This is a genomic window from Pseudomonas sp. NPDC088414, from assembly GCF_044753325.1.
Classification (GTDB): Bacteria; Pseudomonadota; Gammaproteobacteria; order Pseudomonadales; family Pseudomonadaceae; genus Aquipseudomonas.
In genome coordinates this window covers 1494-59164 of the sequence record NZ_JBIVMY010000028.1, presented here as the reverse complement: position 1 = coordinate 59164, position 57671 = coordinate 1494, and the positions used below count along the sequence as shown (strand labels likewise).

General features: G+C 61.4%; 50 protein-coding genes, 1 pseudogene and 1 riboswitch (1 of these 52 only partly in view). Of the genes and pseudogenes, 33 read left to right on the top strand and 18 right to left on the bottom strand.

The annotated features are described in order from the left end of the window. Both ACIP8I_RS20935 and ACIP8I_RS20930 read left to right on the top strand, forming a co-directional pair. Nucleotides 1-972: the 3' portion of a glycosyltransferase family 4 protein gene (locus ACIP8I_RS20935; RefSeq protein ID WP_400763554.1), read on the top strand. The gene continues 183 nt to the left of window position 1, outside the view; the window shows 972 of its 1155 coding nt (coding positions 184-1155); the start codon falls outside the window, past its left edge; it ends in the stop codon at nt 970-972. After that, complete coding sequence (locus ACIP8I_RS20930) at nt 969-1871, top strand: glycosyltransferase (RefSeq protein WP_400763552.1); 903 nt, start codon at nt 969-971, stop codon at nt 1869-1871. The genes ACIP8I_RS20935 and ACIP8I_RS20930 overlap by 4 nt, the downstream gene beginning before the upstream one ends. 18 nt (nt 1872-1889) lie before the next feature. Here the strand turns inward: ACIP8I_RS20930 and ACIP8I_RS20925 are convergent, their stop codons facing one another. Continuing rightward, nucleotides 1890-3107, bottom strand: coding sequence for an acyltransferase family protein (locus ACIP8I_RS20925; RefSeq protein ID WP_400763550.1), 1218 nt, complete (start codon nt 3105-3107; stop codon nt 1890-1892). Then, nucleotides 3107-4969, bottom strand: a complete 1863-nt coding sequence (locus ACIP8I_RS20920; protein WP_400763548.1) for an O-antigen ligase family protein — start codon at nt 4967-4969, stop codon at nt 3107-3109. The genes ACIP8I_RS20925 and ACIP8I_RS20920 overlap by 1 nt, the downstream gene beginning before the upstream one ends. Nucleotides 4970-5122: 153 nt before the next feature. On the opposite strand from ACIP8I_RS20920, the gene msbA reads away from it, so the two are divergent. The 4 genes from msbA (at nt 5123) to hldE (ending at nt 9929) form a co-directional block, all read left to right on the top strand. Beyond that, nucleotides 5123-6925: a lipid A export permease/ATP-binding protein MsbA gene (msbA, locus tag ACIP8I_RS20915; protein WP_007967369.1), complete on the top strand. Its 1803-nt coding sequence runs from the start codon at nt 5123-5125 to the stop codon at nt 6923-6925. A gap of 171 nt (nt 6926-7096) precedes the next feature. Next, a complete protein-coding gene (locus tag ACIP8I_RS20910) occupies nt 7097-7801 on the top strand; it encodes a sulfotransferase family 2 domain-containing protein (protein WP_367082766.1) in 705 nt (234 codons plus the stop codon). Next, complete coding sequence (cysC, locus tag ACIP8I_RS20905; RefSeq protein WP_400763545.1) at nt 7794-8405, top strand: adenylyl-sulfate kinase; 612 nt, start codon at nt 7794-7796, stop codon at nt 8403-8405. Before ACIP8I_RS20910 ends, cysC begins: the two co-directional genes overlap by 8 nt. A 102-nt stretch (nt 8406-8507) precedes the next feature. Continuing rightward, complete coding sequence (hldE, locus tag ACIP8I_RS20900) at nt 8508-9929, top strand: bifunctional D-glycero-beta-D-manno-heptose-7-phosphate kinase/D-glycero-beta-D-manno-heptose 1-phosphate adenylyltransferase HldE (protein WP_007967376.1); 1422 nt, start codon at nt 8508-8510, stop codon at nt 9927-9929. Nucleotides 9930-10014: 85 nt separating this feature from the next. Here the strand turns inward: hldE and ACIP8I_RS20895 are convergent, their stop codons facing one another. The 4 genes from ACIP8I_RS20895 to ACIP8I_RS20880 form a co-directional block, all read right to left on the bottom strand. Further along, nucleotides 10015-10983: a metal ABC transporter ATPase gene (locus ACIP8I_RS20895; RefSeq protein ID WP_400763541.1), complete on the bottom strand. Its 969-nt coding sequence runs from the start codon at nt 10981-10983 to the stop codon at nt 10015-10017. 31 nt (nt 10984-11014) lie between these two features. Next, nucleotides 11015-11827: an aldo/keto reductase gene (locus tag ACIP8I_RS20890; RefSeq protein WP_367082770.1), complete on the bottom strand. Its 813-nt coding sequence runs from the start codon at nt 11825-11827 to the stop codon at nt 11015-11017. Next, nucleotides 11824-12999, bottom strand: a complete 1176-nt coding sequence (locus tag ACIP8I_RS20885; RefSeq protein ID WP_400763539.1) for an NAD(P)/FAD-dependent oxidoreductase — start codon at nt 12997-12999, stop codon at nt 11824-11826. The genes ACIP8I_RS20890 and ACIP8I_RS20885 overlap by 4 nt, the downstream gene beginning before the upstream one ends. 178 nt (nt 13000-13177) lie before the next feature. Beyond that, nucleotides 13178-13510, bottom strand: a complete 333-nt coding sequence (locus ACIP8I_RS20880; RefSeq protein WP_003221050.1) for a multidrug efflux SMR transporter — start codon at nt 13508-13510, stop codon at nt 13178-13180. Nucleotides 13511-13612: 102 nt separating this feature from the next. Here ACIP8I_RS20880 and ACIP8I_RS20875 point away from each other — a divergent pair, with 102 nt between their 5' ends. After that, entirely contained in the window at nt 13613-14515 is a 903-nt protein-coding gene (locus ACIP8I_RS20875) for a LysR family transcriptional regulator (RefSeq protein ID WP_400763536.1), read from the top strand. Between the two features lie 11 nt (nt 14516-14526). Next, nucleotides 14527-15801 carry a lipid IV(A) 3-deoxy-D-manno-octulosonic acid transferase gene (waaA, locus tag ACIP8I_RS20870; RefSeq protein WP_400763533.1) on the top strand — a complete coding sequence of 425 codons (1275 nt, stop codon included), beginning with the start codon at nt 14527-14529 and terminating at the stop codon, nt 15799-15801. Between the two features lie 147 nt (nt 15802-15948). Here waaA and ACIP8I_RS20865 read toward each other — a convergent pair whose 3' ends face one another. Next, on the bottom strand, nt 15949-17382 hold the full coding sequence (locus ACIP8I_RS20865; protein ID WP_007967388.1) for a TolC family outer membrane protein: 1434 nt from the start codon (nt 17380-17382) through the stop codon (nt 15949-15951). Nucleotides 17383-17588: 206 nt separating this feature from the next. Next, nucleotides 17589-17694, top strand: a riboswitch (TPP riboswitch). 146 nt (nt 17695-17840) lie between these two features. Between ACIP8I_RS20865 and thiC the strand changes: the two genes are divergently transcribed. Together thiC and cytX are read left to right on the top strand one after the other, a co-directional pair. Further along, the gene (gene thiC, locus ACIP8I_RS20860) at nt 17841-19730 is read left to right on the top strand and encodes a phosphomethylpyrimidine synthase ThiC (RefSeq protein WP_007967390.1); all 1890 of its coding nucleotides are present in this window, start codon (nt 17841-17843) and stop codon (nt 19728-19730) included. Between the two features lie 220 nt (nt 19731-19950). Continuing rightward, a complete protein-coding gene (cytX, locus tag ACIP8I_RS20855; protein ID WP_400763529.1) occupies nt 19951-21243 on the top strand; it encodes a putative hydroxymethylpyrimidine transporter CytX in 1293 nt (430 codons plus the stop codon). On the opposite strand, the gene ACIP8I_RS20850 is transcribed toward cytX, so the two are convergent. Further along, a complete protein-coding gene (locus ACIP8I_RS20850) occupies nt 21212-21958 on the bottom strand; it encodes an RsiV family protein (RefSeq protein WP_329698879.1) in 747 nt (248 codons plus the stop codon). The two genes, cytX and ACIP8I_RS20850, sit on opposite strands and share 32 nt — an antisense overlap. Nucleotides 21959-22187: 229 nt before the next feature. Here ACIP8I_RS20850 and ACIP8I_RS20845 point away from each other — a divergent pair, with 229 nt between their 5' ends. The 9 genes from ACIP8I_RS20845 to ACIP8I_RS20805 all read left to right on the top strand — a co-directional run bounded on the left by ACIP8I_RS20845 (nt 22188) and on the right by ACIP8I_RS20805 (nt 31612). Next, nucleotides 22188-22805 (top strand): NUDIX domain-containing protein, encoded by a 618-nt coding sequence (locus ACIP8I_RS20845; protein ID WP_367082778.1) that lies wholly within the window; start codon nt 22188-22190, stop codon nt 22803-22805. Continuing rightward, on the top strand, nt 22796-23248 hold the full coding sequence (locus ACIP8I_RS20840) for a DUF1249 domain-containing protein (protein WP_007967395.1): 453 nt from the start codon (nt 22796-22798) through the stop codon (nt 23246-23248). The genes ACIP8I_RS20845 and ACIP8I_RS20840 overlap by 10 nt, the downstream gene beginning before the upstream one ends. A 99-nt stretch (nt 23249-23347) precedes the next feature. Further along, nucleotides 23348-24163 carry a 3',5'-cyclic-AMP phosphodiesterase gene (cpdA, locus tag ACIP8I_RS20835; RefSeq protein WP_400763525.1) on the top strand — a complete coding sequence of 272 codons (816 nt, stop codon included), beginning with the start codon at nt 23348-23350 and terminating at the stop codon, nt 24161-24163. A gap of 211 nt (nt 24164-24374) precedes the next feature. Next, complete coding sequence (locus ACIP8I_RS20830; RefSeq protein WP_400763523.1) at nt 24375-24983, top strand: YqiA/YcfP family alpha/beta fold hydrolase; 609 nt, start codon at nt 24375-24377, stop codon at nt 24981-24983. A 42-nt stretch (nt 24984-25025) separates the two neighbouring features. Next, complete coding sequence (gene parE, locus ACIP8I_RS20825; protein ID WP_007967400.1) at nt 25026-26933, top strand: DNA topoisomerase IV subunit B; 1908 nt, start codon at nt 25026-25028, stop codon at nt 26931-26933. Beyond that, nucleotides 26933-27922 (top strand): esterase-like activity of phytase family protein, encoded by a 990-nt coding sequence (locus tag ACIP8I_RS20820; protein ID WP_400763521.1) that lies wholly within the window; start codon nt 26933-26935, stop codon nt 27920-27922. Before parE ends, ACIP8I_RS20820 begins: the two co-directional genes overlap by 1 nt. After that, the gene (locus ACIP8I_RS20815; protein WP_108592129.1) at nt 27919-28443 is read left to right on the top strand and encodes a TIGR02281 family clan AA aspartic protease; all 525 of its coding nucleotides are present in this window, start codon (nt 27919-27921) and stop codon (nt 28441-28443) included. Before ACIP8I_RS20820 ends, ACIP8I_RS20815 begins: the two co-directional genes overlap by 4 nt. Nucleotides 28444-28450: 7 nt before the next feature. After that, a complete protein-coding gene (parC, locus tag ACIP8I_RS20810; protein WP_096794754.1) occupies nt 28451-30715 on the top strand; it encodes a DNA topoisomerase IV subunit A in 2265 nt (754 codons plus the stop codon). 186 nt (nt 30716-30901) lie between these two features. Further along, a complete protein-coding gene (locus tag ACIP8I_RS20805) occupies nt 30902-31612 on the top strand; it encodes a membrane integrity-associated transporter subunit PqiC (RefSeq protein ID WP_123585498.1) in 711 nt (236 codons plus the stop codon). 393 nt (nt 31613-32005) lie between these two features. On the opposite strand, the gene ACIP8I_RS20800 is transcribed toward ACIP8I_RS20805, so the two are convergent. Beyond that, nucleotides 32006-33520, bottom strand: a complete 1515-nt coding sequence (locus ACIP8I_RS20800; protein WP_007967406.1) for an AhpA/YtjB family protein — start codon at nt 33518-33520, stop codon at nt 32006-32008. Nucleotides 33521-33654: 134 nt separating this feature from the next. Between ACIP8I_RS20800 and serB the strand changes: the two genes are divergently transcribed. After that, nucleotides 33655-34869 (top strand): phosphoserine phosphatase SerB, encoded by a 1215-nt coding sequence (gene serB, locus ACIP8I_RS20795; RefSeq protein WP_367082786.1) that lies wholly within the window; start codon nt 33655-33657, stop codon nt 34867-34869. Nucleotides 34870-35004: 135 nt separating this feature from the next. Here serB and ACIP8I_RS20790 read toward each other — a convergent pair whose 3' ends face one another. From ACIP8I_RS20790 to ACIP8I_RS20775, 4 genes are all read right to left on the bottom strand, one after another. Next, complete coding sequence (locus ACIP8I_RS20790) at nt 35005-36759, bottom strand: molecular chaperone (RefSeq protein ID WP_400763516.1); 1755 nt, start codon at nt 36757-36759, stop codon at nt 35005-35007. Between the two features lie 140 nt (nt 36760-36899). Next, a complete protein-coding gene (gene asd, locus ACIP8I_RS20785; RefSeq protein WP_007967409.1) occupies nt 36900-37760 on the bottom strand; it encodes an archaetidylserine decarboxylase in 861 nt (286 codons plus the stop codon). Further along, the gene (locus ACIP8I_RS20780; RefSeq protein WP_400763514.1) at nt 37760-38593 is read right to left on the bottom strand and encodes a rhodanese-like domain-containing protein; all 834 of its coding nucleotides are present in this window, start codon (nt 38591-38593) and stop codon (nt 37760-37762) included. Before ACIP8I_RS20780 ends, asd begins: the two co-directional genes overlap by 1 nt. Nucleotides 38594-38635: 42 nt before the next feature. Next, complete coding sequence (locus tag ACIP8I_RS20775) at nt 38636-40174, bottom strand: HDOD domain-containing protein (protein WP_400763512.1); 1539 nt, start codon at nt 40172-40174, stop codon at nt 38636-38638. Between the two features lie 166 nt (nt 40175-40340). Between ACIP8I_RS20775 and motA the strand changes: the two genes are divergently transcribed. Then, nucleotides 40341-41192, top strand: coding sequence for a flagellar motor stator protein MotA (gene motA / locus ACIP8I_RS20770; RefSeq protein WP_007952169.1), 852 nt, complete (start codon nt 40341-40343; stop codon nt 41190-41192). A 3-nt stretch (nt 41193-41195) separates the two neighbouring features. Continuing rightward, a complete protein-coding gene (gene motB, locus ACIP8I_RS20765; protein ID WP_367082792.1) occupies nt 41196-42272 on the top strand; it encodes a flagellar motor protein MotB in 1077 nt (358 codons plus the stop codon). Nucleotides 42273-42324: 52 nt separating this feature from the next. Here motB and ACIP8I_RS20760 read toward each other — a convergent pair whose 3' ends face one another. From ACIP8I_RS20760 to rsgA, 4 genes are all read right to left on the bottom strand, one after another. After that, on the bottom strand, nt 42325-42810 hold the full coding sequence (locus ACIP8I_RS20760; protein WP_007967414.1) for a toll/interleukin-1 receptor domain-containing protein: 486 nt from the start codon (nt 42808-42810) through the stop codon (nt 42325-42327). Beyond that, on the bottom strand, nt 42810-43769 hold the full coding sequence (locus ACIP8I_RS20755) for a caspase domain-containing protein (protein WP_400763509.1): 960 nt from the start codon (nt 43767-43769) through the stop codon (nt 42810-42812). The genes ACIP8I_RS20760 and ACIP8I_RS20755 overlap by 1 nt, the downstream gene beginning before the upstream one ends. Nucleotides 43770-43771: 2 nt before the next feature. Next, a complete protein-coding gene (locus ACIP8I_RS20750; protein ID WP_400763507.1) occupies nt 43772-44179 on the bottom strand; it encodes a TIR domain-containing protein in 408 nt (135 codons plus the stop codon). A gap of 212 nt (nt 44180-44391) precedes the next feature. Continuing rightward, nucleotides 44392-45423 carry a small ribosomal subunit biogenesis GTPase RsgA gene (rsgA, locus tag ACIP8I_RS20745; RefSeq protein WP_400763505.1) on the bottom strand — a complete coding sequence of 344 codons (1032 nt, stop codon included), beginning with the start codon at nt 45421-45423 and terminating at the stop codon, nt 44392-44394. Between the two features lie 107 nt (nt 45424-45530). On the opposite strand from rsgA, the gene orn reads away from it, so the two are divergent. The 3 genes from orn (at nt 45531) to ACIP8I_RS20730 (ending at nt 48090) form a co-directional block, all read left to right on the top strand. Then, nucleotides 45531-46073, top strand: coding sequence for an oligoribonuclease (gene orn / locus ACIP8I_RS20740; protein WP_025110157.1), 543 nt, complete (start codon nt 45531-45533; stop codon nt 46071-46073). A 204-nt stretch (nt 46074-46277) separates the two neighbouring features. Next, on the top strand, nt 46278-46889 hold the full coding sequence (locus ACIP8I_RS20735; protein ID WP_003221099.1) for a trimeric intracellular cation channel family protein: 612 nt from the start codon (nt 46278-46280) through the stop codon (nt 46887-46889). A 154-nt stretch (nt 46890-47043) separates the two neighbouring features. Then, the gene (locus ACIP8I_RS20730; protein WP_027611410.1) at nt 47044-48090 is read left to right on the top strand and encodes a Fic family protein; all 1047 of its coding nucleotides are present in this window, start codon (nt 47044-47046) and stop codon (nt 48088-48090) included. Nucleotides 48091-48092: 2 nt separating this feature from the next. On the opposite strand, the gene queG is transcribed toward ACIP8I_RS20730, so the two are convergent. Further along, the gene (gene queG, locus ACIP8I_RS20725; protein ID WP_400763502.1) at nt 48093-49163 is read right to left on the bottom strand and encodes a tRNA epoxyqueuosine(34) reductase QueG; all 1071 of its coding nucleotides are present in this window, start codon (nt 49161-49163) and stop codon (nt 48093-48095) included. 63 nt (nt 49164-49226) lie between these two features. On the opposite strand from queG, the gene ACIP8I_RS20720 reads away from it, so the two are divergent. The 8 genes and pseudogenes from ACIP8I_RS20720 to ACIP8I_RS20685 all read left to right on the top strand — a co-directional run. Continuing rightward, on the top strand, nt 49227-50726 hold the full coding sequence (locus ACIP8I_RS20720) for an NAD(P)H-hydrate dehydratase (RefSeq protein ID WP_400763499.1): 1500 nt from the start codon (nt 49227-49229) through the stop codon (nt 50724-50726). Next, nucleotides 50714-51184 (top strand): tRNA (adenosine(37)-N6)-threonylcarbamoyltransferase complex ATPase subunit type 1 TsaE, encoded by a 471-nt coding sequence (gene tsaE / locus ACIP8I_RS20715; protein ID WP_027611413.1) that lies wholly within the window; start codon nt 50714-50716, stop codon nt 51182-51184. The genes ACIP8I_RS20720 and tsaE overlap by 13 nt, the downstream gene beginning before the upstream one ends. Nucleotides 51185-51235: 51 nt before the next feature. Beyond that, nucleotides 51236-52615: an N-acetylmuramoyl-L-alanine amidase gene (locus tag ACIP8I_RS20710; RefSeq protein WP_400763589.1), complete on the top strand. Its 1380-nt coding sequence runs from the start codon at nt 51236-51238 to the stop codon at nt 52613-52615. Nucleotides 52616-52620: 5 nt separating this feature from the next. Next, nucleotides 52621-54522 carry a DNA mismatch repair endonuclease MutL gene (gene mutL / locus ACIP8I_RS20705; protein WP_177325694.1) on the top strand — a complete coding sequence of 634 codons (1902 nt, stop codon included), beginning with the start codon at nt 52621-52623 and terminating at the stop codon, nt 54520-54522. Continuing rightward, a complete protein-coding gene (gene miaA, locus ACIP8I_RS20700; RefSeq protein WP_367082803.1) occupies nt 54522-55493 on the top strand; it encodes a tRNA (adenosine(37)-N6)-dimethylallyltransferase MiaA in 972 nt (323 codons plus the stop codon). Before mutL ends, miaA begins: the two co-directional genes overlap by 1 nt. Nucleotides 55494-55587: 94 nt before the next feature. Further along, complete coding sequence (hfq, locus tag ACIP8I_RS20695; RefSeq protein ID WP_003221112.1) at nt 55588-55848, top strand: RNA chaperone Hfq; 261 nt, start codon at nt 55588-55590, stop codon at nt 55846-55848. A 12-nt stretch (nt 55849-55860) separates the two neighbouring features. Continuing rightward, on the top strand, nt 55861-57162 hold the full coding sequence (gene hflX / locus ACIP8I_RS20690; RefSeq protein WP_003221114.1) for a ribosome rescue GTPase HflX: 1302 nt from the start codon (nt 55861-55863) through the stop codon (nt 57160-57162). Nucleotides 57163-57258: 96 nt separating this feature from the next. After that, nucleotides 57259-57671, top strand: a pseudogene (locus ACIP8I_RS20685) (protease modulator HflK N-terminal domain-containing protein); the annotation flags it as partial.

Here is a 57671-nt window from a genome sequence, read left to right as displayed (position 1 = left end):
TACTTCGAGTTTTCCGACAAGTCGCTCAAGGGCATGCGCCTGCGGGCGATGTGGCAGCTGTACAAGTTCTGCCGCCGGGAAAAGTTCGACGTGGTGATCTGCAACCGCTTCAAACCAGTGAACATGATGCTGGCGCTCAACCGCTGGTTGAAGGTGCCGCTGTGCATTGGCATCTCCCACGGTTTCGGTGAGTACGATCGCTTCTACCGCCGTCGTCAGGCCCAGCGTCTGATCGATCGGCACTGGCGGTTCGTCGGTGTGTCGCCAGCGGTCAAACAATACCTGCTCGATTGCGATTGCGGCTTCACCGACCAGAACACCTATGCCATTACCAATGCCATCGATATCGAGCAGGCGGAAGGCTTGCAGCACAGTCGTGAGAAAGCGCGCGAGCTGTTGGGCATTGACTCGAATGTGCGCTTGATTGGCGCGCTGGGGCGATTGGTGTCGGTCAAGGGCCACACCTACCTGTTGCAGGCGTTCGCCCAACTCAAGGACAAGTACCCGAATACGCAGTTGGCGATCATTGGCGCCGGGCGTTTGCAGGCGCCGCTGGCAGCCGAGATCGAGCAACTGGGTTTGAGCGGCCGTGCGCACCTGCTGGGTTTCAAGGAAAACGCGCTGCAGTACGTGCGTGCGTTCGACATCTGGACCATGCCGTCGCTGGCCGAGGGCCTGGGCCTGGCGTTGCTCGAAGGCATGAGCGGCCATTTGCCGGTGATCGCTTCGAACGTGCCGGCGATGTTGCCGCTGATCGAAGGTGCCGGTGGTCTGGCGATCACGCCCAAGGACGTGCCGAGTCTGGTCGCCGCGCTGGATAACTATCTCGCGCTGTCGGACGACGAACTCAAGGCCAAGGGCGAGCAGGCGTATCGCTATCTGCAGGAACAGCACGACATCGAGGTGTTCCGTCAGGAATACCTGGACCTGATCGACTCTGGCCTGGAGCAGGCCCGCAAGGAGCAGCCGTGAGCGAAGAGAAAGCCGTGAGCGAAGCCAACGCCCTCGTCACCGTCATCATCGCCTCGTACAACCACGGCCTGTACATTGAGGAAAGCATCCTCAGCGTCCTCAACCAGAGCTACAAGAACATCGAGTTGCTGGTGGTCGATGACGGTTCGAAGGACGACAGCGTCGAGCGCATCAACGCGCTGCAGGCGCAGTACGGCTTCGATTTCCGTGTGCAGCAGAATCAGGGCCTGACCAATACCCTCAACGGCGCTATCGCCCGTTCGAAGGGCAGCCTGATTGTGCCGTTCGGCTCCGACGACATCATGTATCCCGAACGTATTGCCACCCAGGTGGCGTATATGGACGGCAAGCCTGAAGTCGGGATCTGTGCCGGCAATATCGAGCTGATGCACGCCGACGGCAGTCTTTACCCGGAGAAACGTCAGCGCCGCGACGTGCCGTTCCGTCGTCTGGATTTCGACGACATGTTCCTCGAGCGCAAGCCGTATCCGCCGGCGCCGACGCTGATGATTCGTCGCGAGGCGCTGGAGAAGGTGGGAGGGTTCGATCCGACGATTCGTCTTGAAGACCTGTACATCGAGCTCAAGGTGACCCGTGCTGGCTACTTCATCGACGGTTTGAACATGGTGATGGCGCGCTACCGCAAGCACGCCACCAACTCGTACAAGAATCACCGCTTCATGATCGAGAACATCCTGCGCACCTATGCGCTGTTCAGCGATCATCCGCTGTACGACGAAGTGCGCTTCAAGGCGCTGAACTCGATGTTCCTCAAGACCGCCAATCGCAATCGCAAGCTGGCAAGGGAGCTGCTGGCGCAGATCCCGTTCAAGGCCTGGAACAAGAAGACCTGGCGCGGACTGGGGCGTTTGCTCTTTTCCCCACTGGAAAAGGACTGAGCCGACAGTCGCTCGCGCTCAGCGAGCGACCTTCTCCGGCAGGCGCTTTTCGCCCTTCTGACGCTGGCGCAGCCAATGCACAACCTTCTTGCCGGCAGCCATGCCCGGCTGCTCGATATAGAGGAACGTCGCGCTGCTGATCAGAATCAGCAAGCACGTGCAGACGGCCACCAGGGGCAGGTACACCGCCGTTTCCCGCGCATCGATATCCAGCAGCAGCGGCAGCCGTTGCACCATCAGCCACAGCACGAAACCGTGCAGTAGGTAGGTGCTGTAGCTGATCTCGCCGAGCCAGCGAATACTGCGTGGTTTCAGCGCGCCGAACAGATTATTGCCGGACGCCACGATCACGAAAAACAGTCCCAGCAGAAACAGCGGTGCTGTCTTGAATGCCCGACTGAACGCGGTGAATGCAATCACCAGCGCGAGCACGGCGATGATGCTCGCCAGACGCGACTGGCTCCACGCCACGAGCGCCGGTCGGCGAATCCAGTAGGCGGCAGCGATGCCACCGAGGAAACTCGCCAGAAAGTGTTTTTTCAGTGAATGCTCCCAGCCGATGACCTGGTACAGCGCGTAGATGCCGATCAGGCACAGCACCACCTGCAACCAGTTGCCGCGGTAGATGAACACCAGCCCGGCGAGTGGCAGCGCCAGGTAGAAAAACACCTCATAGGCCAGCGTCCACGTGACGTTGGATATCAGCATGCCGGAGTGACGGTACTGGTTGATGTCCGGCCGGTCGAACGTCAGCCAGGCGAGAACCTGCTTGAACAGTTCCAGACCGGGTTCTTTCAGTTGCCAGTCCTGCAAGTGGAAGACCGACACGAACACCAGCACCATCAACGGCAGGTACAGCGGATACAGGCGGAAAACCCGTGATACGCCGAACGCCAGCCAGTCGTGGTTGCGGCCTTGCGCGAGCAAGCGGCTCCAGAACAGAAATCCGGTGATCATGAAGAACAGCGCCACGCTGCCCTGACCGAGCATCGAATAGAAATTGCTCGGGGGGAAATCGATCACACCGGTGCGCAGGAAAATCCAGGTGATGATCGAGTGGTGCACGAATACGCCAAACGCCAGATAGCCGCGCAGGCCGTCGATGCTGGCATAGCGGCTTTCACCGGAATGCTGCAGATACCGGGCTATTTTCGGTACCGCGCGCAACAGCAGGGCCGAAGTCACGATGGCCAGCAGATAGGCGGCCAGTGCAAATAGAGGATTGGTTTCGTTCATCATTGAACCCGGGCCGGGGCGTTGCCGGCCAGCACTTGCCTGTGCAGATTTTCAACCGCGGATTTGGACGCCGTCACGGCGTATCCCTGGAGCAACGCTTCGAGGTGATCCTCGAATAACCAGCGTTTGTCGACAGTGTAACGTTGCATATGACGCAAATTGCGTTGGCGCAGGGAAAGACTGAGCGGGGTAGGGTAGATACGCAGGTCGGCCAGATCGATCAAACCGAACTCGCCGTCTTCCAGTACCAGTACGTTACCCAGGTGCAGCGAGCGGAAATAAACGCCTTTCTCGTGCAGTTGCGCCATGAATTTGCCGAAACGCTCCACCAGCGCCTGGCGCACTGCCGGGGCAGTAATGCTTTGCAGCACCTGACGCAGCGTGTGCCCCGGTAGCGGGGCGTAATGCACGGCGCTGCTGCCATCGTCGAGACGGTAAAGATTCAATATTTGCGGGGTCGGAATGCCCATCTGGCGCAGCTGTTCGCTGTTGACCGCGAAACGTTCGGAGTAGGGATTGAAGCTGCCGGAGGTGTACCAGCGGCGACGGCGGAACAGCTTGAGGAAGCTGCCGTCGGTCAGGCGCAAGACTTTCGGGCCGAGGCCGTCTTCTTCAATGATCTGGGCCGCGCTGCTCATGTGCTCCAGGTCAGCGGTCGCCAGCTTTTGCACCGGCTGGGTCAACAGGCGCCGCGCGCGTTGATTGATGCTCAACGCTGCGATCAGTGCCAGCGGGATCCACAACAGGAACCAGTGCTCCTTGGGCCGCGAGATGATTCCGCCGCCCTCGGTCAGCCCGGCCCCGATACCGAATACCAGCCAGGTCGAGGCAATGATCAGCAGTGGCTGCACACGCTGACGCCAACTGCTCAGCAGGCCCCACAGCAGGAAGAACAACCAGGGCAGCAAGCCGATGATGCCGACGTAATACAGCACGCCCAGGATAAAGCTGTGCGGTTCCTGAAAGCTGACGCCATTACCGGGGTCCACGGCAAGGGTGGCGCTGTAGCCATGACCGATCCATGGATGATCGGCAATCATGTGCAGTACCTTCTGCCAGATTTCCAGGCGATAGGAGTCGCCACGTTCGGTGATCATCTGCGAAAACAGGGCAATGACTGTTACGCCGCTCAGGGACAGCGCGATCAGTAACCCCACCGAGCGCCGGTTCCAGCAAATGAAGCACAGCCATATCGCAGCCATGGTCAGTGCCACCAGCGGTGTCCGGGAACCGGTGCCGATCACGGCCATGAACATGATTGCCATCGCCGGCACGCTGAGCCACATCATCTGGCGACGCTTGCAGGTCATGGTCACGCTCAGCCAGTAGGCACTGAAGAACCCGAACAGGTGCGAGCTGAGCAGCGGATTGTCGAAGGCGCCGCCGCCGATCAGGCGCATCCCCGGCTCATAAACCCGGGCGAACATGAACAGGAAAACGCCGGTAGCAATCAGCGCGACCAATGCGGCGCCGAACAGCAAAGGTTGCAGGATGTCGCTGCGGTAGCGCACCAGCAGGTAGCAGCCGGCAAACAGCAGCAAGGTATGCAGTGGCGGCTTGAACATTCCACCGAGCGGCTCACCGCCCGGCCCCCAGGCGAGGCTGAGCAACGCCCAGGCGGCGAACAGCAGGGCCGCGATGAAAATCGGCTCGCGCAGCAGCTCCTTGAGTTCGCGCGGGCGCAGGCACAGCGCGATCAGTGTCGGAATGCTGAACAGGCCATAGAACAACTTGTGATGCAGACTTCGACCCGGCAAGAAGAACAGCGCGCACAGGAGCAGGAAATAACCGGTGGGAAGAATCCACAGGCTAATGAAATCGAAAATCCGATTGGACGTACTGCTGAAGCCGCGAAGTTGCATGCTGTGAGATTCATTCCTGAGGTTGATCGACCATTCGAGTGATGGCTATTTGATGCAGAAGAGGTGCATAACAATAACAGCCTTTCGCCGATTGCCAGAACCCTGAAGAAGCTGTGCTAAAGTCAGCGTCCTTTTTATCGACTTTCGCGTGATATGACCGATTCCAGTCCCGCCGCAAGCCCATCGAGCTTGAAAATCTACTTCCGCCTGCTCGGCTATGTCCGGCCGTACATCAGTCTGTTCCTGATCAGCATCGTCGGCTTTCTGATTTTTGCCTCGACTCAGCCAATGCTCGGCTACATCCTCAAGTACTTTGTCGATGGCCTGTCCAACCCTGAGGCGGTGCTGTTTCCCTCCGTGCCGTACCTGCGCGACCTGCAACTGCTGCAGGCCGTACCGTTGCTGATCATTCTGATCGCCGCGTGGCAGGGGCTGGGCTCCTATCTGGGCAACTACTTCCTGGCCAAGGTTTCCCTCGGGCTGGTGCATGACTTGCGCGTGCAGCTGTTCAACAACCTGCTGGTACTGCCTAACCGCTATTTCGACAAGCATAACTCCGGTCATCTGATTTCGCGTATCACCTTCAACGTGACCATGGTCACGGGGGCGGCAACAGATGCGATCAAGGTCGTAATCCGTGAAGGCATGACGGTGATCTTCCTGTTTGCCTCGTTGCTGTTCATGAACTGGAAGCTGACCCTGGTGATGGTGGCGATCCTGCCGCTGATCGCCGTAATGGTGCGCACCGCCAGCAAGAAATTCCGCAAGCAGAGCAAGAAGATCCAGCTGGCGATGGGCGATGTCACGCATGTCGCCTCGGAAACCATCCAGGGTTATCGCGTGGTGCGCAGCTTCGGTGGCGAGGCCTATGAAGAGAAGCGCTTCCTCGATGCCAGCCAGGGAAACACCGACAAGCAACTGCGCATGACCCGTACCGGTGCGATCTACACGCCGATGCTGCAACTGGTGATTTACACCGCCATGGCCGTGCTGATGTTCCTGGTGCTGTACCTGCGCGGTGACGCCTCGGCCGGTGACATGGTCGCCTACATCACCCTGGCGGGCCTGCTGCCCAAGCCGATCCGTCAATTGTCCGAAGTCAGCTCGACCATTCAGAAAGGCGTGGCCGGTGCCGAGAGCATTTTCGAGCAACTGGATGTCGAGCCGGAAGTCGATACCGGCACCGTCGAGCGCGATGCGGTGAGCGGTCGTCTGGATGTGCGCAACCTCAGCTTCACCTACCCTGGCACCGAACGTCAGGTACTCGACGACATCAGCTTCTCGGTCCAGCCGGGGCAGATGGTCGCACTGGTCGGGCGTTCGGGCAGCGGCAAGTCGACGCTGGCCAACCTGATTCCGCGTTTCTATCACCACGACAAGGGCGAAATTCTCATCGACGACGTGGAAGTCGAGCAGTACAAGCTGCTCAACCTGCGTCGTCACATCGCCCAGGTGACCCAACACGTCACCCTGTTCAGCGATACCGTGGCCAACAACATCGCTTATGGCGATCTGGCCGGTGCGCCGCGTGAAGACATTGAAAAAGCCGCGCGTGATGCCTACGCGATGGACTTCATTTCGCAACTGCCGCAAGGCCTGGACACTCAGGTCGGCGAGAACGGCGTATTGCTTTCCGGTGGCCAGCGCCAGCGTCTGGCGATTGCCCGTGCGCTGCTGAAGAATGCGCCGCTGCTGATTCTCGACGAGGCCACCTCGGCACTCGACACCGAATCCGAACGGCACATTCAGGCGGCACTGGATCAGGTGATGAAGGGGCGTACCACGCTGGTGATCGCTCACCGTCTGTCGACCATCGAGAAGGCCGATCTGATTCTGGTCATGGATCAGGGGCGTATCGTCGAGCGCGGCACCCACGACCAGTTGCTGGCGCAAAATGGTTACTACGCGCGCCTCAACGCCATGGGCCTGGATGCCCCGGCCGAAAATATCGCCTGATTCCAGGCCCTGCCCTATGGGAGCGAGCCTGCTCGCTCCCACAGTCGTTTGTATCCAGACCTTTACCCTTCTTGACCAAACCGGAATAAATCCGGGCATCGCGCTTGTTAAGGTTCCTCAACGAACTCTGACTTTCATCGAGGGGGCCATCCCCGTCGCGCGGGTGCTTTCATGCTGCAACGCTATCTCTGGAAACTGCTGCCCAAGCCACAGCGGGCCTTTCTGCTCGGGCGCCTGTCAGTAGTCGATCGGCAGGTGGTGAACAAGTCGATGTCAGCCAACCTGACGTTTCCCCAGCCCTTCCAGCAGCGCTCCTGCCTGTTTATCCATGTCCCGAAATGCGCCGGCAGCAGCGTTTGCACGGCACTGTTCGACGGCTGGCGTCCCGGGCACTTGCCGTTGTACTGGTATGAAGAGCAGTTCCCCGAGCAGTTCGCCAACGCTTTCAAGTTCGCTTTTGTCCGCAACCCGCTGGAACGCGCCTATTCGGCCTACGCCTTTTTGCGTGGCAACGAGTTGAGCGCCCGTGACCATCCGGCGCAACGGCTGGTGCGGCAGTACCGGGATTTCGACGATTTTGTCGCGCGCTGGCTGCATCCGGAAACGATTGCCCGGCAATTGCACTTTGCCGCGCAGACCGACTTTCTGACGGACTCGCTGGGGCATCTGGCGCTGGACTTCATCGGTTATCAGGAACACCTGACGCGGGATTTTCGTCTGGTTTGCGAACAGTTGGGGCTGACTGGCGAGTTGCCTCACGTCAACGGCTCGCGGGAACGGCAATCGATGCCGGCGCGCGAGTTCTGTTCGGTGCGCACCCGGCGTCTGGTGCGTCGGGTTTATCAGCGTGATTACGAGTTGCTCGGTTATGAATGAGTCCCTGTCACTGCCGCTACAGACGCTCGCCATTCGGCCTTACGGTCTGGCGCTTTCGCACCAGGCCCGGGCCGCGCTCAAGGCGCAACGCCCGCGTTGCCTGTGGTTGACCGGGTTTTCCGGCGCCGGCAAGTCAACCCTGGCCAATGCCCTCGAACTGCACCTGCATGCGTCGGGTCTGCACACCTTTCTGCTCGATGGCGACAATGTGCGCAATGGCCTGTGTCGCGACCTGGGCATGAGCGACATCTGCCGCCGGGAAAACATCCGGCGCATGGCCGAGGTGGCGCGGTTGATGGTCGACGCCGGGCTGATTGTGATCGTTGCGGCGATTTCGCCGTTCCGCGCCGAACGCGACGCTGCGCGCAGGCTGTTTACCCAGGGTGATTTCATTGAAGTGCACGTCAGTACTTCGCTGGAAGTCTGCGCCCGGCGTGATCCGAAAGGCTTGTATCAGGCTGTAAGGGAAGGTCGGATCAAGCACTTTACCGGCGTGGACAGCCCCTACGAAGCACCATTGGCAGCCGAGTGGCAAATAGACACCGAGGCGCTGGAATTGTCCGAAGCCTGTGGACAGCTGGCGGCACTGGTGCTCAAAAAATGATCAAAGATACGGACTGTTTCATCCTGTTGCAGGCTGCACTCAAGCCTGCGCCAACCCTGTGTTAATATCGCGCCCCTGTTCATTTTGTATGTGGGTTGCTCCATGAAGTTGTCCATGCCGCGATTCGATCAAGCCCCAGTCTTGGTGGTCGGCGATGTCATGCTCGACCGTTACTGGCATGGTGGAACCTCACGGATTTCCCCTGAGGCACCGGTTCCGGTCGTAAAAGTCGAGCAAATCGAAGACCGCCCGGGCGGTGCTGCCAACGTTGCCTTGAACATTGCCGCGCTGGGTGCGCCGGCGTCGCTGGTCGGTGTGACCGGTGATGACGAAGCCGCCGACAGCCTGAGCAACAGTCTCAAGGGCGCGGGCGTGCGTGCCCTGTTCCAGCGCATTGCGCATCAGCCGACCATCGTCAAGCTGCGGGTCATGAGCCGGCACCAGCAATTGCTGCGTATCGACTTCGAAGAGCCGTTTGCCACCGATGCGCTGGCCCTGGCCTCGCAGGTCGATGATCTGCTCGAAGGGATCAAGGTGCTGGTGCTGTCCGACTACGGCAAAGGCGCGCTGAAAAACCATCAGGCGCTGATTCAGGCGGCCCGGGCCAAAGGCATTCCGGTGCTGGCCGATCCCAAGGGCAAGGATTTTTCGATCTACCGTGGCGCCAGTCTGATCACGCCAAACCTCAGCGAATTCGAAGCCATCGTCGGCGGTTGCGCCGATGAGCACGAGCTGGTGAGCAAGGGCGCGACCTTGATGCACGATCTCGAACTCGGCGCGTTGCTGGTCACCCGTGGTGAACACGGCATGACCCTGCTGCGTCCGGAGCATCCGGCGCTGCATTTGCCGGCCCGTGCCCGTGAAGTGTTCGACGTGACCGGTGCCGGCGACACGGTGATTTCCACCCTGGCGGCGGCGATCGCTGCCGGTGAAGAACTGCCGCACGCGGTGGCGCTGGCCAATCTGGCGGCGGGCATCGTGGTCGGCAAGCTCGGTACTGCAGCGATCAGCGCTCCGGAACTGCGCCGTGCGATCCAGCGCGAAGAGGGTTCAGAGCGTGGTGTCCTGGGTCTGGAGCAACTGGTACTGGCGGTCGCCGATGCCCGTGCGCACAACGAGCGCATCGTCTTCACCAATGGCTGCTTCGACATTCTGCATGCCGGTCATGTGACCTACCTCGAGCAGGCGCGCGCCCAGGGCGACCGTCTGATCGTGGCGATCAACGATGACGCCTCGGTCAGCCGCCTGAAGGGGCCGGGACGTCCGATCAACAGTGTCGACCGACGCATGGCGGTTCTCGCCGGCCTCGGTGCGGTGGACTGGGTGATCAGTTTCCCGGAAGGCACCCCGGAAAACCTGCTGCGCGAGGTCAAGCCGGATGTGTTGGTCAAGGGCGGTGATTACGGTATCGACCAGGTTGTTGGTGCCGATATCGTCAAGGCTTACGGCGGTACGGTGAAGGTGCTGGGTCTGGTGGAAAACAGCTCGACCACTGCGATCGTGGAAAAAATCCGCGGTCAATAAAGCCAAAAGATCGCCGCCTGCGGCAGCTGCTACATTGGAATGCATTCCAGTGCAGGAGCTGCCGCAGGCGGCGATCTTTTGCGTTTCAGGAACTGACTTTCTTGCGCGGTACGATCTTCTTCAGCAGTTGCTTCGCCTTGCCGCGCAACCGCGCCAGTCCAGTAGGTTTCTCCGGCGGGTTCAGACCCTGCTGGCGTAACCAGTCCTTCCAGCGAATCCGCTCCTCGCGCACCAGCCAGCCGTCCTGTCTGGCAAAACTTTCGGCCAGATACAGGCCGCGCGTGCCTGCCGGAGACAGCTGACCTTTCTTCAAGGTATACAGCTCGGCCAGCGGTTCGCCGTCCTGCAACGGCATCAGGTACAGATCGGGGCGTTTGCGGTCCAGTCGCGCCACCAGTTGATCACCTTCCAGACGTTCATCGACGTGAAACAGACTCAGGGATTTGGCTTCCTTTGGCACTTCCAGGCGCAAGTCGTAGATCAGTTGCAGCGATGCGGTGGGCAGGTGCACATAGGCCCGTGGCCGTTCGAGCAATTGCAGATTGGCGCAGCGCACCGGCCGCGCGGAACCGGACTGCGGCGTCAGGCGAAACGGCAGGGCCTCGCGATAATGCAGGGCGGCGTAGTAGGGCGCGGGTAGCCAGGTGTCGTTGAAGCGTCCGCCGAGCCAGCCTTCCGGGGTTTCCAGCAGACACTCTTCGGCAATTTCCTGAATCGCCGTGTGCAGCGGGATGTTCAGTTCTTGAGCAGGCACGTAGCCGGAAATCAGCTTGAGCACGACGTCGCCACGGTCCTGCCGACGCTGGCGCACCAGCACCCAGTAATCGCGATTCTGCCAGTGCAGGGTCAGGCGCACAGAGACCCCGAGGTTGGCCAGTTCCACCGCAAAGCGCTCGGCATCCGCCACGCTCACCGGTTTGCGCCGCTGCAGTGTCTGGGCGAAATTCAGCGGCATGCCGACGCTCTGATACGTCAGGCCTTCGGGCGTGGCCTCGACGAACAGCGGCAGCGTCTTGAAGTTGCTCGGGTTCTTTCTGATGAGCGTGCGCGGCATGTCGGCTCCTGCTTAAGGCCGCGAGGCGGCGTCAGTGACCACGGAGGACCTGGGCAACGGTCGCAACGTTATGGGCGAGGTGCAGCGGATTGATCGTCCCGACAATAGCACTGGCCACGCCGGGCTGCTGGAACAACAACTCGAAGCTGGCGCGCACCGGATCCACGCCCGGACTCAGGCATACGTGGCCGCTGGCCAGGGCTTTTTTCACCAGAATGGCTTTGCCGTGGGCAGCAGCATAGTCAATGACTGCCTTCTCGTTCTGTTCGTTCAGATTGTAGGTGACCATCGCGCAGTCGCCTTGCTCCAGCGCCTTGAGTCCGCCCTCGACCGTTTTGCCGGAGAAACCGAAACCGCGAATCTTGCCCTCGGTCTTCAGCGCCGCGAGGGTTGCATAGACTTCGCTGTCATTGAGAATCGCCAGGTCGTTACCGTCGGAGTGCACCAGCACCAGATCGATAAAATCGGTTTCAAGACGTTGCAGGCTGCGCTCGACCGACATCCGCGTATGCGCCGCACTGAAGTCATGGCGCGACAGGCCGTCGGTAAACTCTTCACCGACCTTGCTGACGATCACCCAGTCCTGTCGCTGGCCACGCAACAACGGGCCGAGGCGTTCTTCGCTGCGACCGTAGGCCGGGGCGGTGTCGATCAGGTTGATGCCCAGCCCTTTGGCCTGATTAAGCAGCAGGCGTGCCGCGTCATCGTCGGGGATCTGGAAACCGTTGGGGTATTTCACGCCTTGGTCGCGGCCAAGTTTGACCGTGCCCAAGCCCAGCGGTGAAACCATCAGACCGGTGCTGCCCAGTGGGCGATGCAGTTCGTGCAGGGTCGCTACGCTCATGGCAACAGTTGCTCCCAGGCCGGTACGCCCATCGGTGGTTTTGGCAGTGCTGGCAATGGCTCGGCAGCTTGCGGCTGGATGCCGTCGCGCTCCAGCGCAGCGATGACCCGGTCGGCGAAGTCCGGCGCCAGTGCCAGTTTGGTCGGCCAGCCGACCAGCAGGCGACCCTCCTCGGCGAGAAAGGCGTTGTCCGGCCGGCTCAGGCCGGTTTGCAGCGGCTCGGCGCGATCCACGCGCAAGGTCGCCCATTGCACCTGGCTCAGGTCAATCCATGGCAGCAACTGGCCGAGTTCTTTCTGCGCGGTGGCGATCTGCTCGGCTGGCTCGCGGGCCACGCCGTCGCTTTCGGCAATGTCACCGCCCAGATACCAGACCCAGTTGCCGTCGGCGGCCGGGTGAGTGGTGACGGTGATGCGCGGCTTGGTGCCGCCGCCCAGGCAGTGAGCGTACAGCGGCTTCAGGCTCGGGCCTTTGGCGATGATCATGTGCAGCGGCCGACGTTGCATCTGCGGATGAGTCAGGCCCAGGTCTTCCAGCAATCGGGCAGTGCCGGCACCGGCACTGAGGACGATGCGCTGGGCACGAATCTCGCGACCGTCGACCTTCAGGCCGACCAGCACCCCCGCTTCCAGCAGCGGCGCGATGGTTTGCCCGGCGAGCAGACCGTCACCGGCCAGATCGGCCAGGCGCTGGATCAGGCTCGGTACGTCGACCACCAGTTCGGCGAGGCGATAGACCTTACCCTTGAAGCGCTTGTCTTGCAGGGCCGGCGGCAGTTGATCGCCCTTGACCTGATCGACCCGGCCACGCACGGCCTTGCTGGCGAAGAAACTGGTGAGGTTGCCGGCGAGGGTGCCAGGCGACCACAGGTAATGCGCTTCCGACAACAGGCGCACGCCGGACAAGTCCAGTTCGCCGTTGCCCGCCAATGCTTCACGCCAGCGGCGCGGCATGTCGGCAATGGCTTCCGAGGCGCCGGTCAGCGCGCCGTGCAAGGCATACTTGGCGCCGCCGTGGATGATGCCCTGGGACTTCACACTCTGCCCGCCGCCGAGGCTGGCGTTTTCCACCAGCACGGTCGAAAAACCCTGGCGGCGCAGACGCGCGTTCAGCCAGAGGCCGGCGACACCAGCGCCGACAATCAGAACGTCGGTGGAAATAACGGATGGCATGCAACGACCTCAGTGTTCAAGACGAGGGCGCAGTATACAGACTCGGGGAAAAAGGGATTTGAGGGTGATCAATGTAGGAGTGAGCCTGCTCGCGATGGCGATTGTGGATTCGACGTTGTGTCGTCTGATCCACCGTTATCGCGAGCAGGCTCACTCCTACAGGAAACCGCGATGTCAGTTAATGCCCTGCGGTCTTGGAGAACAGCTGGATGACCACCACGCCGAGCACGATCAGCGCCATCCCGAGCATCGCCGGCACGTCCAGCTTCTGCCCGTAAATGAACAGCGCCGCGACACTGACCATGACGATGCCCATGCCCGCCCACACGGCGTACGCCACGCCGACCGGCACCGTGCGCACCACCAGGGTCAGCATCCAGAACGCGATGCCGTAGCCGACGATCACCAGAATCAGCGGCAGCGGCGTACTCAGGCCTTTGACCGCTTTCATCGAAACCGTGGCGATCACTTCGGCGCAGATGGCGATAGCCAGAAAGGCGTAGGCGTTCATGTGTAGATCCTCATGTAAAACGTTGCTTGCTGAGGCGGCATTCTAGTCGCTCGTCAGATGCGGTAAAGTCATTACCTATCTGTTTTGAAGATGGGTTACAGCATGAACACCCGGTGGAATCTGGAACAACTGCGCGCTTTCGTCAGCGTCGCCGAACAGCGTTCGTTTTCTGCTGTGGCGCGCCAGCAACGCAAGGCGCAGTCGGCGATCAGTAGCGCCATTGCCATGCTGGAGGATGATCTGGGCGTCAGCCTGTTCGAGCGTAGCAGTGGTCGCCAGCCCCGGCTCACCGAAGCCGGTGAAGCGCTGCTCGAAGAGGCGCGGGAGGTGTTGCGCCAATGCGAGCGCCTCAATGGTCGGGCAATGGCGATGATGCGTGGTCAGGAAGCGCAGCTGCGCGTGGCTCAGGACGAGGCGATGCCCTATCAGGCATTGGTAGAAAGCTTCGATGCGCTGGCCGGGCAGTTTCCCAGCCTCGAGGTGCAGCTGACCAGCGCCGCTCAGGGTGAAGTCGCCCGCAAACTGGTGGAGCGTCGCGCCGATCTCGGCCTGCTGTTCTATCACGATGAAATTCCCGAGGCACTGGAGCGTCGGGTATTGGGCCGGGTGGAAATGGTCACCGTCTGCGGGATCAATCATCCGCTGGCGACGCAGTCCTACGTCACCTGCCAGCAACTGGCGCAACACCGACAACTGTTGATGTCGACGCAAACCAGCGTCTATCCCGGCAATGAAGCGGCCAGTCCGCAGGTGTGGCGCGCTGACAGCTTCTACGTGATGGCCGAATGGCTGGTGCGGGACCTCGGCTGGGCCTGGCTGCCCCGGCATGTGGTGCAGTACTCGGCCTATCAGGGGTTGATGGTCGAACTGGACAGCGAATGGACCCCGCCGGCGCTGGTGGTGGAACTGGTCTGGCGTCGGGATGAGCCTTTGGGGCCGGCGGCGCGCTGGCTGGCGGAACGTTTTGCCGTGCACTTGCGGGCGATTGGCGACAAAAGTCGATAAACTCCGCCGCCATGAATAGAACTCTCTACACCGCGCTGTTTTACCTGGGGCTGCCATTGGTGGCGATTCGGCTGTGGCTGCGCTCGCGCAAGGCCCCGGCATATGCCAAACGGATTGGCGAGCGCTTTTCCTGCGGGATGCCGTCACTGCAGCCCGGCGGGATCTGGGTGCACGCGGTGTCGGTTGGCGAAAGCATTGCTGCGGCGCCGATGATCCGTGCCTTGCTGCAACGTTATCCACAGCTGCCGATCACCGTGACTTGCATGACCCCGACCGGTTCGGAACGGATTCAGGCACTGTTCGCCAATGAGCCGCGCATCCAGCATTGTTATCTGCCCTATGACTTGCCGTGCGCAGCGGCGCGTTTTCTGGATCGCGCCCAGCCGAAACTGGCGGTGATCATGGAAACCGAACTGTGGCCCAACCACATTCATCAGTGCGCCATGCGCGGTATTCCTGTTGCGCTGGCAAACGGCCGACTGTCCGAGCGTTCCGCCAGAGGTTATGGCCGCTTCAGCAAACTGACTGCGCCGATGCTCGCCGAGATGAGTTTTTTTGCGGTGCAGACCGAGGCTGAAGCTCAGCGCTTCCGTGATCTCGGCGCGCGTCCGCAGACGGTCGAGGTCACTGGCTCGATCAAGTTCGACCTGACCATCGACCCGCAGCTGCTGCAGCGCGCCCATGAACTGCGCGGCCAGTGGCAGGCGCTGGAGCGCCCGGTGTGGATCGCCGCCAGCACCCACGAAGGCGAAGACGAAGTGGTGCTCGACGCCCATCGTCGCCTGCTGGCGAACTACCCGAATGCGCTGCTGATTCTGGTGCCGCGCCATCCCGAGCGCTTCAACTCGGTGTTCGAGTTGTGTCAGCGCGAAGGCTTTGCCACGGTGCGCCGATCCACCGGTGCCAATGTCGAGGCAAACACCTCGGTGCTGCTCGGCGACACCATGGGCGAGTTGCTGTTTCTCTATGCACTGGCCGACAGCGCCTTTGTCGGTGGCAGCCTGGTGCCCAACGGCGGGCACAATCTGCTGGAACCGGCGGCACTGGCCAAACCGGTGATCAGCGGCCCGCACCTGTTCAACTTCCTCGACATCGCCGCGCAATTGCGTGAAGCCGGGGCATTGGCCGAAGTGGATGATGCCGAAGGGCTGGCGGTGGAAGTGCAGCGCCTGTTCGAATTGCCGCGCGATGCGCAGCGCATGGCCGAGGCCGGGCTGGCGGTGATGCGGCGTAATCAGGGGGCGTTGCAGCGGTTGCTGGATGGGCTGGGCAAGTTGATTCGCTGATTTGCACTCAACCTCTGTGGCGAGGGAGCTTGCTCCCGTTGGGCAGCGCAGCTGCCCCAGGCCCCGATACATCGAGTTGCCAAGTTTACGACTGCTGCGCAGCCGAGCGGGAGCAAGCTCCCTCGCCACAGGTATCTTGTTTGCTGTTTACGGGCGTGCCTTGAGCTGTGCTTCGGCTGCCTTGGCCAGATCCGGCGGCAGGAAATCCTTGTCCGGGTTGTAGTCGGCTTTCAGATAACGCCGCAGATCTTCCAGGTCACCCGGATTCAATGTCCCCGCCGCCTGCTTCAGGCGCAGGTTGTCGAGGATGTAGTCGTAGCGGGTGTTGTTGTAGTTGCGCACCGAGGTGTACAGCTGACGCTGGGCATCGAGCACGTCGACGATGTTGCGCGTCCCCACCTGATAACCGATTTCCGTGGCTTCCACCGCGCTCTGGTTGGAGATGATCGACTGACGTCGTGCCTGCACCTGCTCGACATCGGTGTTCACCGCGCGGTGCAGGTTGCGGGTGTTTTCCACCACTTGCCGGCGCAGGGACTCGCGCTGTTGCTCGCTCTGATCCAGTTGCGCATAGGACTGGCGCACTTGCGAACTGGTCAGCCCGCCGCTGTAGATCGGAATATTCAGTTGCAGCGCCAGGGTACGTTGATCGACGTTGCCACTGTACGGCGTACCGAAGGCGTTCGGGTTGGCAAAGCCGAGGGCGTCGTTGTCACCCTTTTCGTATTTGGCCACGGCATCGAGGGTCGGCAAGTGGCCGGCCTTGCGCTGCTTGAGGGTCTGTTCGGCGGAACTGACCGCAAAGTTGCTCGCCAGCAGATTGAGGTTCTGTTTGCCCGCGGTGTCGACCCAGGCCTTGGCGTCGTTCGGTACCGGCGGCAGGATCGGCAGCGTGTGGACGATGCCCTGAATCGAGTTGTACTGACGGTTGGTCAGGGTGATCAGCGCTTCGAACGCATCGTCGACCTGACGCTGCGCAACGATACGGTTGGCGCGCGCGGTGTCGTAACTGGCTTGTGATTGCAGCACGTCGGTCTTGTCCGACAGGCCGACGTCGAAGCGCTCGTTGGACTGGTCGAGCTGACGCTTGAACGCGGCTTCTTCAGCCTTGGTCGAGGCCAGGTTGTCCTGACTGCGCAGCACGTTGAAGTAGCTTTCGGCCGATTGCAGAATCAGATTCTGCTCGGTGGCCGAGAGTTGCAGCGCGGCTTGTTCGTTGACGTCCTTGGCAGCCTGGTACTGGAACCAGCGGTCAGCGCGGAACAAGGGCTGGGCGAGGGTCGCCTGATAGGAATGCGCGCTGCGATTGGCAATGGCCGAAGGCTGGTCGATCGAGGTGCGCACATCCGCCACTTCGGCGCCGCCAGACAAGTTCGGCAGCAAGCCGGCACGGGCCTGCGGCACCACTTCTTTCTGGGCGCCGTACTGGGCGCGGGCGGCGGCCAGATCGGCGTTGTTGTCGACGGCTTCCTGATAGACGCTGACCAGATCGGTCTTGGTCGACAAGGGCGCTTCTGCTGCCCAGGCCATTGCGTTGGACGCACAAGACACGGCAAGAGCCAGTGAAAGTTTGCGCAGCATGAGGCGATCCCTAGCAAAAAATATTACGGAAATAATGTGCGCGCCAAGGCTACGGCGCGGCCCCGGCAGCGTCAAGGCGCGCAGGGCACAGCGAGTGTAGTTGCGCAATCGTGCGGCAACAATCCTGCAAGTCCCGGTAATTGCGCCATTCATCATGGTGTTTGCCGCGGTGTTGGCGTTCTTTGCCGGTTGTGTCTAGACTGACCGGGTTCTTGTCGGGGTGCCTTGCTATGAGGCTGAGATCGAATAATTTCGGATCCCGTTGAACCTGATCAGGTTAGCGCCTGCGTAGGGAACAAGATTTCTCGTCACCCGGCGAGTCCTCTTGTGCTTCGTCCGGGATATTGTTCGACAATCGAACGCTCGACGACGATGCACAGCACCAGTCCTGGTGCGTCCGTGCCTTTCAGGTTCTGCTCCGACAATCCACTGCCTGGATGCTGTCTGGAGAGCCCGTGATGACGACAAAAGCAAAAAACGCGATCAACCTGAGTGACTCGGCCAAGGTCGACGAGCAATCGGTCAAGCCGTTCACCCGTTCGCAAAAAGTCTACGTTCAGGGCTCGCGCCCGGACATCCGCGTGCCGATGCGCGAAATCACCCTTGATGTGACGCCGACCGACTTCGGCGGCGAAATCAACGCGCCGGTCACCGTCTACGACACCTCCGGCCCGTACACCGATCCGAACGTGGTGATCGACGTGCGCAAAGGTCTGGGCGACGTGCGTTCGGCGTGGATCGATGACCGTGGCGACACCGAGCGTCTGCCGGGCCTGAGTTCGAATTTCGGCCAGGAGCGCCTCGCTGATCCTGAGCTGACCAAGCTGCGTTTTGCCCACGTCAACAACCCGCGACGGGCCAAGGCCGGGGCCAACGTCAGCCAGATGCACTACGCGCGCAAAGGCATCATCACCGCCGAGATGGAATACGTCGCCATCCGCGAAAACATGAAGCTGCAAGAGGCCCGTGCTGCCGGCCTGTTGACCCAGCAACACGCCGGCCACAGCTTCGGCGCGAGCATTCCAAAAGAAATCACCGCCGAGTTCGTCCGCGAAGAGATTGCCCGCGGCCGCGCGATCATTCCGGCCAACATCAACCACGTCGAACTGGAACCGATGATCATCGGCCGTAACTTCCTGGTGAAGATCAACGGCAACATCGGCAACAGCGCGCTGGGTTCGTCCATCGAAGAAGAAGTGGCGAAACTGACCTGGGGCATTCGCTGGGGTTCGGACACAGTGATGGACTTGTCCACCGGCAAGCACATCCACGAAACCCGCGAGTGGATCATCCGCAACTCGCCGGTGCCGATCGGCACCGTGCCGATCTATCAAGCGCTGGAGAAGGTCAACGGCGTCGCTGAAGACCTGACCTGGGAGCTGTTCCGCGACACGCTGATCGAACAGGCCGAGCAGGGCGTCGACTACTTCACCATCCACGCCGGCGTGCTGCTGCGCTACGTGCCGCTGACCGCCAAGCGCGTGACCGGCATCGTTTCCCGTGGCGGTTCGATCATGGCCAAGTGGTGCCTGGCGCACCACAAAGAGAACTTCCTCTACACCCACTTCGACGAAATCTGCGAAATCATGAAGGCCTACGACGTCAGCTTCTCGCTGGGCGACGGCCTGCGTCCGGGCTCGATTGCCGACGCCAACGACGAAGCGCAATTCGGCGAACTGGAAACCCTCGGCGAGCTGACCAAGATCGCCTGGAAGCACGACGTGCAATGCATGATCGAAGGCCCGGGCCACGTGCCGATGCAGTTGATCAAGGAGAACATGGACAAGCAGCTGGAGTGCTGCGACGAGGCGCCGTTCTACACCCTCGGCCCGCTGACCACCGACATCGCACCGGGTTATGACCACATCACCTCGGGTATCGGTGCGGCGATGATCGGCTGGTTCGGTTGCGCGATGCTCTGCTACGTGACGCCGAAGGAACACCTCGGCTTGCCGAACAAGGATGATGTGAAGACCGGGATCATCACCTACAAGATCGCCGCGCATGCGGCGGACTTGGCCAAAGGGCACCCGGGCGCGCAGATTCGCGACAACGCCTTGAGCAAGGCGCGTTTCGAATTCCGTTGGGAAGACCAGTTCAACCTCGGTCTCGACCCGGACACCGCGCGTTCGTATCACGACGAAACCCTGCCGAAGGACTCGGCCAAGGTCGCGCATTTCTGTTCGATGTGCGGGCCGAAATTCTGCTCGATGAAGATCACCCAGGAAGTCCGCGAATACGCGGCCAACCAGCGGATCGACGCGGTCGACGTGGACGTCGCCCAGGGCCTTGCGGAGCAGGCCGAGCGGTTCAAGAAGGAAGGCAGTCAGCTGTACAAGAAGGTTTGATCTGACCTGAAAGGCTCTGGGATGACCGGAGCCTCTGTGGCGAGGGAGCTTGCTCCCGCCCGGCTGCGAAGCAGTCGTAAATCCGGCCAACGCGTTCTGATTGAAAGAACGCGTTGGCCGGTTTTGGGTCTGCTGCGCAGACCAGCGGGAGCAAGCTCCCTCGCCACAGGCATGGTGTGCGATCACACACAACAACAAATGTCCCTCTGAGATAACACCCTTGAGCATTCAACCCGGCACTTATTCCCCCGACCTCGCCGTACCCGCCGACAAGCGAGTATTCGGCGGTCGCGATCTGTTTTCCCTGTGGTTCTCCCTCGGCATCGGCCTGATGGTCTTGCAGACCGGTGCCTTGCTCGCGCCCGGTCTGGGCCTCTCCGATTCGCTGCTGGCGATTTTCCTCGGCACGCTGGTTGGCGTGCTGCTGTTGGCAGCGGTCGGCGTGATCGGCAGCGATACCGGTCTGTCGTCGATGGCCGCACTCAAACTGAGCCTCGGCCACAAAGGCGCAAGCCTGCCGGCGCTGCTCAACCTGTTGCAACTGATCGGTTGGGGCTCGTTCGAGATCATCGTCATGCGCGACGCCGCCAGCCTGCTCGGTACCCGCGCGTTCAGCGAAGGCTCGCTGTGGGCCAACCCTATGCTGTGGACCTTGTGCTTTGGTGCGCTGGCGACCCTGCTCGCGGTCAGCGGGCCGTTGACGTTCGTGCGCAAGGTTCTGCGCAAATGGGGCATCTGGCTGATTCTGGCCGCGTGCATCTGGCTGACCTGGAATCTGTTCGCCAAGGCTGATCTGGCGGCACTCTGGGCCCGTGCCGGGGACGGTTCGATGCCGTTTGCCGTGGGCTTCGACATTGCCATCGCGATGCCGCTGTCGTGGCTGCCGCTGATCGCCGATTACTCGCGTTTCGGCAAGCGGGCGAAGAACGTCTTCGGCGGCACCGCCATCGGTTTCTTCATCGGCAATTTCTGGTTGATGAGTCTCGGCGTGGCCTACACCCTGGCGTTTGCGCCGAGCGGTGAAGTCAATGCGTTGCTGCTGGCACTGGCCGGGGCCGGTCTGGGCATTCCGCTGTTGCTGATTCTGCTGGATGAGTCGGAAAACGCTTTCGCCGACATTCATTCGGCAGCGGTGTCGAGCGGGATTCTGTTGCGCCTGAAAGTCGAGCATCTGGCCTTGGCCATCGGCGTGATCTGCACCCTGATTGCACTGCTGGCGCCATTGGCGCAGTACCAGAACTTCCTGTTGCTGATCGGCTCGGTGTTTGCGCCGCTGTTCGGCGTGGTGCTGGTGGATCACTTCATCCTGCGCAAGCGCAGCGCTCAGGTGGCGTCAGGCGCATTGCGCTGGCCGGCGCTGCTGGCGTGGCTGGGCGGGATCAGCACCTACCACTTGCTGGCGAATCTGTATCCGGATGTCGGCGCGACCCTGCCGGCACTGGTGCTGGCAGGGCTGTTGCAGCTGGTGCTTGGCCGGGCCTTCAGTTACGGCCGGGAAACAGCTCAGGCTTGAGAATGCCGTTCAGACGCGGGTAAGGAATCTTCAGTTCGACGTGGCCCAGCGCGTAAGGCGCGATGGTGCTCACGTCGTACTTGAGGATCACGCCACCGTAGGTCAGCGCCACGTTCGGGGTTTTGACGAACGGCCAGCTCTTCACGAAATCCGCTTCCTGATCGAGCTTGGTGCTGATCAGCCAGCTGTTATGCGCCACTTGCGCCGCTTTCCAGAACGCGTCTTCCTGACCCGGCAGCAACATGTCCGACAGGTTCAGCACTTTATGCTGCTGACGCGAATAATTGATGAAACCGCGCCCCGGGGTGCCATGGGCGCCACCGGTGTCGAGGTAGCTCGACAGCTCGATGATCACCAAGCCGTCATGCTGCTCGCGTACCTTGGCCTGCAGATAGCTGCTGTTGCGCGGGCCGGCGGTACGCAGGAACTGCTCACGATAGGCGGCCAGGGTCGGCGCAACCGGGGCGTTGGTCTCGGTGCGGGTCATTTGCAGCAGGCGTTTTTCGATGATGCCGTCCAGCGCAGGTTCGGCGGCGAAGTGCACGGTATCGATATTCACCAGCGGGCAATCCGGGTTGGAGCAACCGGGTTTCAAAGTTTCCGAGGCGTCGCGGGTGGTGTCCAGCGGCGTGCGGTAGTTGGGCTGGAACAGGTTGGCGCAGGCGCCCAGGGTCAAGGCGATGGCGGCCACGGAGGCAATTTTGAAAAGCGACATGGGCGTCCTTTCTGAAACAGGGGAAGGCGAAAAGTTATCCGCTTCGACTCTCGCCGAAGCAGTCAGTTCGCCACTAAGCTAATTAGAGTGGGTTTCGCCGCCACCGTCCATCCCGCTGACGGTAAAGGGGCTGCATCAACCATGGCGGGCGCGTTAGGATGGCGCGAAGTAGAGGTCGCCAGTCACAACAAGCAACCTCGTATTGGATTTGCAGCAAGAGAGGATGCTCATGACAGATTTTGCCAACGCCACTCCGGCCACCGTCGACGTCGTAAAGCGCGAGCGCTGCTACGAGGGCTTCTACAAGCTCGACCGTTTGCACCTGCGCCATGAACTGTTCGCCGGCGGCATGAGCCGCGAGATCAACCGCGAAGTCTTCGTGCGTCACGATGCCGTGTGCCTGCTGCCTTACGATCCAAAGCGCGATGAAGTGGTGCTGCTCGAGCAGTTTCGCGTCGGTGCCATGGGCAAGACCGACAACCCGTGGCTGGTTGAACTGGTCGCCGGTCTGATCGACAAGGCCGAAGTGCCGGAAGAAGTTGCTCACCGCGAGGCGCAGGAGGAAGCTGGGCTGGACATCAAGGCCCTGTGGCCGATGACCCAATATTTCCCGTCGCCGGGCGGCAGCAACGAATTCGTGCATTTATTCCTGGGGCACTGCAGCACCGAAGGCGTAGGCGGCCTGCATGGGCTGGAGGAAGAAGCAGAAGACATCCGCGTCACGGTCTGGGCCTTTGAAGATGCCTTGCAGGCCGTCCGTGACGGACGCATTGCCAACGCGGCGAGCATCATCGCCTTGCAATGGCTGGCGCTCAACCGCGCCGAAGTGAGGGGGTTATGGTCGTAAACAAGCTGCGCGATCGCTATCGAGTCGACCTCGCCGGGCTGCAAGCTGCCTGCGAGGCCAACTACGCGCGCCTGATGCGACTGGTGCCGGACATGCGCAACGACCCCGAGGCGCGGCGGATTGCCGTGACCCAGGGCGAGCAGATGCTCGGCGTGCTGGCCCTCGAAGTGCTGCAGACCTGCCCGTACACCACCACGTTGCAGGTGCGTCAGGAACACAGTCTGCCGTGGCTGCCGGTACCGCAACTGGAAGTGCAGGTTTATCACGACGCGCGCATGGCCGAGGTCATCAGTGCCGAGCATGCACGACGCTTTCGCGGCATCTATCCTTACCCGAACGCCGCGATGCATCAGCCGGATGAAAAGGCCCAGCTCAATCTGTTCCTGGGGGAATGGCTGAGCCATTGTCTGGCCCTGGGGCACGAGTACGAAGTCGTACGCTAGTTGTGAACTGCGTCCGGTTCGCCGGTTTCCCCTTTGCGTCATCCCCCAGCATAATTGCGGCACTCAACCGATTCCGTGCTTTTGCCCTGGGAGAACGCCTTGCCGAGCGTATCCGCATTGACCACCGCCGATCCGGCGTTGCTGGTGCAGCTATCCGACAGTCACCTGTTCGCCGAGGCGGACGGCACGCTGCTGGGCATGAACACCCGCGAGAGCCTGCAAAAGGTCATTGAGTTGGTGCTGGGGCAGCAGCCGCAGATCGATCTGATCCTCGCCACCGGTGATATATCCCAGGACGGCACACTGGAGTCGTATCAGCAGTTTCGCCAGATGAGTGCGCAGATCGATGCGCCGGCGCGCTGGATTCCCGGCAATCACGATGAGCCGCTGATCATGGCTGAGGCCGCGGTGCAAAGCGCACTGCTGGAGTCGGTGGTTGATATCGGCAACTGGCGCGTGACCCTGCTCGACTCGGCGGTGCCGGGTTCTGTGCCGGGTTATCTGCAGGACGATCAGTTGCAATTGCTGGCGCGTTCATTGAGTGAAGCCCCGGAGCGTCATCATCTGGTGTGTTTCCACCATCATCCGGTGTCGATTAATTGCCCGTGGATGGAGCCGATCGGTTTGCGTAACCCCGAAGCGTTCTTCGAGGTGCTCGATCGTTTTCCCCAGGCCCGCGCAGTGCTGTGGGGCCATGTGCATCAGGAAATCGACCGCGAACGCAACGGCGTACGGCTGATGGCCTCGCCTTCGACCTGCATTCAGTTCGAGCCGGGCAGTGACGACTTCAAGGTCGGCGAGCAGGCACCGGGCTATCGCTGGTTGCGGCTGCTGCCGGACGGGCGACTGGAAACCGGTGTCGAGCGCGTGACCGACTTCGAGTTCACCGTCGATTACGGCTCCAACGGTTACTGACACCATTGTGGCGAGGGAGCTTGCTCCCGCTGGGCTGCGCAGCAGACCCGAACCCAGTCACCGCATATCCGCAGATGATTTGAATTGTCAGGGTTACGACTGCTGCGCAGCCGAGCGGGAGCAAGCTCCCTCGCCACAGGGTTTTTGTTTATGCCGTTCCCCTGACTCCCTGTAAACTCCGCTATCTTTCGCCGACACCCAGGGAGCTCAAATGTCCGGTTCGATCCTCTATATCCACGGTTTCAACAGCGCGCCGGCGTCGAAAAAGGCCTGTCAGCTGGTCGAGGTGATGGAGCGGCTGGGTTTGAGCGAGCAATTGCGTGTCCCGGCGCTGCACCACCATCCGCGTGAAGCCATCGGTCAGTTGCAGCAGGCGATTGCCGAGCTGGGCCGGCCGTTGCTGGTGGGAAGCTCCCTCGGCGGCTACTATGCGACTCACCTGGCTGAGCGCCACGGCTTGAAAGCCCTGCTGGTCAACCCGGCGGTCAGCCCGCACCGGATGTTCGACGGCTACCTGGGCACACAGAAAAACCTGTATACCGATGAGACCTGGGAATTGACCCACGACCATGTGACGGCCCTGGCCGAGCTGGAAGTGCCGGCACCCGTGGATGCACAGCGTTATCAGGTGTGGTTGCAGACCGGCGATGAAACACTGGATTATCGCCTCGCCCAGCAGTATTACCGGGCCTGCGCCTTGCGCATTCAGGCCGGCGGCGACCATGGTTACCAGGGTTTTGCCGAACAATTACCGGCGTTGTTGAGTTTTGCCGGCATTGGCGCCGATTTGTATCAGGCAATCGATTTCACCGCACTGTGAAGTCTTGCCCCTTTTTCATTGAATCACTGACGACGAGACCCTATGGCCACTCCCAGCGCTAGCTCTTATAACGCCGACGCCATCGAAGTCCTCTCGGGCCTCGACCCGGTGCGCAAACGCCCCGGCATGTACACCGACACCAGTCGGCCGAACCACCTCGCCCAGGAAGTCATCGACAACAGTGTCGACGAAGCCCTGGCCGGCCACGCCAAATCGGTGCAGGTCATTCTGCACGCCGATCACTCGCTGGAAGTCAGCGACGACGGTCGCGGCATGCCGGTCGACATTCACCCGGAAGAGGGGGTGTCGGGTGTCGAGCTGATCCTCACCAAACTGCATGCGGGCGGCAAGTTTTCCAACAAGAACTACCAGTTCTCCGGCGGTCTGCACGGGGTGGGTATTTCCGTGGTCAACGCCTTGTCGACCGAAGTCCGGGTACGCGTGAAGCGTGACGGCAACGAATACCAGATGACCTTCAAGGATGGCTTCAAGGCCACCGAGCTGGAAATCGTCGGCACCGTCGGCAAGCGCAACACCGGCACCAGCGTGTACTTCGCGCCGGATCCGAAATATTTCGATTCACCGAAATTCTCCATCAGCCGCCTCAAGCACGTGCTCAAGGCCAAGGCTGTGTTGTGCCCGGGGCTGCTGGTCAGTTTCGAAGACAAAGGCACTGGCGAGAAAGTCGAGTGGCATTACGAAGACGGCCTGCGCTCGTATCTGGTGGACGCAGTCAGCGAATTCGAACGCCTGCCGGACGAGCCGTTCTGCGGCAGCCTGGCCGGTAATAAAGAAGCGGTGGACTGGGCGCTGCTGTGGTTGCCGGAAGGTGGCGACGCGGTGCAGGAAAGCTACGTCAACCTGATCCCGACGGCGCAGGGTGGTACCCACGTCAACGGTTTGCGTCAGGGCCTGCTCGACGCGATGCGCGAATTCTGCGAATTCCGCAGCCTGCTGCCACGCGGCGTGAAGCTGGCGCCGGAAGACGTCTGGGAGCGCATCGCTTTCGTGCTGTCGATGAAGATGCAGGAACCGCAATTCTCCGGCCAGACCAAAGAGCGTCTGTCGTCCCGTGAAGCGGCGGCGTTCGTCTCCGGTGTGGTCAAGGATGCCTTCAGCCTGTGGCTCAACGCCAACCCGGAAACCGGTCTGGCGCTGGCGGAGCTGGCGATCAACAACGCCGGGCGTCGCCTCAAGGCGAGTAAAAAGGTCGAACGCAAGCGCGTCACCCAGGGGCCGGCGCTGCCGGGCAAACTGGCGGACTGTGCCGGGCAGGACCCGATGCGTTCCGAGCTGTTCCTGGTTGAAGGTGATTCCGCCGGCGGTTCCGCCAAGCAAGCGCGGGACAAGGAATTTCAGGCGATCCTGCCGTTGCGCGGCAAGATCCTCAACACCTGGGAAGTCGACGGCAGCGAAGTGCTCGCCAGCCAGGAAGTGCATAACATCGCCGTGGCCATCGGGGTGGATCCGGGTGCGGCAGACATGAGCCAGCTGCGTTACGGCAAAATCTGCATCCTCGCCGACGCCGACTCCGACGGTCTGCACATCGCGACCTTGCTTTGCGCGTTGTTCGTCCAGCATTTCCGCCCGTTGGTGGATGCCGGTCACGTCTACGTGGCGATGCCGCCGCTGTACCGCATCGACCTCGGCAAGGAGATCTACTACGCCCTCGACGAAGCCGAGCGCGACGGGATTCTCGACCGTCTGGTGGCCGAGAAGAAACGCGGCAAACCGCAGGTCACCCGATTTAAAGGTCTGGGTGAAATGAACCCGCCGCAATTGCGTGAAACCACCATGGACCCGAACACCCGGCGCCTGGTGCAACTGACGCTGGGCGATGATTTTGCCGAGACCTCGGAAATGATGGACATGCTGCTGGCGAAGAAACGCGCCGGTGACCGCAAGACCTGGCTCGAATCCAAGGGCAACCTCGCCGAGGTGCTGGCCTGATGCGGTTTGGCTGGGCCTTGGCGGGTGCGTTGCTGCTGAGTGCGATGAGTGTGTCGGCCGAGCCGCTGCAGGAGCTGCGTGTGCTCTCCGAACACCCGGTCGAAGGCATGCGTGGCGGCAACCTGTCGGGACTGGCCATGTGTGGCAGCGAGTTGTGGACGGTGTCGGACCGCGATGACGATCAGATCTATCGGCTCAATACCGCCGATCGGGTCTGGCAGGCCGAAGCCTTGCACATCGACGTGCCCCCGGTGCCGGAGACCGGTCTGCCGTGGGGATTGCGCTCGCGCAATTGGGCCGCGTCGTTCGTGCGCGGTGGCGACCTGGATTTCGAAGGTATCAGCTGCGACAGCGCCGGCAATCGCTACATTGTCAGCGAGGGCCACGCGGCGGTCTTGCAGGTGCCCGTCAGCGGCCCGGTCAACTGGCTGAAGATTTCGCCGATGATGGTTCGCGAAGCACGTGCCAGTGGCATGCTCCTGCATTTCAACGCGATCTTCGAAGGTCTGGCGATCAACCCGGCGGGCGATCAGATGTGGCTGGCCGGCGAACGGCAAAACCGGGGCTTGCTGCTGATCAAGCGTCAGCAGACAGTGTGGGATTGCGACGGTCGTTGCGTGCTGCTCAGCGAGGGCGGCAAGGAGATGCAGCCGCCGCAGTTCCCGCATGCCAAAGCGGTCGACCGCGACTTTTCCGACCTTTCGTTGTTCAACGGCAAATTGTTTACCCTTGAACGCAACGCCTTCCAGATTTGTCGGCGCGATGCGCAGACCGCCAAGGTCGAGCGTTGCTGGTCGTACGCCGCTGAACTGTTGCAGGCCAACCGCCGTTACGCGCAGAACTTCGGGCTGGAAGAGGCACTGATCGTTGACGCTGATGGTGCGTGGGTCGGCGTCGACAATAATTTCGGCCCCCGCGCCGACGGTGAGGTTCGCCCGATCGTCTGGCGCTTCGCCGCGCCTGAAGGTGGCTGGAGCGCCAAGCCGTGAGTCAGCAACCGCCGGGCAAGCGCGCCGGCCGGGTGTTGATGATTCTGGCCTGGTGCGCGGGGCTGTTTCTGGCCACGCGGTTTTTCGGCCAGTGGGAAGAGCGTCAGCAGAATCCGAATGTCGTGGTCAGCTCCGAGCAGCATGACGGCGTGATCGAAGTAAAACTGGCCGGCAATGCTCAAGGGCATTTTGTCGCCAGCGGTCAGATCAACGGTGAGCCGGTGGAGTTCATGCTCGACACGGGCGCCACCGACGTGGCGATCCCGGCGGATCTGGCCAAACGCTTGAAACTGGAAGAAGGTTTCGGCGTGACCCTGAGCACGGCCAACGGCCTGAGCCAGGGCTACCGGACCAAAATCGACCGCCTGCAACTGGGCGACATCGTGCTGCGGGACGTCCGCGCACTGGTGGCGCCGGGGCTGCATGGCGATCAGGTGCTGCTCGGCATGAGCGCCCTGAACAAACTTGAATTTACCCAGCGCGGTGGCACCATGCTGCTGCGCCAGACAACGAACCGATGAGGCCCGCATGAGCGACTCCCTTGATCTCAGCCTGGACGGTGTAGAACGCCGCTCGCTGGCTGACTTCACCGAAAATGCCTACCTCAACTACTCCATGTACGTGATCATGGACCGTGCCTTGCCGCATATCGGCGACGGCCTGAAACCGGTACAGCGGCGTATCGTCTACGCCATGAGCGAGCTGGGGCTGGACGCTGATTCCAAGCACAAGAAATCGGCACGTACCGTCGGTGACGTGCTCGGCAAGTTCCACCCGCACGGCGACTCAGCGTGCTACGAAGCGATGGTGCTGATGGCCCAGCCGTTCAGCTATCGCTACACACTGGTCGATGGCCAGGGCAACTGGGGTGCGCCGGACGATCCGAAATCCTTCGCCGCCATGCGTTACACCGAAGCCCGTCTGTCGCGTTATTCCGAAGTGCTGCTCAGCGAACTGGGCCAGGGCACCGCCGACTGGGGGCCGAACTTCGACGGTACCTTGCAGGAACCTTTGGTTCTGCCGGCGCGTTTGCCGAACATCCTGCTCAACGGCACCACCGGCATCGCTGTCGGTATGGCCACCGACGTGCCGCCGCACAACCTGCGCGAAGTCGCCACCGCCTGCGTGCGTCTGCTCGATGAGCCGAAAGCCACGGTCGAGCAGCTCTGCGAGCACATTCAAGGTCCGGATTACCCGACCGAAGCGGAAATCATCACGCCGCGCGCCGACCTGCTGAAAATGTACGAAACCGGCAAGGGCTCGGTACGCATGCGCGCCGTGTATCACGTCGAGGACGGCGACATCATCGTCACTGCGCTGCCGCACCAGGTCTCCGGGGCCAAGGTGCTGGAGCAGATCGCCGCGCTGATGCAGGCCAAACCGTCGAAAGCACCGCAGATCGCTGACCTGCGTGACGAGTCCGACCACGAAAACCCGTGCCGCATCGTAATCATTCCGGTCAACAGCCGCGTCGATCACGAAGCGCTGATGCAGCACCTGTTCGCCAGCACCGAGCTGGAATCGACCTACCGGGTCAACGTCAACATCATTGGTCTGGACGGCAAGCCGCAGCTGAAAAACCTGCGCGCCTTGCTGGTCGAATGGCTGGAATTCCGCGTGCTGACCGTGCGTCGCCGTCTGCAATTCCGCCTCGACAAGGTCGAACGTCGTCTGCACCTGTTGGACGGTTTGTTGATCGCCTACCTCAACCTGGATGAAGTGATTCACATCATCCGTACCGAGGAGCACCCGAAAGCCAAGCTGATCGAGCGTTTCGCCCTCAGCGAGATTCAGGCCGACTACATCCTCGACACCCGTCTGCGGCAGTTGGCGCGTCTGGAAGAGATGAAGCTGCGCGACGAGCAGGACGAACTGCTCAAGGAGCAAGCCAAGCTGCAAGCCCTGCTGGGCAGCGAAGCCAAGCTGAAGAAACTGGTGCGCACCGAGCTGCTGAAAGACGCTGAAACCTACGGCGATGACCGTCGTTCGCCGATCGTCGAGCGCGCTGAAGCGAAAGCGCTGACCGAACACGATCTGCTGCCGAACGAGAAAGTCACCGTCGTGCTGTCGGAAAAAGGCTGGATTCGTTCGGCCAAGGGCCACGATATCGATGCCACTGGCCTGTCGTACAAGGCGGGTGACGGCTTCAAGACCTCGGCGGCGGGGCGTTCCAACCAGTCTGCCGTGGTGATTGACTCCACTGGCCGCAGCTATTCGGTTGCCGCCCATACCTTGCCGTCAGCGCGCGGCCAGGGCGAACCGTTGACCGGGCGTCTGACCCCGCCACCGGGCGCGACTTTCGAATGCGTGCTGATGCCGGAAGACGATGCGCTGTACGTGATCGCCTCCGACGCCGGTTACGGTTTCGTGGTCAAAGGCGAAGACCTGCAAGCCAAGAACAAGGCCGGTAAAGCCCTGTTGAGCTTGCCGAACAACGCCAAGGTGATCGCGCCGCGTCCGGTGACTGATCGCGAGAATGACTTGCTTGCCGCCGTGACCAGCGAGGGGCGGATGCTGGTCTTCAATATCAGCGATTTGCCGCAGCTGGCGAAGGGCAAAGGCAACAAGATCATCGGTGTGCCGGGTGACCGTGTCGCCAGCCGTGAAGAGTTTGTCACGGACATTGCGGTTATCCCCGCGGGGGCTACGTTGATCCTGCAAGCAGGCAAACGTCCATATAAACTGAAAGCTGAAGACCTCGAGCACTACAAAGGTGAGCGCGGACGGCGTGGCAACAAGCTTCCACGTGGCTTCCAGCGGGTCGATGCGCTGCTCGTCGAAAACCTCAATTAGGCGAAAACGCCCATCTAGAGGCGTCGATCTACGATTTAACGCGTAGATCGACGCTTTGGCGCTGGAGTCGGAACGCATATTCACGGATGATATGCCCTTTCCAAGCGCCGGCGTGGCCGAGCGTTCTTCATATTTATTGAGTATTTTCACTGTGGTCAGCCTTGTGGCGGCCACCTGGACGGGATGATGACTGCTCTGCGCCCCCTTATTTTTCTGCTCGCTGGCGTTTTGGGCCTGGCGGGCTGCAGCGTTCACCAGCCGGTGTCGCTGTATCAGCTGGACAGCGGAAGTCCGGCTCAGCCTGCGCAAAGCGCAGGCATGGCGGTTTTGTTGGGTCCGGTAGTCATTGCTGATTACCTGCAACGTGAAACCTTGCTGCAACGTCAACCGGACGGCAGCCTGCAAGCCTCGACTGACGGTCGCTGGGCGGGCAGCCTTTCGTCGGATATCGATCAATTGCTGATGCGTCAGGTGGCCGGCCATCTGGACAGCCAGCGTGTGGTATTGGCACCCGCCACTCTGGGATTTGCCCCGGATGTGCAGGTATTGCTGACCATCACGCGTCTGGACTCCGGTGAGAAACAACCGGCGATCCTCGATGCACAATGGCGTCTGATCGACCGTCGTGGGCAGGTGCGCGACAACCGCATCGTTCATCTGCAGGAGCTGCATGCCGGCACCACGGCTTCGCAGGTGCAGGCGCAGGGGATTCTGCTGCAGCGTCTGGCCGAGCAGTTGTCGGTAGCGCTCAAGCCATTGGCCAACCAGCCTCCGGTGGCCGAAGCACCGCGGAAGGCAGCGCCTAAACCGGCAGCGCCGGCGGCGGATGCAGAGAAGCAGCCGAAGATTCCGATGGCTTCGCCGATTCGCACGGATATGGAAGTGTTCCGCTTCTAAGGCTGAATCAGCGTCAAACCAGAGCCCGCCTTGTGCGGGCTTTGTTGTGTCTGGGGTTTGGCAAGATCAAAAGCCCCTCACCCTAGCCCTCTCCCGGAGGGAGAGGGGACTGACCGAGGTGTCTGGCGTCATACGTCGACCTGAAAGGTCTTGGCGATTATGGCTTCGGTAGAGCAGAGGCGACCGAGGCGTCTGGTGTCATCCGTCGACCTGAAAGAGTTTGGCGATTATGGATTCAAAGCAGGACGTGCAGGTCGGTGTAACTCTGGAATATCCCCCAATGAGTCCCCTCTCCCTCTGGGAGAGGGCTAGGGTGAGGGGCTTTTCAATCGCCCACGAAAAAGCCCGCAGACAATCACTCGTCTGCGGGCTTCTGTGCATCTGGCCTAAGGCTTACGCCCGACGCTCATGCATCCGCGCCAGTTGTCGCTCGAGCATCGACGGATAAGGCTCCATCAACCGCTCGACACAGCAAGCCCCCTCGGGGCTGGCGATCGGGCGGATCCGCGCACGCTGGCGAATCAGGTTGTCGTCACCGATCTTGCGCTCGACCAGCAGCAGGTTGCGGCTGTGTTGCGACAGGGCCAGCGCATCCTGGGCCGAATCGGTCAGCAGCAGGTCGATCTGGCTCAGGCCGAACAGCTCGTCGCCCAGGGTCAGGCCCAGTTGCAATTGCAGGGTGATGCCGCTGTCGGCGACTTCGATCTGCAACTGATGGCCCAGCGCCCGCAGCAACTCGCCGCAGCAGATGGCGTTGGTCAGGTAGTCGTCACCGCTGTCTTCGGTGTGGAACAGCATCAGTGTGCTGCCATCGTTCAGGGTTTCGATCTCGCCCTGATACAGCGAAGCGGCCTGATCGAGGCAGTCGCGATAGCGCTCCAGCAACTCTTCCAGACGGGCACGCGGCAGGCGCCGCAGTTGTTCTTGCGAACCCAGCTGGATCGCCAGCACCGCGCTGTGCTGCGGTACGCTTGGTGTGGCCTTGCGCGCGACCGGTTGCGGCGCTGCATCCAGCGACTCGTCGCGCAGATCGGCAAACGCGTCGTCGTCTTCATCGTCTTCAACGGTGCTGACCACATGGCGCGGCGCCGGTTTCTGCGCAGCCATCGGGCGGGTTTCGTCAAAGCTCGGGTCACGCAGATTGCGCACTTCGAACTCCGGCTCATCCTCTTCTTCGAACTCGGGTTCCGGCTCGGGCTCGGGTTTTGGCGCCGGCTCCGGAGCGAAGTTGGCGTGCAGTTGCCGCGCCAGATCGCCGATCTCGTCCTGCCGGTCGGTGCCCGGGGTGTATTCGTCGATGTTGCGCAGCCAGACGCGCAGTTGCAGCAACGGCGTCGACAGATAGCGCCCCATGCGCAGGCTCAGGGCCAGCGACAGCGCCAACAGAATCGCACTGAGAATGCCCATGCTTTGCAGGCTGATGGTCATCGGCTGCTGGAACTGATCCATGTCCAGGCTGATGCGCAGTTGCCCGGCGGTCACGTCCTGGAAAGTGATCTTGCTCTCATACATGCCCTCGGCTTCGCCCAGCAGGCTGTGCTTGGGGCGCTGACCGGATTCGGCGAGGATACGGTTGTCCACGCTATAGATAGCCGCGTGGGCCACCAGTTTGTTCTTGGTCAGGTTGTTGAGCAGCACGTTGAGGCTGAGGATGTCGTTGGACACCAGCAGTTCAGTGGCGGAGGTGGCGGTCTGCGTGGTCAGGCTTTCGCCCAGCGCATCGGCCTGCTCGTGCATGGCCTGCTTGAACTGCAAGCCCATCACCCCGGCATAGATCACCAGGGCCAGAGCGACCAGGATCACGTTATGGCTGGCAATGCGCAATGCAATCGGTACACGGCGATGACGCAGTGCACGGAAGATCAGCAGGAAGAAGTTATCGGTTTTAACTGGCGTGGGCCGGTTCACTGAGCTCGGCTCTTTTGTCCGTGAAGTTGACGCGCAGTATAGCGACAGGCCCTAGACCGGCAAAGCGCTCGCGGTGCCCGATGGTCACTGAAAGTGGGTAGAATGCGGTTTTTTTCCAGTTGCGGGGGTGCGCGTTGCGCGAAATCGTCCTGATTAACATCACGGGAGTCGACCGTCCGGGTCTGACTGCGGCCATTACCGGCGTTCTGGCACAAGGTGGTGTGAACATTCTCGACATTGGTCAGGCGGTGATCCACGACACCCTGTCGTTCGGCATCCTGGTCGAGATTCCCGACTCCGAGCAAGGCAAAGCCGTGCTCAAGGACATCCTGTTCAAGGGCTACGAGCTAGAGCAGCAGGTGCGCTTCACTCCGGTGTCCGAAGAGGATTACCAGCAATGGGTGGGCAATCAGGGCAAGAAACGCCACATCGTCACCCTGTTGACCCGCAAAGTGACCGCCGGCCAATTGCAGGCGGTCAGCTCGATCACTGCCAAATATGGCCTGAACATCGACCATATCGACCGTCTGTCGGGTCGCATGCCGCTGGACACTCCAGCGGACAAGGGCAAGGGCTGCATCGAGTTCTCGGTGCGTGGCGAAGCGGCAGATCCGCAGGCGCTGCGTGCCGAATTCCTCAGCGTCGCGCAGGAGCTGAACGTCGACATTGCCTTCCAGGAAGATTCGCTGTTCCGCCGCAACCGGCGTCTGGCGGTGTTCGACATGGACTCGACGCTGATCGAAGCCGAAGTCATCGACGAACTGGCCAAGGCCGCCGGGGTGGGCGAGCAAGTCTCGGCCATCACCGAGCGCGCGATGGCCGGCGAACTGGACTTCCGCGCCAGCTTCAAAGAGCGTCTGGCGCTGCTCAAGGGCCTGGATGTCAGCGTGCTGGACTCGATCGGCGCCTCGCTGCGCCTGACCGAGGGCGCGGAAACCCTGTTTGCCGAACTCAAGCGCCTGGGCTACAAGACCGCGATCCTGTCCGGCGGCTTCACTTACTTCGCCAAGCAGTTGCAGGCCAAACTCGGCATTGACTACGTGTTCGCCAACGAACTGGAAGTGGTCGATGGCAAGTGCACCGGCGTGGCGATCGAGCCGATTGTCGACGCGCAGCGCAAGGCTGACCTGCTGAAGGAGTTGGCGCACAAGGAAGGCTTGCGCCTGGAGCAGACCATCGCCGTGGGTGATGGCGCGAATGACCTGCCGATGCTGGCGATTGCCGGGCTGGGTGTGGCGTTTCGCGCCAAGCCGCTGGTCAAGCAGTCGGCGAAGCAGGCGATCTCTACGCTGGGGCTGGATGGCGTGTTGTATCTGTTGGGCTTCCGCGATCGCGATGGGCAGCTCTGAGCCTGAGGCGGCCCCTGTGGCGAGGGAGCTTGCTCCCGCTGGGACGCGAAGCGGCCCCACTCTTTAATTCAAGAGAATGGGACTGCTGCGCAGTCCAGCGGGAGCAAGCTCCCTCGCCACAGTATCTTTAAGGATTCAAAGCGATTTCCACAACGAATCGAAATTCTCCTCGCTCCCGCCATTCTGCGCGGCCTCCAGCGAGCGATAGGCAAACTGATTGAAACTGTGCGTACTCGCCACCCGTCGATCCAGCCCGGCGCGGTGTTCTTCGCCGTGGGTGTTGATCAGCACTTTATTGCCTTCCTGAAACGGCAGGCGCGGGGCGAGCAAGGTCGCCGGCAAGTCGATGGCACTGATCTCCGGCAATAGCAGCCCGCGTAAATAGTGGCTGTGATCATCCCGCGAGCGCACCAGTTGCAAACCGCAAGGTTCGGCGTGCGGCGCCACCAGTTCTATGCCCATTTGCGGCCCGCTGCCGCGTACCTGGCGAATCCAGCGCACCACCGCAATGCTCCAGCCCTGATTGGAACTGTCCTGAATCCCGACCATTTCCCCGGCCTGTAACTCGGCCGGCACCTCACTTTGCCAGCCCAGGCAATAACCACCGGGGCTGTGGTTGATCACCGGCAACGTGTAGGTCGGGTAGTTCGGCGTGCTGTCGGGGTCGCTTTCGTCTTCGCCCAGATGGTCGTACTGGATTTCCTCGTAGGGCAGCAACTCGTCTGCCGCAGACTGCGGTGCGGCGTCGAAGGCCTTGCTCCAGCTGTCCTTTTCACCCTTGACCACCGCGCGGCTGAAGTTGGCCGCGCGGGCGCCGGGATGTTTCAGCAGTTCGCTGAAGCTGCGTTCGCCGCCCAGATAGAAGTGCAGGGCGCTCATGCCGACGCACACGGTCAGGCTGCCCTGGCCGGCAGTGCGCTGAAAACTGCGTTCGGCAGCCTGGCCCCAACTGGCGTGCAGATGCTGCAGGGTGTCGAGGCTCAGTCCTGCCGGGATCGGCAACGGCGTCGACGTCTCCTGCTGCAGTAAATGCGCTTCGATCACGTTCACCAGCGGTTGTGGATCGAAACCGAGCAATGCGCCCTGTTGTTCTTTGCGAAACATGCTGCGGTAGCGCGGGCCGGCGTCCAGTTCGGCGCTGATGGCGAACAGTCCATCCTGCGGACTGCCGGGATGCAATTTGAGCAGGGCACTCCACGGCTCCAGCACTTCGGCCAGCCGGGCGATCTGGTTCTGCCGCAGTTGATTGCAACGGGCGCTGCCCAGCAGCAGGGCGGCGATGTAGGTCTGTTCCAGGCTCAGTTCGCTGCTCAGGCTCGCCAGATCGTCATGTACCCGGCGCTGTTGCAGCTGCAAGGCGCAGGCCACGCGATACAGCTGATGCAGCTCGAACCACAGATGTTCGGGCGCAGGGCTGTAAAGCTGCGTCGCCCGCAGCAGTTGCCCCTTGAGTGCATGCGCGGCCCGCTGCAGTGCCTGGCTGACCAGCGCCGCTCGGTCCTTGTGATACTTGGGGGCAATGCGCAGAACGATCTGCTTGTAACCGATGGCCAACTGACTTTGCAGCGCCTGGCACAGGTTGCTGATCTTGCGCGAACGATCGTCGAGCAGGATCGCCTGATGCAGGAAGTGTCGCTCCAGATGCTGGCAGACGAAGTACACCTCGGGGCGCAGCAACTCCAGCAGTTGCAGGCGATTGTCGCTGGGGGTGAGCAACTGGTTGAGTTCGCCCAGGCCTTGGTACAACTGGCGGGCGGTTTCGCCGATGTTGGCCTTGGGCAGGCCGGCGATCCAGCGTTTGAGGTCGCGCGGGGTGGCTTCGCAGAACGACAGGCGCGTTTGCGTTGGAGTCGGGGCGCTCAGCAGCGGTGGGGAGATGGTCTGGCTCATGCCAAAAACCATAGCAGCAAATGAACCGGTCGGCCTTCAACCGGTAGGAGCTGCCGCAGGCTGCGATCTTTTGATCCTGGTTTTTAAAAACAAAGTCAAAAGATCGCAGCCTGCGGCAGCTCCTACAGGGGCGCCTTGTATCAGGCGTTTGGCAATGCCAGGGCCTGGCCCATTTGCACTGGAGAACCGGCGACCAGTGTTTCAGCCCATTTCACCTGATCCGGACCAAACAGCACGATCGCGGTCGAACCCAGTTTGAAGCGCCCCAGTTCAGCACCTTTTTCCAGATGGATCGGCGCACGGGCGGCTTCGTCGTAGCGGAAGGTTTTCAGCTCGCGCTTCGGTGGGGTGACCAGACCAGCCCACACGGTTTCAATCGACGCGACGATCATTGCGCCGACCAGCACCACGGCCATTGGCCCGCGCTCGGTGTCGAAAATGCACGCCACGCGCTCGTTGCGGGCGAACAGCTCCGGAACGTTCTCAGCGGTGGTCTGGTTAACCGAGAAGATCCGGCCCGGGATATAGACCATTTCGCGCAGGGTGCCGGCCAGCGGCATGTGCACGCGGTGGTAATCCTTCGGCGACAGGTAAATGGTGGCGAAGTCGCCGCCCATGAACGGCGCGGCATTCGCCGTGTCACCGCCCAGCAGTTCCAGCACGCTGAAGCTGTGGCCCTTGGCCTGGAACACGCGACCGTGTTCGATCGGGCCGAGCTGGCTGACTGCACCGTCGGCCGGGCTGAGGATCGCGCCCGGGGTCTGATCCAGTGGCCGCGCGCCGTCTTTCAGGGCTCGGGTGAAGAACGCGTTGAAGTGCTCGTAGGCGGTGAGGTCTTCGACCAGCGCTTGCGACATGTCCACCTGATAACGCTTGGCGAACCACTGGGTGAAGGCATTCTTGAACCAGCGCACGCGGCACTCGGCGACGCAACCGGCCAGGCGCGACAGCAGGTGATGAGGCAGCAGGTACTGGCTGAGGATAAACAGACGCTCTTTCATTAGTTGTCCTTAGAACCTTGAATCTCGACAGGCGTGTCAGGGTGGTTGCCCCATTCGCCCCAGGAACCGGCGTAGCCCTTGACCCGCGGATAACCGAGGGACTTGGCCACCAGATAAGTGAAGCCCGACCGGTGATGGGTCTGGCAGTGGGTAATGATTTCTTTGTCCTTGGTGATCCCGAGATCCTCGAGGATCTGCGGCATGTCCGTGCGAATCCGCAGCTGACGCGCCTTGTCCATGCCGGCGGTCCATTCGAAGTTCACCGCGCCGGGGATGTGTCCACCCTTGGCGGCCAGTATCTTCTCGCCCGAGTATTCCAGCGGCCCACGGGCATCCCAGATCGCCAGATCGGCGGCGCCGAGACGGCTTTGCAGGTATTCGCGAGTGGCGGTCGGCTCCTCGTGCAGGGTCAGCGCCACCGGGCCACCCACCGCTGGAGGAATCTGGATCGACATCGGCATGCCGGCTTCCAGCCACGCCGGCAGACCGCCGTCGAGATAGTGATACTTGTCGTGACCGATCACGTCGAGCAGCCAGATGAAGCGCCCGGCCCAGCCGCCGCCTTCGTCGTCGTAGACCACGTAGACCACGTCCGGGCGATGGCCCAGCTCACCGAACAACTCTTCGAGCTTGTCTTTGGGCGGCATCAGCCCCGGCGCCGGGGGCTGGCCAAGCTGGGTGCGCTTGGGATCGACAAAGCGTGCGCCGGGAAGGTGACCTTCGGCATAACGGGCAGGGCTGGTCAGATCCACCAGAATCAGTTCAGGGGAATCGAGACGCGGGAGCAGGTCGCTCGGCTCGATGACGAGCGGCAAGCCAGAGAAGTCAGACATGTGAGGTCTCCAGAGCACAAAGGGGGGGATTGTAGCGCAGCCTCATCGGCCACGGCTGCTAAAGCTGTGCAGGGCCTTTTCGATGCACTGCGCGGTTTTGCCGAACGCCTGCACGGTGATGTCGGCGAACGGCCCACCGCCCTGGTCGGCCACGACGATCATGATCACCCGACCGTTATTGACCAGCGAGCGCAGGAACAGATGCTCGCCCCGGAACAGCGAACGCAGGCCCGGCGGCAACAATGCGGAAAATTGTGCGTTGTTCTCGGGGTTGATCCGCACCTGTGCCTGTTGTGCGAGCAGGCGCTGCAAGACTTTGCTATGACTGACGACGAAGTTCAGCGCGGCGGCTTCCTTCGGCAGGCCGAAGGTCTGGTGCACGCGCAGATTCGATTGCGTGCGGTCGGCCATCAGAAGCATCACCCGACGCATGCCGCTGGCGACCAGCGCATCACGGGCGGCGACGGTCAGGCTCATGGCATTGGTGAAGCGGCTCGGCTCGGCCAGCAGTTCGGCGCATTGCCGGCGCCATTGAGTCAGATCCTCGGCATTCGGCGCCGCCGCCGGCAGCATCCCGGCCGGCAAGCGATGGGTGCCCCACGGCCATAATAATGAAACGGCCGGGTGCCACAGATCGGGCATGGCATGCTGGCGCGCACTGTTGGCGGCTTGCTGGTGCAACTGCTGCTGCACTTCGTCCATCGAGATCTGCAGATAAAGGCTGGTCAGGTACTGCCAGCGTTCACTGTGCGGGCTGTCCCAGGCCTGTTGCGCCGACAGCGCCAGACCGTTGGCCAGCAACACGGTGTTGGCCGGTTGATTGAGCCAGCGGCGCAGGGTCGGATCGTCGTCGAGGCGATTCTGCTGGCGCAGCGGATGTTCACTGTCGCGGGCGATGCGCAGTACTTTCACCAGTTCGCGCTGTTCGCTGAGCAGCAGCTTATAGCCTTGCTGCACCCAGATCGGCAGGTGCCAGACCTGCACCAGCGCCTCGGCGATCCTCAGCAGGCGTACGCCAAACAGTTGCTTCTCGACCGTGCGCGCCGATTCGCCCTTGTGGATAACCCGCAGCTCCCACTCTTCGAGCAGTTCGGGAAACGTCAGCGCCAGCGGCCACAGCGGCGAGAGAAACAGCAGGCTGCCCCAGTGAATGTCCTGCCACAGGCGCGCCAGGCGACTGGCGAAAAAACCGTTGGCCTGTTGCGTCGCGTGCTGACTGATCATTTGCAGTTGGCGCAGCGCCTTGGGGATCTGCATCTGCGGTTGGACGGGCAGACGCGCGAGCAATTCTTCAGTCCGTGCCAGGCCGAGACGGTTGATCGCGACTTCAAGATTTTCCGCCGGCGCGGTCATCGTGCCGAGGGTGTGACGATTGGCCTCACGGATGATGCTCAAGGCCAGCGCCGGGCTGTCCTGCATCAGGTCGGCGATGTCGCGCAGCGAGCTGCGGTTGTCACGGATGGCCCGGCACACCTTGTCGTGCGCCTCTTGCGGCACGGGCAGGCGCACGCCATCGAGCAGTTTGACCCAGCCCTCGAGCGTAGTCGGTTTTGCGTGTGGGACGTTCGTTTCATTAGCCATGTCTGGACGAGATCTTCACTGACTGTAGACGCGCCCGGCATGGGCTAAATTGGCTTTTCGCCTGAACTGGCTATAGTCTGGCGCAGTTTTGCCGATAAGTAGAAGAAGAGATTTTTTAACTTCCGAATATGACCTTGAACCCGACTTAAATAAGTACTTTCTACCTATGGCTAAAATTATCGGCATCATCGTCGTATTCGCGAGCGTGCTCGGCGGATACGTGCTCTCCCACGGCAAAATTGCCGCCCTGATCCAGCCCTTCGAGGTGATGATCATCGGTGGTGCGGCCCTCGGTGCATTCCTGCAGGCCAACCCCGGTTACATGACGATGCACGTGCTCAAGAAATCCCTGAGCATGTTCAGCTCGCGCTTCAGCCACACGTTCTATCTGGAAGTGCTCGGCCTGATCTACGAGATCCTCAACAAGAGCCGCCGCGAAGGCATGATGGCCATCGAAGGCGACATCGAAGACGCCGCCGCGAGCCCGATCTTCGCCAAGTACCCGGCCGTGCTCAAAGACGAGCGCATGACCGCGTTCATCTGCGATTACCTGCGCATCATGTCCTCCGGCAACATGGCTCCGCATGAGCTGGAAGGCCTGTTCGACATGGAACTCTACAGCCTCAAGGAAGACCTCGAGCATCCGTCCCATGCGGTGAACGGCATTGCCGACGCCATGCCCGGTTTCGGTATCGTCGCGGCGGTACTGGGTATCGTGGTGACCATGGCGTCGCTGGGTGAGGGCGATCAGAAATCCATCGGTCTGCACGTCGGTGCGGCACTGGTCGGTACCTTCTTCGGTATTCTCGCGGCCTACGGCTTCTTCGGGCCGTTGGCGCATTCCCTGGCGCACGATGCCAAGGAAGAACTGAACGTCTATGAAGCCATCAAGGCCTCGCTGGTGGCTTCGGCTTCCGGCATGCCGCCATCGCTGGCGGTGGAATTCGGGCGCAAGGTTCTGTACCCGGCGCACCGTCCAAGCTTTGCCGAGCTGGAACAAGCCGTTCGCGGTCGCTAAGCCATGGAAAATAATCAGCCGATAATCATCAAGCGCGTCAAGCGCATAGCCGGTGGGCATCACGGCGGGGCGTGGAAAATCGCCTTCGCCGACTTCGCCACGGCGATGATGGCGTTCTTCCTGGTGTTGTGGCTGCTGTCCACCGCAACGCCCGAGCAGAAGATCGCCATCGCCGGTTACTTCAAGGATCCGGTCGGCTTCTCCGAAAGCGGTACGCCGTACATCATCGATCTGGGCGGCACACCGACCCTGGCCCCGGAAAACACCCTCAATCCTGAGGTGAAATCCCAGCCGCAACCGGACAAGGTCACGGTCGACACCGAGCAGGTCGAAGGCATGGCCGAGCAGGTCGAGAAAGAACGCCTGGAGCTGTTGCTGCAAGAACTGCAGAACAAGGTCGACGAGAACCCGCAACTGCAGAAGTTCAAGGATCAGATCCTGTTCGAGATCACCCCGAACGGCTTGCGCATCCAGATCATGGACGCCGAAAACCGGCCGATGTTCGACTCGGGCTCGGCACGTCTGAAGCCGTACTTCGAAGACATCCTGCTGGCCATGGCCGACACCATCAAAGCGGTGCCGAACAAGATCAGTATCAGCGGCCACACCGACGCCAAGCCGTACACCGGCACCGGCGATTTCGGCAACTGGGAGCTTTCGGCCAACCGTGCCAACGCTGCGCGGCGTGCACTGGTTGCCGGCAGCTATCCGGACGGGCAAGTGGCGCGGGTTGTCGGTTATGCCTCGTCGGCGCTGTTCGACAAGGAAAACCCGTTCAACCCGGTCAACCGCCGCATCGACATCGTGGTCCTGACCAAAAAGGCCCAGGCCGCCATCGAAGGTTCGCAAGGTGCCGATGCGGCCAAGCCTGCCGCCGAAGGTCAGAACGGCGCCGCTCCGGCGACGCCGGTCGATCCGAACGCGCTGCCGGCGGATCAGCAACCGGTGCCGGCCCATGAGTTGCGCGAACGTTTGAACCTGTTCGACGACGCCGCACCGAAACCGGCCGCGCCGGGGGCTGCGGCGCCAGCGCCAACAGCTCCGCCCGCCGCTGCACCGGCCCCCGCGCCGAAGCAGTGACCAACAAAAAAGCCGACAGTGATGTCGGCTTTTTTGTGGCTGTCGATTGGCCTCAGAAACCGCGCCGAATCCGGTTTTTCAGTTGTTCATGGAAAAGATCGGCGTTGCGCTTATAGGTGCCACTGAAGGATTCGTTGCTCGAATCCAGCGCTATCGAGCGCTTGCTCGAGACCTCTTCGCGATAGGCATCGATGAAGAAATTCAGATCACTGGCCGTGCTCAGTTTCGGCCACTTGTCCAGATACTCCGGCAGCTTTGCCTGCCCGGTGCGGAACGAGCAGATCCGCCGGTTGCTGATCGTCGCTTCGCCGATTTCGAACGGCACCCACCACGACAACGCGGTCTTCTCCGACACCACCGCCAGCAGGTGCGTGCATTCGGTGATATTGCGCGTGATCACCCCGGTGATGTCGTCGGTGGTCTGCGATTCCGGGTCGAGCACATCGAGGTAAGTCTTGATGTTGGCCTGCATCAATTGCGCATTGATCGCCATGGCCTGCGGGCGATCTATATGGCGGTAGCTGATGAATACGGGCATCAGAAGTGTCCTTTGAGGGCGAGTTCACGGTAATAGGCGCCGAGCGCCGTAAGGCGGCAGCCAGTGGAATGAATGGCTGCGTAATACATGTGTTCGGCATCGACCGGTTCGATCAGGCTGTGGCGATTGCACTTTTGCAGCTGGGCGAAGACCTCGCCGTGTTCCGGGTCGAACGTCGCTTCGGTGGGTTCGTAGCTGGGGGCGAGGCGGAACGTCGATTCGGCTTCGGCGAACCATTCCGGCAGTTTGCGCAGGATCTCCTTGGGGATCAGCGGCGAAACTTCGCGCAGGGAGATGAACTGCGAGACGTTGGTCTTGAACACCGGGCGCTGCTCCCAAGCGTCGAGCGCATTGTCGACGAAGGAGTACAGGCTGCCCGGAGTGATCTTGCCGAGAATGTTCGCCGCACCGCCGTGCAGGGCCTGCAACAGCAAACCGGTGAACACGCCGTGGTGCGCGCCTTCCATGGCCGGCTCTTCCTTTTTGCAGGCCGTCAGGATGGTCATGCCTTCGCCGACCACGCTGCTTTCGCTGCGCAAGGCGCGCACTTCGCCGGCCGCGCCGCTCTGGCAGCAGTCGAGGATGATCACTTTGTTTTTGATTTTCGTGGCTTTGGCGGCCCAGTTGAGGATGTCGCTGATGCGGATGCCGTCCTTGGTGCTGCGATAGTCCTGCGGCAGGAGCATGCCTTCATCGTTGTCGCTGTCGAAGCCGCCGTGCCCGGCGAAGTACAGCAGCGCGACGTTGCAGTCGCCGGAGAACAGCTCGCGAATCTGGTCTTCGAGCTTGCCTCGGCCGAGGTCGTCTTCAGCCGAGGTCAGCACCACGTTCTTGAAGTTGGGATCGCCATTGGCGTCGGTCTTCAACACGGACGCCATGGCCATGGCGTCGTTGCAGCAACCGCTCAAGGGCGAAACGTGCGAGTAGTGGTTGATGCCGATAAACAGTCCCTTGCGCATGGTTACACCACCGTGTGCTGACGGATCGCACCGATGATGCTGTTGGTGTTCCACGCGCATTCGGCGTGCGCCGCTTCACGTACTACCGTGGAAATACGCTCGGCACCGAACGGTTTGATCGCGATGATCACTTTGCCCATGCGCTTGGCGATCTCGATTTCCTTATTGATCCATTTGCTGTAAGTCGAATACATCCCGGCCATGATCAGCACCGCCGAGCACGGACGGATCTTGTTTTCGATGGCTTCTTCGAGCTGCTTGTCGGTCTGCGCGCCCATGATCGGGTTGTGCGGCGGCACGGAAAAATTCTTGAAACTGAAATCCGGTCTGGCGCCGAGCAGGCGTACCAGATTGTCGTGAGCGTGGGAGTAGTTCCACGAATGGCTGATGAACAAATGGTAGGTCTGCATGGGGTTCCTCGAAGGTCGCGAAGGTGCGAAGGAACAACCCAATCTAGGCATCTGGAAGGCACCCGCAAGGTCTGCGCGCGGAAACAGAAATGTCCTGCAAGCAGGCGCGAGCGAGCCTGTCAGACAGGTCTGACGTTTAAACGGTCGGGGGATGTGTCAGGCGTGGTCCGACATCCGGCAGCCCCCGGGCGAGGGGCTGCCGGTGCAGATGTTTAGTAGCCGTTTTCCGGCAGGCTGGCGATGATCGAGCGGTAGCTGTTCATCCGCTGCTGCTGCACGCGGCCGTCTTCCAGGGCCTTGAGCAGAGCACAACCGGGTTCGCGATCATGCTTGCAGTCGCGGAAGCGGCAAGTGCCGAGCAGGTCGTTGAACTCGATGAAACCGGCTTCGACGTCGGCGCGGCTGACGTGGCCCAGGCCGAATTCGCGGATACCCGGGGAGTCGATCAACTCGCCGCCGCCTGGGAAGTGGAACAGGCGCGCGGTGGTCGTGGTGTGCGTGCCCTGACCGGACAACTCCGACAACGGGCCGACACGGGTTTCGACTTCCGGCAGCAGGCTGTTGACCAGCGACGACTTGCCGACGCCGGACTGGCCGACGAATACGCTGATGCGCCCGTCGAGCTGCTTCTGCAACTGCTCCATGCCGTTGCCGTGATGCGCCGAGACTTCCAGCACCGGATAACCCAGCGTGCGGTACACCGCCAGCAGGGCATTGAGCGCCGGGGCGTTCTGCTCGTCGATCAGGTCGAATTTGTTCAGCAGCAGCAACGGGCGGATGCCGGCGTGTTCGGCGGCGACCAGATAGCGGTCAATCAGGTTGGCGTGCGGCTCGGGCAGTGGCGCGAAGACGATGACGATCATGTCGACGTTGGCCGCCACCGGCTTGAGCTGGCCACGGCTGTCCGGGCGGCACAGTTCGGTGGTGCGCGGCAGTTGCGCGACGATCACCCCGATGCCCTGGTTGCCGGCACGCCAGACCACCCGATCACCGGTCACCAGCGCCGGCAGGTTGGCGCGCAGGTGGCAACGGAAGACCTGGCCGGCCATTTCGCCGTCCACGGCCTCGACCTCGACCTGCACACCGAAGTGGGCGATCACCAGGCCGTGTTGCTCAGGGCCCAGATCGCCGCCCTCGAGGGCTTCGACCGCCGAGGACTCGCGTTTGGCGGCGCGCGCGGCGCGCTCGCCCTGAATCTTTTCGATGCGCCAGTTTTGACGACGATTGAGTTGGCGTTTGGCCATGGGTGTTCCGTCTGAAGAATGCAGCGATTAGGTAAAACGGCCGCGAGTTTAGCACGCCCGGGCACCGGCCTAGGCTAAACTGCGCAGCATTGCCTAGGAGCCCGAATATGCAAAACCCGCAGAACCTGATCTGGATCGACCTGGAAATGACCGGTCTGGATCCGGAAAACGACGTCATCATCGAAATGGCCACCATCGTCACCGACAGTGACCTGAACACCCTGGCCGAAGGCCCGGTGATCGCCATTCACCACAGTGACGAAGTGCTCGCCCGCATGGACGAGTGGAACACCCGCACCCACGGCAACTCGGGCCTGACCCAGCGCGTGCGTGACAGCCGCATCAGCATGGCCGAGGCCGAGGCCGAAACCATCGCTTTCCTGGAAAAATGGGTACCGAAAGGCAAGTCGCCGATCTGCGGCAACAGCATCTGCCAGGACCGTCGCTTCCTTTATACGCACATGAAAGGGCTGGAAAGCTACTTCCACTACCGCAACCTCGACGTGTCGACGCTCAAAGAGCTGGCCGCACGCTGGGCACCGGACGTGCGCGACAGCTTCAAGAAGGGCAGCACTCACCTGGCGCTGGACGACATCCGCGAGTCGATCGCCGAGCTGCAGCACTACCGCAAGCATTTCATCAAGTTCTGATTGAGGGGTGTCTGCCCTGACGTCTTCGCGAGCAAGCCCGCTCCCACAATTTGGAATGCGTTCCCCCTGTGGGAGCGGGCTTGCTCGCGAAGAGGGCGTCAGAGTCCCGTAAGATTCAAGTCAGAAATGCATCCCGGAGCGCGCCCCCTTCTGGTGCGGCGCTGAAATGGCTAGACTGCGCGCCTTCCTGCCAGGACCGCCGCCATGTTGCTGATGCTCTATCTGATCGCCATTACCGCTGAAGCCATGACCGGCGCGCTGTCTGCCGGGCGGCGCGGCATGGACTGGTTCGGGGTGGTGTTGATCGCCTGCGTCACGGCATTGGGCGGCGGTTCGGTACGTGACGTGTTGCTGGGGCATTATCCGCTGACGTGGGTCAAGCACCCGGAATACCTGGTGCTGACCTCGGCCGCCGCTATGCTCACTGTATTCACCGCACGCTGGATGCGTCACCTGCGCTCATTGTTTCTGGTGCTCGATGCGGTCGGTCTGGTGGCGTTTACCCTGATCGGCTGCATGACCGCTCTGGAAATGGGCCACGGCATGCTGGTGGCCTCGGTCAGCGGTGTGATCACCGGCGTCTTCGGCGGCATCCTGCGCGACATCTTCTGCAACGACATCCCGCTGATCTTCCGCCGCGAACTGTACGCCAGCGTCTCGTTCGCCGCCGCGTGGTGCTACATGCTCTGCCTGTACCTGAATGTGCCGAGCGAACAGGCGATTCTGATTACCCTGTTCGGCGGTTTTCTGTTGCGGTTGCTGGCCATTCGTTTCCACTGGGAAATGCCCAAGTTCGTTTATAACGACGCACCTTGACGTCACGCTGGCGGGCGCGTGGAAATATTCTGTCGGGAATGTTGAATAGATGCTGCGCCTCTAAATAGGGTAAAAAATAAAGCCTAAAAGGGGTATTTTGTCATGAAATACCCTATTTAAGTCTTTTTACCTCATTTAGACGGCTGCCTGAATCATGCACTCACTCACCCCGGAATTTCTTGACGCCTTGCGCTTCGACGGTCTTCAGATTGCGACGCTTCGTGCATTGGGAGAGTTTCGGGGTAAGCAACAACTGTTCGTTGCTCAATCGCCGCAGGTCCTCCAAGGGCTTACGCAGATAGCCGTAATCGAATCCACGGAGTCATCTAACCGACTGGAGGGTGTAACTGTCGCGCCAGCGCGGCTGAAGTCACTGATGAGCAAAAACACTGATCCCAAGAGCCGATCCGAACAGGAAATTGCTGGCTATCGGGACGCACTGTCACTCATCCATGAATCTGCCGATGGGATGCCATTTTCCGAAGGTGTTCTTAGACAATTACACAGTCTTCTTTACCGCTATCTACCTCAGGATGGTGGTGAATGGAAGGCGATGAACAACGACATCATCGAGCGTCATGCCGATGGTTCATCGCGGATTCGCTTCCAACCTGTTCCTGCTCATATGACCCCTATTGCGGTGACTGAAACCCTGGGGCATTACCACCGGGCGCTGGCATTGAATCTGGCTGACCCGTTGGTTTTAGTGCCGCTTACGGTCCTCGACTTCCTTTGCATACACCCCTTCTCTGACGGAAATGGTCGCGTCGCTCGTCTGCTGACATTGCTGCTGCTCTATCAATTTGATTACCGAGTTGGGCGATTTATCAGTCTTGAACGGATATTCGAGGAGTCAAAGGAGGGCTATTACGCAACACTCGAACTGAGTTCTCAGGGATGGCACGAGGGCACGCATGATGTTCGGCCATGGATGGATTATTTTTGGGGGGCATTGCTTAGAGCGTACAAAGAGTTCGAAGAGCGAGTGGGTACGATTGAGAAGCGTCGAGGTGGTAAAAGCGACCGAATCAGAGACGAAGCCTTGAAGCGAGTCCTCCCTTTTTCCATCTCGGAAATTGAAGAGTCCTGTCCGGGAGTCAGTCGCGATACAGTGCGCCTGGTTTTACGATCACTGAAAGCAGAAGGGCTGATTGAGCCGACAGGTAAGGGGCGCACAGCCAAGTGGAGAAAGCCGGCATAGCCTCAATTACGGCGTTCAGCGTGCTGTTTCAGCGCCCACTCAACATGTTCACGCACCAGCTCTGATGGGTAGTCACGGCGCGCCTTCAAGGCCTCCAGCACCGGAATGCTCGACGGCGCGTTGCCCAGCCCGACCGCCAGATTGCGCAACCAACGCTCATAACCGGCGCGGCGCAGCGGCGAACCTTCGGTGCTGCTGAGAAACTTGTCCTCGTCCCACAGAAACAGCTCGGCCAGTTCGGCGTTGTCCAGGTTGTGCCGTGGCTTGAAATCGCTTTCCCCGGATGGCCGGGCGAAGCGGTTCCATGGGCAGACGATCTGGCAGTCGTCGCAGCCGAATACGCGGTTGCCGATCAGCGGGCGCAGGTCTTCGGGGATGGCGTTTTTCAGCTCGATGGTCAGGTACGAGATGCAGCGCCGGGCGTCCAGCACATACGGGCCGACGAATGCGTTGGTCGGGCAGATGTCTAGGCACGCCGTGCAGCGCCCGCAATGTTCGGTGCTGTGCGGTTCGTCCACCGGCAGCGGCAGATCGACAAACAGTTCGCTCAGGAAGAAATAACTGCCGGCCTTGCGGTTCAGTACCAGGGTGTTTTTGCCGATCCAGCCCAGCCCGGCCTGCTCGGCGATGGCTTTTTCCAGCACCGGGGCGCTGTCGACGAAGGCACGGAAACCGAACGGGCCGATCTCCGATTGAATCTTGTCGGCCAATTGCTGCACACGTTTACGGATCAATTTGTGGTAATCGCGGCCCAAGGCATAACGCGAAACGTAGGCTTTCTCCGGTTGCGCGAGCATTTGCGCCATTTGCGTGTCGCCGGGCAGGTAGTCCATGCGCAGCGAAACCACGCGCAACGTACCGGGAACCAGTTCCTCCGGATGCGAGCGTTTGCTGCCATGGGCGCCCATGTAATCCATCTCGCCGTGGTAGCCGGCGGCGAGCCAGCGCTCCAGGTGCTGCTCATGCTCGGCCAGGTCCAGACCGCTGATGCCGACTTGCTGGAAGCCCAGTTCGCGGCCCCAATCCTTGATCGATTGGGCGAGGGCGGGCAGATCTGTGGTGATGGCGGACATGAGGCGAGAGAAACCGGAGCTGAGGTGCGTATAATTCTGCCAGACATCGGAGCCTGAAGACGCATGCCGCACACGAAAGATCAATTACCCGACGCGCTGTATGGCGCTGCGCAGGTGCGAGCACTCGATGCGCGGCTGATCGCTGCGGGCACGCCGGGCTTCGAATTGATGCAGCGCGCCGCGCACGCGACCTGGCGCGCCTTGGTGCGGCAGTGGCCGTCGGCGAACGAAATGACTGTACTTGCCGGGCATGGCAACAACGCCGGTGATGGTTTTCTGATCGCCGCGCTGGCGCACCGGGCCGGTTGGGCGGTGCGAGTGCTGGCCGTCGGTGATCCACAACGCTTGCAGGGCGACGCCGCGCAGGTCCATGCGCAGGCGCTGAGCGATGGCGTCGCCGTGCAGGGCTGGACCGCCCAAAGCGAGTTGCGCGGCGTTATCGTCGATGCTTTGCTCGGCACCGGGCTGGCCGGCGATGTCCGTGAGCCGTATGCCGCTGCGATCAAGGCGATCAATGCCAGTGGCCTGCCGATAGTAGCGGTGGATATTCCTTCCGGACTGTCTGCCGATACCGGGCATGTCCTCGGCGTTGCGGTTCATGCCGACCTTACCGTGACCTTTATCGGCTTGAAGCTCGGCCTGTTCACCGGGGATGCGGCGGATCAGGTCGGGGCGTTGGTGTTTAACGATCTGCAAGCCGCCGCCGACATCTACCGTGACATTCCTGTCAGCGCTCTGCGTCTCACGGCGGCTAATCTTCCACGACTGGCCCCGCGTGCGCCCGCTGCACACAAAGGGCGCTTCGGGCACTTGCTGCTGATCGGCGGCGATCAGGGTTTTGGCGGGGCGATTCTGCTCAGTAGCGAAACGGCCTTGCGCAGCGGCGCCGGAATGGTGTCGCTGGCAACTCGTGCGGAACATGTCCCGGCAGCGCTGACGCGGATGCCGGAAGTCATGGTGCTCGGCACGTCGTCGGCCAATCAGTTGATGGGGCTGCTGGAAAAGGCTTCCGTGCTGGTGGTTGGCCCGGGTCTCGGGCAGGCGAGCTGGGGCCGGGCGCTGTTGTCCGCTGCCGCCAATGCGCCGCTGCCGCAGGTATGGGACGCCGACGCGTTGAATCTGCTGGCAAGTGGTTTTGTCAGCCTGCCCAAGGATTGCGTGATCACGCCGCATCCGGGCGAAGCAGCGCGCCTGTTGGGCGTCAGTACCGCTGAGGTGCAGGCAGATCGCCCGGCCGCCGCGCGGGCATTGAGCAAAAAATACTCGGCTGTCGTCGTGCTGAAAGGCGCCGGCAGCCTGATCGCTCATCCTGATGGGCGTCTGGCGCTGTGTCATCAGGGCCATCCGGCCATGGCCACTGCTGGCCTGGGCGATGTGCTCGCGGGATTGGTCGGCGCTTTGCTGGCTCAGGGCATGGACGGCTTCGATGCCGCCTGCCTGGCAGTCTGGCTGCACGCCAATGCCGGCGCGCAACAAGGTAAATTCGGCCGTGGACTGGCGGCCAGTGATCTGATTCCAGTCATTCGTCAGTTGTTGGAGGAGCATGCACCGTGTCTGAAGTAACCCTGTACCTGGCCGATGAACAGGCTATGAGCGACTTTGGCGCACGGATCGCCCGCGTTACCCGGGGCCACGGCCTGATTTTCCTGGAAGGCAATCTGGGCATGGGCAAAACCACCCTGTCTCGGGGCATCATTCGGGGCTTGGGGCATGTCGGCGCGGTAAAAAGTCCGACCTTCACCCTGGTCGAACCCTACGAGATCGGCGACGTCCGTGCCTTCCACTTCGACCTGTATCGTCTGGTCGATCCGGAGGAGCTGGAGTTTCTCGGCATCCGCGACTATTTCGAAGACGACGCCCTGTGCCTGATCGAGTGGCCCGATAAAGGTGCAGGCTTTTTGCCAAAGCCTGACCTGACCATTACCATTAGCCCGCAAGACAGCGGGCGTTCGCTGAAAATTTTATCCCAGGGCTCGCGTGGCGAGGCCTGGTGTGCCGCTTTGGCATTGGAATCCAATTAGATGATGGGGTTAGGTATGCGCTTTCGCGCGTTGGTGGCTGCCGTTGGACTGATGTTGATGGCAGTGACCGTCAACGCTGTGGCCGAGACAAAGGTCAACAGCGTGCGCCTGTGGCGGGCGCCGGACAACACGCGACTGGTCTTCGACCTGAGCGGTCCGGTGCAGCACAGCGTCTTCACCCTGACCGCACCGGATCGGCTGGTGATCGACATCAATGGCGCCACCCTGGGGGCGCCGTTAAAGGTCTCGACTGCTAACACGCCGATCACCGCGATGCGCTCGGCCCAACGTACGCCGACCGACCTGCGGGTGGTCATCGACCTGAAAAAAGCCGTCACCCCGAAAAGTTTCTCGCTGGCGCCGAACGCGCAATACGGCAACCGTCTGGTGGTCGACCTGTTCGACAACCCGGCCGATGCCGCGCCGCCGCCTGCCCCGACGCCGTCAGTCGCCACCGTGCCAGCAGTGCCGGTGACACCGTCGGAACCGGCGATCAAGTTGCCACCGGCCCCGGCCGGCAAGCGCGACATCATTGTGGTGATCGACGCCGGTCACGGCGGCGAAGACCCGGGTGCATCCGGCTCGCGTGGCCAGCGTGAGAAAGACGTGGTGCTGCAGATCGCCCGCGAGCTGCAGCGTCAGGTCAATGGCATGAAAGGCTTCCGCGCCGAGCTGACCCGTACCGGTGACTACTTCATCCCGTTGCGCGGCCGTACCGAAATCGCCCGCAAGAAGGGCGCCGACCTGTTTGTTTCGATCCACGCCGACGCCGCACCGTCCGCGGCAGCCTTCGGCGCCTCGGTGTTTGCCCTGTCTGATCGCGGCGCGACATCCGAGACCGCCCGTTGGCTGGCCGACAGCGAAAACCGTTCCGACCTGATCGGTGGTGCCGGCAACGTCAGCCTCGACGACAAGGATCGCATGCTCGCCGGCGTGCTCCTCGATCTGTCGATGACCGCATCGCTGACTTCCAGCCTCAACGTCGGCCAGAAAGTCCTGACCAACATTGGTCGCGTGACCCCGCTGCACAAACAGCGCGTGGAGCAGGCCGGGTTCATGGTATTGAAGTCGCCGGACATCCCGTCGATCCTCGTCGAAACCGGATTTATCTCCAACGCCAACGAAGCGAACAAACTCTCGGCTTCAAGCCACCAGCAGGCGCTGGCGCGTTCGATCAGCAGCGGCGTGCGCCAGTTCTTCCAGCAGAACCCGCCACCGGGCACTTACATAGCCTGGCTGCGTGACTCCGGCAAGATTGCCCAGGGGCCGCGCGATCACCGCGTGAGTCCGGGCGAGACGCTGGCGATGATCGCCGTGCGTTATCAGGTGTCCCTCGCGACGCTGCGCAGTGCCAACAATCTGAGTAGCGATGAGCTGAAGATCGGCCAGCACCTGACCATTCCCGGCACCGAACTGGCGTCCAAAGAATGAACCAGGTGTTGAACGCCGCACGCATCGAACTGCTCAGCCCGCGGCTGGCGAACCAGATCGCCGCCGGCGAGGTGGTCGAGCGCCCGGCTTCGGTGATCAAGGAGTTGCTGGAAAACAGTCTCGACTCCGGTGCCAAGCGCATCGACGTCGATGTCGAGCAGGGCGGCGTCAAGCTGCTGCGGGTACGTGACGACGGCAGCGGGATTTCCGCCGACGACCTGCCGTTGGCGCTGGCCCGTCACGCCACCAGCAAGATTCGCAATCTCGAAGACCTCGAGCAGGTGATGAGCCTGGGCTTTCGTGGTGAAGCACTGGCGTCGATCAGCTCCGTGGCACGCCTGACCCTGACCTCGCGCACCCGCGACGCCGATCAGGCCTGGCAGGTCGAAACCGAAGGTCGCGACATGGCGCCTCGGGTGCAGCCGGCGGCGCATCCGGTCGGTACGTCGGTGGAAGTGCGCGATCTGTTCTTCAACACCCCGGCGCGGCGCAAGTTTCTCAAGACCGAAAAAACCGAATTCGATCACCTGCAAGAAGTGATCAAGCGTCTGGCGCTGGCGCGTTTCGACGTGGCCTTCCATCTGCGCCACAACGGCAAGACCATCCTCAGCCTGCACGAGGCCCACGATGATGCGGCCCGCGCCCGGCGTGTGGCGGCGATCTGCGGTTCGGGCTTCCTTGAACAGGCGCTGCCGATCGAGATCGAGCGCAATGGCCTGCACTTGTGGGGCTGGGTCGGGTTGCCGACCTTCAATCGCAGTCAGGCGGACTTGCAGTATTTCTTCGTGAACGGCCGAGCGGTGCGCGACAAACTGGTGGCCCACGCGGTGCGTCAGGCTTATCGCGATGTGCTGTTCAACGGTCGTCATCCGACCTTCGCGCTGTTTTTCGAGGTCGATCCGGCGGCGGTAGACGTCAACGTGCACCCGACCAAGCACGAAGTGCGCTTCCGTGACGGGCGCATGGTGCATGACTTCCTTTATGGCACGTTGCACCGCGCGCTGGGCGATGTGCGTCCGGAAGATCAACTGGCCGGCTCTGTCACCACTGCCGTCGTGCGTCCAACCGGTATCGAGGCCGGCGAGTTCGGCCCGCAGGGCGAAATGCGTCTGGCGGCCAACGCGCTGCTGGAGCAGCCGCAGGCGCAACCGGCGTTCAATACTTCGTCGGGTGCCAGTGCTGGCGGCGCTTATCAGTATCAGTACACGCCGCGTCCGCAATCGGCGATGCCGCCGGCCGCCGAGGCACAAGCCGCTTACCGCGAGTTCTTCGCGCCGTTGCCGGAAGCGAATGCCAACGCGCTGCCGGCCGGTCAGGAAGATATTCCGCCGCTCGGTTACGCGCTGGCGCAGCTCAAGGGCATCTACATTCTGTCCGAGAACGCTCAGGGGCTGGTGCTGGTGGACATGCACGCCGCGCACGAGCGGATCATGTACGAACGCCTGAAAATCGCCATGGCCAGCGAAGGTCTCAGTGGCCAGCCGTTGCTGGTGCCGGAGTCACTGGCGGTCAGTCAGCGTGAAGCCGATTGCGCCGAAGAACATGCCGCATGGTTCCAGCGTCTGGGCTTCGAGCTGCAGCGTCTGGGCCCGGAAACATTGGCAATCCGCCAGATTCCGGCCCTGCTCAAGCAGGCCGAGGCCAATCGGCTGGTGGGTGACGTGCTGTCGGACTTGATGGAATACGGCACCAGCGACCGGATTCAGGCGCACCTGAACGAGCTGCTCGGCACCATGGCCTGCCACGGCGCGATCCGCGCCAACCGGCGCCTGGCCCTGCCGGAAATGAATGGTCTGCTGCGTGACATGGAAAACACCGAGCGCAGCGGTCAATGCAACCATGGCCGACCGACCTGGACCCAATTGGGCCTGGACGATCTGGACAAACTGTTCCTGCGCGGTCGTTGATGAGCCAGCTTCCTCCAGCGATTTTCCTGATGGGCCCGACCGCTGCGGGCAAGACCGACCTGGCCATCGAGCTGACCAAGGTGCTGCCGTGCGAGCTGATCAGCGTCGATTCGGCGCTGGTCTATCGCGGCATGGACATCGGCACCGCCAAGCCATCCAAAGAATTACTGGCCGAGTTTCCGCACCGGCTGATCGACATTCTCGATCCGGCTGAAGCCTATTCGGCAGCAGATTTCCGTCGTGATGCCCTGCAAGCCATGGCCGAGATCACCGCACGCGGGAAAATTCCGCTGCTGGTGGGCGGCACCATGCTTTATTACAAGGCGTTGGTTGAAGGCCTGGCGGACATGCCGGCGGCGGATCCCGAGGTCCGTGCGCAGATCGAAGAAGAGGCTGCACGGCTTGGCTGGCAAGCCCTGCACGATCAATTGGCGATCATCGACCCGGTGTCGGCAGCACGGATTCACCCGAACGATCCGCAGCGCCTGAGTCGGGCGCTGGAGGTTTATCGGGTCAGCGGTCAGAGCATGACTGCCCTGCGTCAGCAACAATCTGCGCAAAGTACTGAAGCAGCCGCTTCGGGACGGCAACAATTGCCCTATACTGTCGCGAACTTGGCCATTGCTCCGGCAAATCGCCAGGTACTGCACGAGCGCATTAAACAAAGATTCACAAATATGCTGGAACAGGGGTTCATCGACGAGGTCGTAGCCCTGCGTAAAAGAAGTGACCTGCATTCCGGGTTGCCGTCTATACGTGCGGTAGGCTACCGCCAAGTCTGGGACTACCTGGATGGCAAGCTGTCGTTAGCTGAAATGCAGGAACGCGGCATCATTGCCACGCGTCAATTGGCCAAGCGCCAGTTCACCTGGCTGCGCAGCTGGGAAGAACTGCACTGGCTGGACAGTCTTGATTGCGACAATCTGCCACGCGCCTTGAAATACCTTGGGACCATCTCCATATTGAGCTGAGTCCTTGCAATTGCCGTCTATCCTTGGGGGTGTGGCGGCCAAAGCCATCTGAATTACCTATTTTTATTATTGAATCCTTAAAGGAGTGCGGCACATGTCAAAAGGGCATTCGCTACAAGACCCTTACTTGAATACTTTACGTAAAGAGAAAGTTGGGGTTTCCATCTACCTGGTCAACGGTATCAAACTGCAAGGCACGATCGAGTCGTTCGACCAGTTCGTTATCCTGCTGAAAAACACCGTCAGCCAGATGGTTTACAAACACGCTATCTCGACAGTCGTGCCAGTACGTCCAATTCGTCTGCCTAGCGCAACCGAATCCGATGCAGGTGACGCTGAGCCAGGTAACGCCTGATAGGAGTCTCCTTTGTTCTTTGAGCGCCACGGTGGTGGTGAGCGAGTCATCCTCGTTCACTTGGAAGGTCAGGACCCTGAGGCGCGCGAAGATCCGCAGGAGTTTCAGGAATTGGCTAATTCGGCGGGCGCCGAGACCGTTGCGTTTTTTAACGTACCGCGTCATCGGCCAACCGCCAAATTCCTGATTGGCAGCGGCAAGGTCGAGGAATTACGCGACCTGGTCCATGCCGAAAAGGCCGATCTGGTGATTTTCAATCACATTCTCACGCCCAGTCAGGAACGTAACCTCGAACGTGTTTTCGAGTGTCGCGTGATCGACCGTACCGGTCTGATTCTCGATATCTTCGCCCAGCGCGCCCGTACCCATGAAGGCAAGCTCCAGGTAGAACTGGCCCAGCTTGATCACATGAGCACCCGCCTGGTTCGCGGCTGGACTCACCTTGAGCGTCAGGGTGGCGGTATCGGCATGCGTGGCCCGGGTGAAACCCAGCTCGAAACCGACCGGCGTCTGCTGCGGGTTCGTCTGCGTCAGATCAAGGGCCGTCTGGAAAAAGTGCGCAGCCAGCGCGAGCAATCGCGACGCGGCCGTTCCCGTGCGGATATCCCTACCGTGTCTCTGGTGGGCTATACCAACGCCGGCAAATCCACGCTGTTCAATAACGTGACCAAATCCGAGGTGTACGCGGCCGACCAGTTGTTCGCCACCCTGGACCCGACCCTGCGCCGTCTGGAACTGGACGATCTGGGGCCGATCGTGCTGGCTGACACGGTAGGTTTCATTCGGCACTTGCCGCACAAGCTGGTCGAGGCATTTCGGTCTACGCTCGAAGAGTCGAGCAATTCCGACCTGCTGTTGCACGTGATCGATGCGGCCGAACCGGATCGCATGCTGCAGATCGAGCAGGTGATGGTGGTGCTGGGCGAGATCGGAGCCCAGGACTTGCCGATCCTTGAGGTATACAACAAACTCGATTTGCTTGAAGGCGTTGAGCCACAGATCCAGCGCGATGCCGACGGCAAACCGCAGCGGGTCTGGCTGTCGGCGCGTGATGGCACGGGTCTGGAACTGCTCGAACAAGCCATTGCCGAGTTGCTGGGCAGTGATTTGTTTGTGGGCACATTGCGCTTGCCGCAACGGTTCGCTCGACTGCGTGCGCAGTTCTTCGAACTCGGTGCGGTACAGAAAGAAGAGCATGACGAAGAAGGCATCTGCCTGCTGGCCGTTCGTTTGCCCCGGGTCGAGTTGAATCGACTGGTAAGCCGCGAAGGATTGCAGCCGATGGAATTCATCGAGCAACACACTTTGCAATAAAAGCCTGGCAAAGCGGTTGTGCCGCAACGGCAGGCATTCTGTAGCATTGGTCGGCGCGCCGTGGGTGCGTCTTTGCTTTATCAGATGGAGAGCGCTATGGCTTGGAATGAGCCGGGTGGCAACTCGAATAATCAGGATCCTTGGGGTGGCAAGCGCCGCAATAACGGCGACCGCAAGGGGCCACCGGATCTCGACGAGGCCTTCCGAAAGCTGCAGGAAAGCCTGAACGGGTTGTTCGGTGGTGGTAAGAAACGCGGTGGTGATGACGGCGGTGGTTCGGGCAGGAGTGGTGGCGGCTTCGGCGGTCTGCTCGGCATCGGCCTCGTGGTGCTGGCGGCTGTCTGGCTGTACAGCGCGGTCTATGTGGTCGACGAGCAGGAGCAAGCCGTGGTGCTGCGCTTCGGCAAGTACTACGAGACTGTCGGCCCCGGCCTGAACATCTACTTCCCGCCGATCGACAAGAAGTACATGGAGAACGTCACGCGTGAGCTTGCCTACACCAAGCAGGG

Excerpts from the sequence above, each read along its gene's own strand:
- cysC (WP_400763545.1), top strand. The coding sequence starts at position 7,794 with ATGAATGAGTCCCTGTCACTGCCGCTACAGACGCTCGCCATTCGGCCT.
- ACIP8I_RS20880 (WP_003221050.1), bottom strand. The coding sequence starts at position 13,510 with ATGAACGCCTACGCCTTTCTGGCTATCGCCATCTGCGCCGAAGTGATC.
- ACIP8I_RS20850 (WP_329698879.1), bottom strand. The coding sequence starts at position 21,958 with ATGTCGCTTTTCAAAATTGCCTCCGTGGCCGCCATCGCCTTGACCCTG.
- hfq (WP_003221112.1), top strand. The coding sequence starts at position 55,588 with ATGTCAAAAGGGCATTCGCTACAAGACCCTTACTTGAATACTTTACGT.
- ACIP8I_RS20755 (WP_400763509.1), bottom strand. The coding sequence starts at position 43,769 with ATGCGCAAGGGACTGTTTATCGGCATCAACCACTACTCGCACGTTTCG.
- ACIP8I_RS20865 (WP_007967388.1), bottom strand. The coding sequence starts at position 17,382 with ATGCTGCGCAAACTTTCACTGGCTCTTGCCGTGTCTTGTGCGTCCAAC.
- ACIP8I_RS20790 (WP_400763516.1), bottom strand. The coding sequence starts at position 36,759 with ATGAGCCAGACCATCTCCCCACCGCTGCTGAGCGCCCCGACTCCAACG.
- thiC (WP_007967390.1), top strand. The coding sequence starts at position 17,841 with ATGACGACAAAAGCAAAAAACGCGATCAACCTGAGTGACTCGGCCAAG.
- motB (WP_367082792.1), top strand. The coding sequence starts at position 41,196 with ATGGAAAATAATCAGCCGATAATCATCAAGCGCGTCAAGCGCATAGCC.
- ACIP8I_RS20890 (WP_367082770.1), bottom strand. The coding sequence starts at position 11,827 with ATGAGCGTAGCGACCCTGCACGAACTGCATCGCCCACTGGGCAGCACC.
- ACIP8I_RS20775 (WP_400763512.1), bottom strand. The coding sequence starts at position 40,174 with ATGGCTAATGAAACGAACGTCCCACACGCAAAACCGACTACGCTCGAG.
- ACIP8I_RS20710 (WP_400763589.1), top strand. The coding sequence starts at position 51,236 with ATGTTGATGGCAGTGACCGTCAACGCTGTGGCCGAGACAAAGGTCAAC.
- ACIP8I_RS20820 (WP_400763521.1), top strand. The coding sequence starts at position 26,933 with ATGCGGTTTGGCTGGGCCTTGGCGGGTGCGTTGCTGCTGAGTGCGATG.
- orn (WP_025110157.1), top strand. The coding sequence starts at position 45,531 with ATGCAAAACCCGCAGAACCTGATCTGGATCGACCTGGAAATGACCGGT.
- waaA (WP_400763533.1), top strand. The coding sequence starts at position 14,527 with ATGAATAGAACTCTCTACACCGCGCTGTTTTACCTGGGGCTGCCATTG.
- rsgA (WP_400763505.1), bottom strand. The coding sequence starts at position 45,423 with ATGGCCAAACGCCAACTCAATCGTCGTCAAAACTGGCGCATCGAAAAG.
- ACIP8I_RS20730 (WP_027611410.1), top strand. The coding sequence starts at position 47,044 with ATGCACTCACTCACCCCGGAATTTCTTGACGCCTTGCGCTTCGACGGT.
- motA (WP_007952169.1), top strand. The coding sequence starts at position 40,341 with ATGGCTAAAATTATCGGCATCATCGTCGTATTCGCGAGCGTGCTCGGC.
- ACIP8I_RS20830 (WP_400763523.1), top strand. The coding sequence starts at position 24,375 with ATGTCCGGTTCGATCCTCTATATCCACGGTTTCAACAGCGCGCCGGCG.
- queG (WP_400763502.1), bottom strand. The coding sequence starts at position 49,163 with ATGTCCGCCATCACCACAGATCTGCCCGCCCTCGCCCAATCGATCAAG.
- ACIP8I_RS20735 (WP_003221099.1), top strand. The coding sequence starts at position 46,278 with ATGTTGCTGATGCTCTATCTGATCGCCATTACCGCTGAAGCCATGACC.
- ACIP8I_RS20760 (WP_007967414.1), bottom strand. The coding sequence starts at position 42,810 with ATGCCCGTATTCATCAGCTACCGCCATATAGATCGCCCGCAGGCCATG.
- ACIP8I_RS20920 (WP_400763548.1), bottom strand. The coding sequence starts at position 4,969 with ATGCAACTTCGCGGCTTCAGCAGTACGTCCAATCGGATTTTCGATTTC.
- ACIP8I_RS20805 (WP_123585498.1), top strand. The coding sequence starts at position 30,902 with ATGACTGCTCTGCGCCCCCTTATTTTTCTGCTCGCTGGCGTTTTGGGC.
- ACIP8I_RS20750 (WP_400763507.1), bottom strand. The coding sequence starts at position 44,179 with ATGCAGACCTACCATTTGTTCATCAGCCATTCGTGGAACTACTCCCAC.
- ACIP8I_RS20845 (WP_367082778.1), top strand. The coding sequence starts at position 22,188 with ATGACAGATTTTGCCAACGCCACTCCGGCCACCGTCGACGTCGTAAAG.
- asd (WP_007967409.1), bottom strand. The coding sequence starts at position 37,760 with ATGAAAGAGCGTCTGTTTATCCTCAGCCAGTACCTGCTGCCTCATCAC.
- miaA (WP_367082803.1), top strand. The coding sequence starts at position 54,522 with ATGAGCCAGCTTCCTCCAGCGATTTTCCTGATGGGCCCGACCGCTGCG.
- ACIP8I_RS20780 (WP_400763514.1), bottom strand. The coding sequence starts at position 38,593 with ATGTCTGACTTCTCTGGCTTGCCGCTCGTCATCGAGCCGAGCGACCTG.
- ACIP8I_RS20840 (WP_007967395.1), top strand. The coding sequence starts at position 22,796 with ATGGTCGTAAACAAGCTGCGCGATCGCTATCGAGTCGACCTCGCCGGG.
- parE (WP_007967400.1), top strand. The coding sequence starts at position 25,026 with ATGGCCACTCCCAGCGCTAGCTCTTATAACGCCGACGCCATCGAAGTC.
- ACIP8I_RS20720 (WP_400763499.1), top strand. The coding sequence starts at position 49,227 with ATGCCGCACACGAAAGATCAATTACCCGACGCGCTGTATGGCGCTGCG.
- ACIP8I_RS20875 (WP_400763536.1), top strand. The coding sequence starts at position 13,613 with ATGAACACCCGGTGGAATCTGGAACAACTGCGCGCTTTCGTCAGCGTC.
- parC (WP_096794754.1), top strand. The coding sequence starts at position 28,451 with ATGAGCGACTCCCTTGATCTCAGCCTGGACGGTGTAGAACGCCGCTCG.
- ACIP8I_RS20910 (WP_367082766.1), top strand. The coding sequence starts at position 7,097 with ATGCTGCAACGCTATCTCTGGAAACTGCTGCCCAAGCCACAGCGGGCC.
- msbA (WP_007967369.1), top strand. The coding sequence starts at position 5,123 with ATGACCGATTCCAGTCCCGCCGCAAGCCCATCGAGCTTGAAAATCTAC.
- ACIP8I_RS20925 (WP_400763550.1), bottom strand. The coding sequence starts at position 3,107 with ATGAACGAAACCAATCCTCTATTTGCACTGGCCGCCTATCTGCTGGCC.
- ACIP8I_RS20895 (WP_400763541.1), bottom strand. The coding sequence starts at position 10,983 with ATGCCGCGCACGCTCATCAGAAAGAACCCGAGCAACTTCAAGACGCTG.
- hldE (WP_007967376.1), top strand. The coding sequence starts at position 8,508 with ATGAAGTTGTCCATGCCGCGATTCGATCAAGCCCCAGTCTTGGTGGTC.
- ACIP8I_RS20885 (WP_400763539.1), bottom strand. The coding sequence starts at position 12,999 with ATGCCATCCGTTATTTCCACCGACGTTCTGATTGTCGGCGCTGGTGTC.